We start from the raw sequence: 57,671 nt of genomic DNA on the forward strand, positions 1-57,671 counted from the left end.
ACTCTGAGTTTATTGAGGCACACCTAATCAATCTCCCCAGTACACCTATCGAGATTAAGTAATATGAAGAAAGTTGCAGTATTTACAGGCACGCGTGCTGAGTATGGTCTTCTTTACTGGCTAATAAAAGATATACAAGAAGACCCAAGATTAAAGTTACAGCTGCTGGTTTCTGGGATGCACTTGTCGCCAGAGTTTGGGGAAACTTATAAACAGATAGAAGAAGATGGTTTTGAAATTGACGAGAAAATAGAGATTCTTCTTTCTTCAAACTCTGCTGTGGGGACAGCAAAAAGTATAGGGCTAGGGGTTCTTGGTTTTACAGATGCGCTTGCTCGTTTAGAACCTGACGCTCTAATCATACTAGGCGACCGTTTCGAAGCGTTGGCAGCAGCTCAAACTGCAATGATCTTGAAGGTTCCTGTTATTCACCTTCATGGTGGCGAGATTACTGAAGGTGCGTATGATGATGCGATTCGTCATGCAATTACGAAGCTTAGTTATCTTCACGGTACATCTACTGAAGAGTATAGAAACAGAGTCATTCAATTGGGGGAATGTCCTGAGCGAGTTAAAAATATAGGTGCTATCGGGTTAGATCATCTTGTGAGAGGTTCTTTTATGAACGTCGACGAATTAGGTGACTCCCTAGAGTTTAAACTAGTACAACCCTATTTTGTTGTCACTTATCACCCAGTAACGCTAGGTGACGAAGATCCTGAACAGAGTTTTCAAGCATTACTTGATGCGTTAGATGAGTACCCTGATCACCAAGTAATATTGACATACCCCAACGCTGATGATGGTGGTCGTCGTATAATTCCTATGCTTGAATCTTACGCTGCTTCACAATCAAATAGAGTGTTAGCAATACCATCATTAGGACAGGTTCGTTACCTTAGTGCCATAAAAAATGCCGCTGTTGTTGTCGGCAATTCGTCGAGTGGCATCATAGAAGTACCATCTTTTGATGTGCCAACAGTAAATATCGGCGTGAGGCAGAAAGGTCGGTTGGCGGCTAAAAGTGTTATAGACGCAAAACCTAATTTAGCGAGCATCTCCTCAGCACTTAAAAAAGCTGTTGCGAGGCAATATAAATTAGACAATGAAATTATAGTAAATCCTTATGGTCAGGGTTGCGCTAGCAAGCAAGTTATAAAAATGATTAAAGAGATGAACTTTAATCCTTGTAAAAAATTTTTCGATACAAAGTAGGTCTTATGACGGTAATAATTGCTGAGGCTGGAGTTAATCACAATGGTAGCCGTGAACTCGCCTTTAAATTGATCGATGCAGCTAAAGATGCTGGTGCTGACATTGTTAAGTTTCAAACATTTAAAGCCAAGAACTTAGCTTCAAAACTGGCACACCAAGCAGAATATCAAGTAGAAAATACTAAGAAAGAGGAATCGCAACTTGCTATGCTGACGAGGTTAGAGTTGCCTTACGAATTGCACCATGAGTTGATAGATTACTGTAATGAAATTGGTATTGAGTTTCTCTCTACTGCGTTTGATTCAGAGAGCTTAGATTTCTTAGTCAACGATTTAGGGCTAAAAACACTGAAGTTACCTTCTGGAGAGATTACCAATGCACCTTTAATATTGGATCACGCGAGAACTGGGTGTGACATAATTTTATCGACGGGTATGGCCACATTAGCGGAGGTAGAAGATGCATTAGGTGTAATCGCGTTTGGTCTTACTAGAGATAAAGGCATTAAGCCGTCTATTGCTGCATTCAAAGAGGCTTACGCTTCAAGAGAAGGGCAAAGTGCTCTGCAAGATAAAGTTACCATCCTCCATTGCACAACAGAGTACCCAGCACCTATGGATGAAATCAACTTGCGAGCTATGGATACTCTAGGGGCATCTTTTGGTCTGCGTTCTGGTTATTCAGATCATAGCGAAGGGATCGTAATTCCTATTGCAGCTGTAGCGAGAGGAGCTGTTCTTATTGAGAAGCACTTTACTTTGGATAAAACGATGGAAGGTCCAGACCATAAAGCATCGCTGGAACCAGATGAGCTCAAATCGATGGTTGATGCAATTCGAAATGTTGAGCTCGCTTTAGGTACGGGCGTAAAGGCTCCTACCGCATCTGAAATTAAGAATAAGTCAGTGGCTAGAAAAAGTCTTGTAGCGCATAGTAATATCGCTGCGGGAGATTGTTTCACAACAGAAAACCTGACTGTAAAGCGACCAGGGACAGGCATTAGTCCTTTTCAGTATTGGGATATTCTCGGAAGCGCTGCTCAGAAAACATACCAACAGGACGAAGAAATATAATGAAGATTGGTTATTTTGCTGATGGCCCATGGTCTCATAGAGCTATTGAATTGATAGCCGAGACTGATGGCTTAGAAATCGTTTTTATTGTACCTAGATATGATACACAAGATCCAATCTTAAGAGAATGGGCTGATAAACTAGATGTTCCTTATATTCCCGTAGAAAATGTAAACACGGATGATTTTCTTTCAACTATGGATGAATATAGACCAGATCTTTTAGTGTCAATGTCGTTTAATCAAATCTTGAGGAAAAACATTATCGAGTATGCTCCTCTAGGTTTTATCAATTGTCATGCTGGCGCTTTACCATTCTATCGAGGACGGAATCCAATTAACTGGGCCTTGATCAACGGTGAGCCTTCGTTTGGTATTACTGTCCACTATGTAGATGAAGGTATCGATACTGGTGATATCGTTGAGCAGAGACTATATCCTATTGCGCAAAAGGATAACTACGGAACGCTGCTGAAAAAAGCAATTAGCGAATGTGCGAATGTTTTGTACTCTGCGATATTAAAGATCTCAAAAGATGAGGTTGATCGAGTCATTCAAAACGATATTCACCCAGTAGGGACATACTTTGGTATCAGAACTTTTGGCGATGAGCTCATTGACTTTAGTTGGAGTGCTGAGCGTATATATAATTTTGTTAGGGCAATCAGTTATCCTGGCCCTCGCGCGAGATTCTTTTTTAATAACGAAGAGTATGCAATTGAGTCTGCAGAGTTAATCCCAGATGCACCAAATTATATTGCGACTGTAGGTGAAGTAGTCGGCAGAAGTGAAAGAGGGGCAGTAGTTAAAGTAGGTGATAGCACGATACTTCTCTCTTTGATTGGAAAAGTGAAAGATGGTGTAACAGAAGAACTAGATGTTCCCAAATTTAGAATTGGCTCACGGTTAAATAGTAGGGGTTTACAATGAGTCATTGTTGGCAAAAAACGCTGATATCAGAATCAAGTACAATCAAACAGGCATTAGAGATCATCAATAGCGAAGCGTTGCGTGTAGCCGTAGTTGTTGATCAAGATAGTAAGCTTTTGGGCATTGTTACTGATGGTGATATTCGACGTGGCTTGTTAAGTGATCTGGTGTTGGCTGACTCTGTTGCTAAGGTTATGAGCACCAATCCAATAACCGCACTTGAAGGCTCTTCTCGAGAAGAGCTGATTGAGTTGATGGAAAAACTCGATATTTTGTCGGTTCCGCTGCTTGATGCAAGCGGCAAGGTTATCGGGCTTGAGACTCTTCATGGAGCACTGCATCAACCGAAACATCAGAACCCAGTATTTATTATGGCTGGAGGGTTTGGCACACGCCTTAAACCGCTTACCGATACGTGCCCTAAACCTATGCTACATATCGGCAATAAGCCAATCCTAGAAACCGTCATTCGAAGTTTTATTAAAGCAGGTTTTGTTAACTTCTACATTTCTACTCACTATATGCCAGAGCAAATTCAAGCGCATTTTGGTGATGGAAGTGAAATGGGCGTTAACGTTACCTATGTTCATGAAGAGCAGCCTTTAGGTACTGGCGGTGCGTTAGGGTTACTACCTAAGGACTTACCAAAAGATCTGCCATTGATCATGATGAATGGCGATGTTCTGACTAAGGTCGACTTCCAGCGTCTTCTTGATTTTCACGTTGATAATGGCGCTGACGCGACAATGTGCGTGAGAGAATATGACTATCAGATCCCATATGGCGTGATTAATGGAGAAGGCAACAAAATCACCAATATGGTAGAGAAGCCGGTTCAGCGCTTTTTTGTCAACGCGGGTATTTATGTTGTGTCACCTGAAGTCATTGCTTCGGTCCCTAAAAATCATCGAGTGGATATGCCGACGCTGCTTGAAGAGCACATGAATGAGCGTGATAACGTTTTGATGTTCCCAATTCATGAGTATTGGTTGGATATCGGTCGTATGGACGACTTTAATCGCGCGCAAGCAGATATTCATACACTAGGGCTGGACTAAGTTTTGAAAACCGTTGCTGTTATCGGATTGGGTAATATTGCTACCCGACATAGAAAAAATTTAAAGCAGTTATTCCCACAGTGCAGACTACTGGCTATGTCGGCGAGTGGTAGATTTCCAGCAGATCCTGTATCTGATTGTGACGAAGTCGTCTCTGGTGTTGACGAGATCATTCGCTCAGGTGCGGAACTTGTTATTGTTGCTTCTCCTGCTCCTTTCCACGCTGAGCATACAATCCCGTTATTGCAGGCTGGTATTCCAACATTGATTGAAAAACCAGTGACGACGCGTGTTGAAGATGTGCAGCACTTACAGACTGTTGTTGATAAAACGCAAACTCCTGTTGCTGTCGGTTATTGCTTACGTTACTTGCCTTCAAGCCAGGAAGTAAAAGCACTATTAGACAAGGGGGCAATTGGAGAGCTCTATAATGCGTATATTGAAGTAGGACAGTACCTACCTGATTGGCGCCCGAGTAAAGATTATCGAAGCAGTGTATCTGCTAATGCTGAACTAGGCGGGGGCGCACTATTAGAGCTCAGCCACGAGTTAGATTATGCACAGTGGCTTCTTGGTGATTTAACCATACGACACGCTCACCTGCGCTCTTCAGATGAACTGGGCTTAGAGGTGGAAGATTTGGTTGATGTTGTCACAACTACCCAGAGTGGTACTTTGATCAATATTCATTTGGATTTTTTACAGCGCCAAGCATATCGACGTTGTCGCTTTGTAGGCAGTAAAGGTACGGTTGAATGGGACCTGATTAAAAATGAGGTTAAGCAGACGAACCATACTGGTGAAAGTACTGTTTATAGTGACCCAGCTTGGGACAAAAACAAAATGTACCTCAATATGTTGCAAGACTTCATCAATATGACCAAAGACAATAAGCATAGTTGTATCGACCTTCAACAGGCTGGTAAAACGGTCGAGTTAATCGAAACAATTAAGCTGCATGCTAAAACTCAAACGAAAGGCTAGTTGACCCAATGAAAAACTATGCATTTATTTTTGTTCGCGGGGGCTCAAAAGGCTTACCAGGCAAGAACATTAAACCACTTGCTGGTAAACCCCTATTGCAATATTCGATTGAAACAGCGAAAGCCTGTGCATCGATTAGCGATGTTTTTGTTTCAACTGATGATAGCGACATTGCCAAAGTCGCCGTAGGTTGTGGTGCAACATTGATCGAACGCCCACAAGAGCTAGCAACAGACACAAGCCCTGAGTGGCTTTCATGGCGTCATGCTGTTGAGTGGGTACAAGCCAACTATGGCGACTTTGCTCACTTTATTAGTCTGCCAGCAACGAGCCCTTTACGCAGCGTTGAAGACGTGGAATCGTCAATCCTACAACTTCAGAAAGATTCCGCTGATATTTGTATTTCCGTGACTCCCGCAAGCCGCAGCCCATTTTTTAACATGGTAAAGAAAGATGAGCACGGCTTGGTTGAATTAGTGAATAAGCCAAGCGGTGAAGTGGCGAGGCGACAAGATGCCCCAGAAGTTTTTGATATTACGACCGTTGTTTATGCGACAACCCCTCGCTTTGTCTTAGATAATTACGGACTGTTCAGTGGCAAAGTGACGAGCATCGAGGTACCGAAGGAAAGAGCCGTAGATATCGATGATATTTATGATTTTAAACTAGCGGAAGCTATTGTTATGGGTGAAGAGTGATGAATGAACTTCTAAAGAGTAAGACGATATTAATTGCTGGAGCTGGAGGCTTATTGGGATCTCGTTTAGTTCCTGCTGTGCTTGCTCAGGGAGCAAAAGTTATTGCTGCCGATATCAATGTTGATGCAACGAAAGAACGTCTAGAGAGTGTGGGGGTTGAACTGGATAACGAATCACTCTCGTTAGTTGAGCTGGATGTGACTAATGAGCACTCAGTGAAGGCTTTTTTCGAGAGTTGTAATACGCCGTTAGATGGGGCAGTAAACACGACTTACCCAAGAAATAAAACCTACGGTAAGCACTTCTTTGATGTGAGCTTTGACAGTTTCAATGACAATCTGTCTCTGCATTTAGGGAGTGCGTTTTTATTTGTTCAGCAAGCTGCCGCTTATTTTAAGCGCACAGAACACCCTCTATCACTAGTGAATATTTCCTCGATATATGGTGTTGTTGCTCCGAAGTTTGATATTTATGACAACACTCCGATGACGACGCCAGTTGAGTACGCCGCGATTAAATCCGCGATTCAGCATTTGAGTAAGTACGCTGCAGCTTACGTCAATGACAGCCGTTTCCGTATAAACTGTGTTAGTCCTGGTGGGATCTTTGATCATCAACCAGACGCATTTTTGAAGGCCTACAAAAAAAACACCCATGGTGCAGGTATGCTAGACGTTAATGATGTAGTAGGTGCTATTTTATTTTTACTCTCAAAACAATCCCAATTTGTTACGGGCCAAAACTTAATCGTAGATGATGGTTTTTGTTTGTAATATCTATATTATTTATTTAAATTTCCAGAGTGTTTTTCTAACACGTTAATATTGAGTAGTAGAATGAAATTCGTATACCAAATTGTTGATTCACCAAGCCGTGATTTAGAGTGGAGACTATTCTTTGCATATGAGTTGCAAAAAAACGGGATATCTTCATGTGTTGGGCTCCCGCATGATATTGAACAGATTGTTAATATATCTAAGCATGCTCTTTTGGTAGGGCGTTTTGGGGGGAACAGTGGGCGAGGAGTTTTTGATAAAAGACTCATAAGAGCTATGAAAGAAAATAGCATAGATATGTTTTTTTGGCATGATGAAGGGGCATTCTACTTTGAAGATGAGTATGAATCTGCAGTCAAACGTATATATCCAGAGGATTACTTTGGAGAACAATATATGAAGCATATTTATTTTTGGGGAAAAAAACAATTGGAGGTGTTTGAAGATAATGAAAACAAAAATAAATTCAAGGTTTTAGGTAGTCCAAGGCTTGATTTGTTTAAAAGGGAATATGATTACTTCGAAAATGAACTAATTAGTAGAATTAAGAGTGATTTTGGTGATTTCACTCTTATCTGTAGTCGGTTTGCCGGTTTGAACCCTGTCAAAGGAGATATTACTTATACATCAAAGAGAATGTTGGAGATAAAAAAAGAAGCCAATTTGAAATCTCCCGATGAGATTCTCATGAAAGAGCTAGTAGATGTTTGGAGGAATGTTTCAATAGATCATGCGTTATTCATTTCATCTGTTTTTGAGCTATGTCATAGATACCCTAAAGAGAGTTTTGTATATAGACCACATCCAGCAGAAAACACTGCTCAAATTGAAGACATATTCAGTGTGCTTCCTAACGTAATTGTAAGTAAAGAACATGACTTAAGAACTGTTGCCAAAGCTTCGAAATGTGTGATCCATAGTGAAAGTACAAGTGGGCTTGAGTCAGCAGTGTCTGGTGTAGAAACAATTAATTTCGTAACAAATGTTATTAATAACAAAAAGCGTATTGCTGGTGTTAATTTAGTTGGCGAAATAGTCTCAAATTCAGATGATTTAATATCAGTGTTTGAAGATGTTATTAATAATACTAGTCGTTCTTCAAATTATGAGAAACCTTGCCAATTCGTCCGGAATTACAATTCTTACCATAATGCTATGAATGAATTAGTTGAAGATGTTAAATGTTACTACAAAAACGCTGATTATAAAACATCGTTAAATAAAGCTGATGTTTATAATGTTTTTAAAAACAAGTCAACTATTAAGTATCTAATAAGGAAGTTGTATGTACTTTTCAATGGGGTAATGGATTTTAGTGGCTCGGAATCAAAAAAAACAATTAAAAAAAGCGATATGAAAAGAATAAAAGACCTTTGGAAATCCTTTGGCGGAGATGTTAAAGATATTTCTTTCGTTAGTGGAGTGATATTTATTTGTGTTTCAGAATAAGAAGGGTTTACTTCAGAAAATAACTAATGTGCTCATTAGACTATTTAGCGTTGGAATTAGATTTTTTCTAACTCTGTATATTGCTAAGTACTTCCCGGAGGAAGCGCTTGGAACCTATGGGTTTATTATCGCTAGTGTAGTTTTTTTGATTTACCCTTTAGGATTGGAGTTTTATACATATTCTAATCGAGAGCTAATAAAAATTGAATATAGCCGGTGGGGGGATAAAATAAGCTCTCAATTGCTAATGCACTTAATCTTGTATGCTGTGTTTATTCCTTTATATTACCTTTACTATAAAGATACTGTTGTAAGTCCAGTTATATCGATGTTTCTTGTTTTAATTGTTCTAGAACATATTAATCAAGAAGCCTTTAGATTGCACATCATTATGGGCGATCAGATTAAAGCATCAATTAATATATTCCTTCGAAGTTCTATATGGGCCATTGTTTTTGTAGCTATGTCTTTTTTTATTGAACGTTTGATGAACCTTGAATGTTTAATGTTGTTTTGGATTTCTGGGCAGTTTATAGCTATTGGCTATTCGTATGTAACAATACTATTGAGGAATAAAATAAGTCTTAGTTGGATGTTTGATACCTCTTGGATAATGTCAAGTTTTAGAGTTATAATTCCGTTGTTTGGAGGTACGATTCTATTAAAATCCTTAAATACTATTGATAAAATAATTATTGAGGATTTGTTTTCAATAACTATTTTATCGGCATATGTGCTTTATGCGTCATTGGCTGGTTTGGTGCTTTTAGTTTGTGAGACTGCAATATTTTCTTTTAAATACCCTTTGCTGTTGAAGTTTTGGGGTAAAGATGATGCGAAATATAATGATTGTATAAGAAGCGTTTTTATTCAAACCACATTATGTTGTGTATTTTCCTCGTCTATCTTATGGCTCGGGCTTCCTTTTATTCTAGAATGGGTAGGTAGAGAAAATATTACTAATTTGAGTAGCATATTCAGTTTGCTTGTGTTTTCTAAAGTAGTTCATTGTTTCGGTTTAATTCCACATTATGCGCTTTATTCTGGTGCTTTCGATAATTATATAATGAGATCTACATTTTTGGGTTTTTTGGTGTTTATATTAATTGTTTATCTTGATCCAAGTAATATGGGTTTTTTACTAGTTCCAAGTGCACTTTTAGTTAGTATCTCAGTTATAGGTGCTAGTAAGTTATATTGTGCAATCAGGCTGGGAGTAATAAAGATATGAATTTTGAACGGGTAAGTTTTATATGCAATTAATAATGGTTGTTATCTTATTTACAGCATTTTTATTTTTATCTAAGAGTTCGTTACTATCGAGAACATTGGTTTTATTTATTGTCTCTACAATCATACTTTCATTTTTAGTTGTTTCACCATATGAGAATAGTGATACCGTACATTTTTTTTGGTACACGTATACGGCTTTAATACTACTTGCCTTTCTCTGGCCACTTCGACTGTTCAATTCAAAGCAAAGAACCGTTCAATCTATTTGCTCCATACAAAGAACTGTGCTTTACGTCATGTTGTTGATGGGGTGTTTTTGCTTGATTATTAATAGTTATGTTGTGTATAAGAATGTTGGCTTGTTAGTAGGAGGTGATTTAAATGTGGCTCAGTATAAAAATGGAGGAGACACACAAAACAAAATTAGATTAATAGTACCTTCTTTGGCATTAACTTTTACAAATATTTTCTCGCCATTAGGGTATTTGGCCTTATCTTTTCATTTTTATCTTTTGATTAAAGGTGGGCCATTGAAGTTGATATTGTTGACGTTGTTAGTTTCGTTGAACATACCTCTTAGTGGGATGATGGCGTTGTCGAGGGCATTCACTGTTGTCTTCTTATTAGAATACTTATTTATGTTCCTGGCCTTTAGTGGTTCGATGCCTGATTATATTAGAAAAACGATGGTAAAGTATGCGTCTGTATTTTTTTCTTTGATTGCTTTTCTATTTTTTATTATTTCTTACAATCGCTTTTCAGGTGACTATGGGTATTATAATGTTCCTCATGATAGTGTGATAAAAGACCCAACACTATATTCTACTATTGATTACTTAACTCAGTGGGTTCATAACGGTGTCGAGACCTTGGTTATTTTTGATCTAAGTTCAATGTGGTATGGTATGTCATTTTCCTCTTTGGTTAATAGAATATTATCTTCCGTTGGTATTGATGTTATGAGTTATGTGGATGTTAGATATTTACTTGTTTCAGATTATGCAAGCAGTTTTAATGGTTTGGTCTCCACAATAACATATGATTTTTCGCCAATAGGCGTTTTATTGTTTATGATGTTGTTCTATTTATCTTGTCGGCTAGTTGCACCTTCCGTTAATACTATTAAACTGTCGTCTATTTTTCTGTTGCCTTATCTGTTGTGCATGCCGTTGATGTTTTTTATGAATAACTTTGGCGGGTATATGAACTTACAAGTAGCTCTCGTATATTCTTTATTGTTTTTGATTTTAGGTAAACTTAGGGTAGGTGGTTTTGGTTAATCATGAATCAGATGTTATAAGTAGAGTTGCAAAGGGGCTTAATTTAAAAAGCGACTATGCTAATGAGATTTTTTTATACTTCCTCCTTCCCATAATCGAGGAGGAAATACTGGAACGTGGTTTAAAAGATGACTTTGAAATACTGGGTAAAATAAAAGAAAAAAATCCTTCTCGATTGTTTTTATTTATTTCATTGTTCTTTTTAATTCCGGCCTCTATCCTGGTTGGTTTTTTTATAGCTCTTATTTTAACTATTAGAAGTTTTTTTTTGCCGAGACCAGTAAAGTGTCATAACAGTCTGGTTTTAGTAAGAAGTCCAGCATCTCTCTCTAAGTTGAAAAATCAAAAGTTGTTCTTAAATTCTGATGTTTTATTCGATGATGTGTTTTTTAAAAAAACGGGTTGTCAAACTCTATATAGTTTAGATGTATTATTGTCATATAGGTTTTTTTTCCAGTTATTGCACGCGTTAGTTTTCGACGTAAAGAGCTTAGTTGAAGATGTGAGTGTTATCCAATCAAGGCTCTTATCTTGTCGAGTTTTACGTTTTTACGGCTTTAGACTTATATTTAAGTCCGTTTATCAAGTTGCTCTCGATAGGCACTTGGGAAATGACCAATATAATGTATTAATTACTGGTGAAAAAGAAGACAGATACGCAATGGCTCAAGCTAAAATTTGTTCTTCTAGAGGGGTTGAGGTTTATTGTATCCCTCATGGGTTGGAGTATGGCTTTAGTATGCCTGTAAGCGTTAACTTTGATAGATTTTATTGTCTCACTGAGAAGTCCATGAAAGTTTTAACACGTGTGGGAGATGAGAATACGATTTATTTGTATGATAACGATGTTGCAAATAATATGTTGTGCAGAAGTTTTTCTAACAACGTTGAGCATCAAAGTACTAGGTTGGTTTTTTTTCCTGAGTCTAGAGGCCTAGAAGTTAATCGGACAATAATTTCTTTACTCCTTAGGGAAAAATTAGATTTTCGAATTAAGCTCCATCCTTTAGATTGTAGGGATAATTATCTAGATCTAGTAGAGAATGATTTTTTTATTGAGGACCTCGATGCTGCACTTACCGGAAATGTTTGCCTTGCAAGGCGGTCTACCATTTTATTAGAGGCTGGGTTTAATAGTAGTATCGCATGTTCAATAATAATTAATGATAGCGATTCAATGTATGTGGAAAGTATATTTCCTTCACTTAGTTCTAGTTCGATTAAGAAGTTTAGTTGTGTAAAACAATTAACAGTATTTTTAAAGGATAATAATTTTGTTTAAAAGTAAGACGTTACTTATTACAGGTGGTACAGGCTCTTTTGGAAATGCCGTCCTTGACAGGTTCTTGAGCACAGAAATAAAAGAAATTCGCATATTTTCTCGTGATGAGAAAAAACAAGACGATATGAGGAAGAAATATAACTCACCAAAATTAAAATTTTATATTGGTGATGTACGCGATTACAATTCTATTTTATCCGCTACTCGTGGTGTAGATTTCGTTTATCACGCAGCAGCTTTAAAGCAAGTACCATCTTGCGAGTTCCATCCAATGGAAGCGGTAAAGACAAACGTTCTAGGCACTGAAAATGTGCTAGAAGCTTGTATCGCAAACGAAGTCTCTCGCGTTGTTTGTTTGAGTACAGATAAAGCAGTTTACCCAATTAATGCAATGGGTATTTCAAAAGCAATGATGGAAAAGGTTATCGTTGCTAAGTCGCGTAACGTGGACCCAGAAAAAACAGTTATTTCTACGACCCGCTATGGTAACGTTATGGCCTCTCGTGGCTCTGTTATCCCACTGTTTTTGCGCCAAATCATGAATGGCGATCCAATCACTATTACAGACCCGAACATGACTCGTTTCATGATGACTTTAGATGATGCAGTGGATTTGGTTCTACATGCATTCACGCATGGTGTAAATGGCGATATTTTCGTTCAAAAGGCACCAGCAGCCACTATTGAAGTATTGGTTGAAGCGTTGAAAGAAATTACGTCAAAGCCTGCCCATAAAGTCAACGTAATTGGCACTCGACATGGTGAAAAGCTTTATGAAGCACTATGTAGCAGAGAAGAAATGTTTGTTGCTGAGGACCAAGGTGGATACTACCGAGTTCCTTCTGACAATCGAGATTTAAACTATTCTCAGTATGTCGAAGAAGGGGAGCAAGATTTAAGCACTATTGAAGATTATAACTCTCATAACACAGAGCGCTTGGATGTTGCGGGTATGATTAAATTACTCCATAAGCTAGATTTTATTGCAGATATAGAAGCTGGCTGTGTAAACGTCCCTGAAGGTGTGTAATGAGAATTTTAATTACGGGTGCAAAAGGGTTTATTGGTAAAAACTTGTCTTTATTTCTTAAAGAGCAAGGTAAGTACGATGTAACTGAAATCGATCGCGATTCTTCTGAGAGTGAATTGAATGAAGCATTAGTTCAAACGGATTTTGTTTTCCATCTTGCGGGTGTGAATCGCCCTAAGAATGAATCTGAATTTAAAGAAGGTAATGCAGACTTAACTTCTCATATTGCCGGCATTTTGAAGGCTAGCGGCCGTAAAGTTCCTTTGATGATCAGTTCATCAACACAGGTTGTTAGTGACAATGCATATGGTGCCAGTAAGGCGGAAGCTGAGAAAGTTGTAGAAGCTTATGGTCAGGAAACAGGTTCGCCTTATTTCATCTACCGTTTCCCAAATGTATTTGGTAAATGGTGCCGTCCAAACTACAACTCTTTCGTTGCTACCTTCTGCCACAATATTCTCAATAACATTGAGATTAATATCCATGATCCTAAGGCGCCTGTAACTCTGGTTTACATCGATGATGTATGTAAGTGTTTGATGGCTTTATTAGACGGCGATACTCCATCGGGTGCAACTCAGGTCACTCCAGAGTACCCAACAACAGTGGGCTATGTTGCAGACACGCTTAAGGGGTTCAAAGCAAGTCGTGATAGCTTAATCACTGAAAATGTGGGTGTGGGCCTAGAGCGCGCCCTATATTCGACTTACTTAAGCTACATGCAGCCTAGTCAATTCAGTTACACCATTCCAAGTTATGGGGACGAAAGAGGCGTCTTTAGTGAAGTGCTAAAGACAAAGCAGGCTGGTCAATTCTCGTTCTTCACAGCTCATCCTGGAGTCACTCGCGGTGGTCATTATCATCACACTAAGAATGAAAAATTCCTAGTAATCAAAGGCCAAGCCTTGTTCAAGTTTGAGCATGTGGTCACCGGCGAACGCTATGAGCTAAGCGTAGACAGTGAAACCCCAGAGATTGTTGAAACGGTTCCTGGATGGTCACACGATGTAACGAACGTTGGCTCTGAAGAGCTGATTGTTATGTTATGGGCGAATGAGATCTTCGACCGAGAAGCCCCAGATACTATTGCTAAACCCCTGTAAGGTAAAATGATGAAAAAAATGAAAGTAATGTCAGTGGTTGGCACTCGCCCTGAAATTATTCGCTTGTCCCGTGTACTTGCTAAGCTTGATGAGCATTGTGAACACATCCTAGTCCACACTGGACAAAACTATGACTTTGAGCTCAATGAAGTTTTCTTCAATGATCTTGGTGTTCGAAAGCCAGATTATTTCCTAAATGCCGCAGGTAAAAACGCAGCAGAAACCATTGGCCAAGTGATTATCAAAGTTGATGAAGTGCTTGAGCAAGTACAGCCAGAAGCAATGCTTGTACTCGGTGATACTAACTCATGTATTTCAGCCCTTCCTGCAAAACGTCGTAAAGTGCCAATTTTCCATATGGAAGCGGGCAACCGTTGCTTTGATCAACGTGTTCCTGAAGAGACAAACCGCCGTATTGTTGATCACACTTCTGATATCAACCTAACATACAGCACTATTGCTCGTGATTACCTTCTTGCTGAAGGCTTACCTGCTGATCGCGTGATCAAGACGGGCAGTCCGATGTTTGAAGTTCTGAACCATTATATGAAGCAGATTGACGCTTCAGATGTTCTTCAAAGACTGGAACTGAACAAAGGCGAGTACTTTGTAGTGAGCTTGCACCGTGAAGAGAATGTGGACTCTCCGAAGCAACTAGCTAAGTTAGCAGAAACGCTGAATACGGTTGCGGAAAGTTATGGTTTGCCTCTTATCGTTTCCACTCACCCGCGTACGAGAAATCGTATTGAGGCACAAGGGCTAGAGTTTCATAAGAATATCCAGCTGCTTAAGCCAATGGGCTTCCATGATTACAACCACCTTCAAAAGAACGCAAAAGCGGTTCTTTCTGATAGCGGTACCATCAATGAAGAGTCTTCAATCATGAACTTCCCTGCGCTTAACATGCGTGAAGCACATGAAAGACCAGAAGGTATGGAAGAAGCGTCAGTAATGATGGTCGGTCTAGGGGTTGAGCGTGTGATGCAAGGTTTGAAAGTGCTTGAAAGCCAGCCTTCAGGCGAAACTCGTTTACTACGTCAAGTGGAAGATTACAGCATGCCAAATGTGTCTGATAAGGTGGTACGTATTATCCACTCTTACACAGACTACGTTAAACGAGTCGTTTGGAAAGAATACTAATCCAATGAAAATTCTATTCATTAGTCAGTTGTATGACCCTGAGTATTCCATTAAAGGTCACGCTTTAATGAAGCACTGGGTTGACCAAGGCCATGAAGTAGAAGTCATTACCACTTTCCCTAACTACCCTGTGGGGAAAGTGTATGACGGATATAAAGTAAAGCTAGTCGATGAGAGCTACGAAGATCAAGTCAAAATTACACGAGTTTGGTCCCACATATCTCACTCCAAATCGAAGTTATCTAGGGCGTGGAATTACATTAGTTTTACGTTGATGGCATTACTTTTTGCGTTGAAGTCAAAAAACGTTTCAGTGGTTTATACCTATCATCCGCAGTCTACAACGGGGTTGATTGGCATGTTAATGACGCTATTCAAACGCGTTCCGTACATTACCGATGTACAGGATTTGTGGCCTGATTCACTGACGGCAACGGGTCTTGGTAGCAATAAAATAGTGACTTCCTTGATCGGCGGTTGGTGTCGCTTAGTTTATAAATTCTCTAGTCAAGTTGTTGTTTTATCTCAGGGCTTTAAGAAGACTCTTGTTGAACGAGGAGTTAACGAAGATAAGATCGATGTAGTGTATAACTGGTGCCCAGAAGAAGCTTTGATTTCTTCGGCTTTGGGGCAGTCATCCTACAGCGTAACTTCTAACCGGACCGTTAAACTGGCGTATGCGGGTAACTTGGGCGCAGCACAAGACTTAAAGTCAGTGGTGCAAGCGATGGGGTTGCTGAGTGATGTTGATGTTCATCTATCTCTTATCGGGGGTGGCGTTGAAAGAGAAGCTCTTGAACAAGAAGTGAAAGACTTAAAACTTCAAAATGTCAGTTTCTTAGGGTATGTCCCTCCCAAAGATCTGTTTTCAGAGCTGGTTAATTATGATGCCTTACTGGTTCACCTTAGAGATGAACCTCTGTTTAAAATCACAATACCATCGAAAACTCAATCTTACACTGCATTAGCTAAGCCAATTATTATGGCGGTATCAGGTGAAACCCAAGATATCATTCGCGAAGGTGGATGTGGTTATTACCCAACGCCAAGTAACCCAGAATCTATAGCTGATGCGATCAGGGAGTTATCGAATGGTCGTGACGATTGGGTGTCGCTAGGGAGCAACTCTAGGAAGACTTATTTAAGTAAGTTTTCTTTGGAGAGTGGTTATCGCTCACTAGATTCAGTTTTAAAAAAGGCAGTATCATATGGAAATTAGAAACGCGACGTATGATGATGTTGAACGCATTGTAGAGATCCATATTAATGCGTTTGAGGGCTTCTTTTTGACTTTCTTAGGGCCTAAATTCTTACGTCTTCTATACAAAGGTTTCATTGATAAAGGTGTGTTACGGGTCGCTGCTTTAGATTCGAAAGTTATTGGCTTTTCTGCAGGTACAGAACAACCGGAAGTCTTTTTCTCAAACTTAAGGAAAGAAAAGTGGCTTTCATTCTTCTTAGCCGCTACGCCAAGTCTAATAAAAAAACCATCTTTAGTTTTCAAAAAACTTTATGGTGCACTTTTCTATAAGGGTGACTCCGTTGAAAGGCTCAATAATAGCTTTTTACTAAGTAGTTTAGCCGTTGACCCTCATTCTGAAGGTAAAGGTATCGGTAAGTTTCTACTCAATGACTTGAATGAGATACTATCTGAGAAAAAGACTTCTGAGACCGTTTATTTAATTACTGATAAGAATGAGAATGGTTCTGTATTGGGCTTTTACAACAAATGTGGATTCTCAATTGAGTCAGAGTTTAAGCAGTCTGGTCAACGAGAAATGTTAAGATTAATAAAATCAATTGAGGTCGTTTGAAGAGATGAGTACAGATTTTTTACCGTTTGCGCTACCTGAAATTGGCGAAGAAGAAATTGCCGAAGTTGTAGATTCATTGCGCTCTGGCTGGGTAACAACAGGCCCTAAGGCTAAACGGCTTGAAGAAAATTTCGTCTCGTTTTTAGGTCGTGAAGACCTTGAGGCGGTGGCTGTAAACTCAGCGACTTCTGGTTTGCACCTAGCTTTAGAGGCAGTAGGAGTCGGTGAAGGTGACGAAGTTATTTTGCCTACTTATACCTTTACCGCAACCGCAGAAATTGTGCGTTACCTTGGTGCGACACCTGTGATGGTTGATATCGAGCCTGAGACGTACAATATGTCAGTATCGGCTTTTGAAAAAGCGATCACTGATAAAACAAAAGCAGTTATACCAGTACACTTTGCTGGCTATGCATGTGATATGGACTCCATCTTGAGCATTGCTAAGTCCCACGGCATTAAAGTCGTTGAAGATGCCGCACATGCTTTACCAACCCTGTATAAAGGTCAGCTAATTGGCACTCTAGATAGCGATGTCACAGTGTTTAGCTTCTATGCGAATAAAACAATGACGACAGGTGAGGGGGGGATGTTGGTGACTAGCTGCCCTGATATAGCAGCTAGATGTAAGGTAATGAGGCTGCACGGTATTAGCCGTGACGCATTTGATCGTTACACCTCAACTAAGCCAGCTTGGTCATATGAAGTGGTCGCTCCCGGCTACAAGTACAACATGCCTGATATCGCTGCTGCAATAGGTATCCATCAGCTGGCTAAGTTACGCTCTTTTCATGATAAGCGCGTTTCAATGGCCGACTATTACAACAGAGAGCTTCAGGGGTTGTCTCTTATGACACCTCCATGTCCAGAAAATATTGCAGAACATGCTTGGCATTTGTACCCAATTAAGCTCGATGCTACCGCGATTAACCGCGATAAATTCATTGAGGAAATGTCTGCTATCGGCATTGGATGCTCTGTTCACTTTATACCTCTTCACTTACATCCTTACTGGAGAGATGAATACCATTTGACTCCTGAAATGTTCCCTGTGGCGCAAGACCTGTTTGAACATGAAGTTACCATTCCGTTATATACCAAGATGACCGAAGCGGACGTGGCGCGAGTGGTGAAATGCGTTAAGCAGGTACTAAACAATGTTTAAGCGCACATTTGATTTAATCAGTTGTATTGTGGGGCTGATGCTGCTTGCCCCGCTTTTCATAATCGTTGCGATTTGGATTAAGCTAGACTCTTCAGGCCCGATTTTTTTTCGTCAAGAAAGAGTGGGTAGAAATGGTGAAGTTTTTAGAATACATAAGTTCAGAACCATGCGTAGTGATTCTGAAAATAAAGGGCGTTTAACCGTTGGAAAAGACAGTCGAATTACTACTTCAGGGCACTTTCTTAGAAAGTCCAAAGTAGATGAGTTGCCTCAACTTATCGATGTGCTGCTAGGTAAAATGAGCCTTGTTGGTCCGCGACCAGAAGTTCAAGAATTTATCGACGAATACCCAAGCGATATTAGAGACATTGTTCTTTCTGTCAGACCAGGTATTACAGATGAAGCATCTATAGAAATGGTAGATGAAAATGAAATATTAGGAAAATATTCCGATCCAAGAAAGGCTTATATTGACGAAGTTCTCCCTATTAAACAAAAGTATTACGTCGATTATGTTGAAAATAAAAGCTTTTTTGGCGATATAAATATAATTATTAAAACTATCATGAAAATAATAACTCGTTAGAATGTTTCACAGCAAGGGAAGTGATGTCCTTTGATGATGAAATCGGTTTTCAATATATTCGTGATTGGCTAGAAGAGACTGAATACATGCAACGTCTAAATAAAATTTGGCAACTGGCGCGATGGAAGAAGAGAGCTATATCAATAACGATTGATGCAATTATAATCTTGTTCGCATTGCACTTAGCTCTATGGGTAAGGCTTGGTGATGTGCTGCTGTTGAATGATAATTTATTGCTCATTGGTTTAACTGTTGTCTCAACGGTGCTTATTTTTACCAGAATAGGACTCTATAGAGCAGTACTTAGATATCTTACATTTCAAGCCTTGTTCGTTGTAACTGCTGGTGCCGTGTTGTCTGCCATATCTTTGGCAGTCTTTGCTTACTATCTTCAAGAACCAATTCCGCGCACAGTACCTATTATTTATGGAGCTTATCTAGCATTGCTGTGCGGCGGTTCTCGCCTCGTAGTTCGAAACTTAGTTGCGACAACAACTTCTAACAGTTTACTCCAGGACGTGTTGATTTACGGAGCAGGTTCTTGTGGTAGGCAGCTGGCAGTAGCACTTCGAGCTTCTGAGAGTTATAGAGTTAGAGCTTTCATCGACGATGACTCTACATTGACCAATACTATTATTTTAGGTTTGCCTGTAGTTGACTTAAATAAAGCTGAAAAGTTAATTGAAAAGTACAGTATTACAAAGATTTTATTAGCTATCCCAAGTGCTTCTCGATCTCGCCGCAAGCAAGTGTTAGATCTATTGGCACCATTACCAGCTGAGATTCAAACTGTGCCAGATATGGCAGATATTGTCTCAGGCAAAGCAAAAATTGATGAACTGACAGATGTTCCTATTGAAGATTTGTTGGGACGTGATGCAGTAGCTCCACAGCAAGTTCTAATGGAAGCCAACATCAAAGATAAAATTGTAATGGTGACGGGAGCAGGCGGTTCTATTGGTTCAGAGCTTTGTCGTCAGATTTTAAGACAAGAGCCAAAAAAGCTAGTGCTATTTGAGCTTTCAGAGTTTGGCTTATATCAAATAGATCGTGAACTGGCTATATTGAAAGAATCAAAAGGTTTAGATGTAGAGATCGTACCTTTGCTAGGCTCAGTTCAGCGCGCACATCGATTACTAACAGCGATGAAGTCATTCAAAGTAGAGACCGTGTATCATGCCGCTGCATATAAGCATGTGCCTCTGGTTGAGTATAATGTAGTCGAAGGTGTACGTAATAATATTTACGGGACTTACTATACCGCAAAAGCAGCGATAGAGGCAGGAGTGGAGTCATTCGTTCTTATCTCAACAGATAAAGCGGTTCGTCCTACCAACGTCATGGGCACTACAAAGCGTATGGCCGAGTTGGGCTTACAGGCATTGGCTGAACAAGAAAACCAGAAGGAAAATGGTACCCGTTTCTGTATGGTTCGCTTTGGTAATGTACTTGGCTCTTCTGGCTCTGTAATTCCTCTATTCAAAAAGCAAATCAAAGCTGGAGGGCCTCTAACGGTGACTCATCCAGATATAACCCGTTTCTTTATGACAATTCCTGAAGCAGCTCAGTTGGTAATACAAGCAGGGGCTATGGGTAAAGGAGGGGATGTGTTTGTGCTTGATATGGGAGAATCGGTAAAAATTACCGATCTTGCTGAGAATTTAATTAAGCTTTCGGGTCTTTCAGTTAAAAGTAATAAAAATCCTCATGGCGATATAGAGATTCTATTTTCTGGCCTGCGACCAGGAGAAAAACTGTATGAAGAGCTTTTGATTGGAGACAATGTCGATAAGACCGCCCATGAAAGAATTATGACTGCAAATGAAGTTTTTTTACCAATTGATGAGTATGAGGAGTTGCTTGAATCCCTGGATTTTGCTTGCCATAATCTTGAACATGAAGCAATTCGCCAGATTCTTTTAGATGCACCAACCGACTTTAAACCTACAGATGGTATTGGAGACCTAGTATGGAATGTTTCGACAGCATCAAAAGAGCGAGTAGCTAGTTAAATTAGTGGGGCTTAGGGTAAAAATATACTAAGCTCATCATATAATCTAGTCGGTCTTTGCGTTTATTCACACTTGGATAAACGCAAAGAAATCTCCCCGCCAATAAAACTCTCAACCCCATTATCCGTTTCTAATAGCACGGCACCTTGCTCGTTTATACCACGGCAAATACCAGTGATTTCACGGGGCCCCATAATGAGCTTGATTGGGCGGTCTAAGAAATTGTCTAGGCGGTTCCAGCGGGTTACGAAACCTTGCATCCCCTTGAGCTCATAGTCGGTGAGGGCTTGGTGTAGCGTGTTGATCAGTGTTATCGCGAGCTCGTTTCGGTCAAGTATTCCCGTGTTTTCAACATCCTTTAGGCTAGCCCAAGGTTGGGTGATGCCTTCGGTTTTCTCAGGCATCATCAGGTTCATGCCCATACCTATCACTAAGTTAGCGGCCGCCCCCGCTTGGCCCGACATTTCTACCAAAATGCCAGCTAGCTTCTTGTCTTGGTAATAGAGGTCATTCGGCCATTTGAGTTTCACTCCCTCTAGGCCTAGTTTTTCCAGCGCCTCGACTATCGCTACTCCGACAACCAAACTAAGCCCCATAGCCGCCGCCATTCCGGCATCTAGCCGCCAGTACATCGACATATACAAGTTAGCACCAAAAGGGGATACCCACTCGCGGCCGCGACGTCCTCTCCCTTTGGCTTGGTACTCTGCAAGGCAAACCGATCCTGACTGCAAGGTGTCTGCCCTATCTAAGAGATATTGATTGGTAGAGTCAATGACGGGGATAAGCTCGACCAAATTCCCAAACCGTGCCTGAAGTATGCGTTCATCTAAAAGTTGCATGGGCTCGGCAAGTTGATAGCCTTTTCCCTGCACTCGATAAACGTCTACTCCCCACGCTTGAATGCCTTTAATGTGTTTACTGATTGCTGCGCGAGAGACGCCAAGCATAGTGCCAAGTTCTTCCCCTGAATGAAATCCGCCTTGAGCAAGTGCGCGTAATATGGCCAGTTTGATGGAATGTTCTTTCATATCAGGCCTCTATGATCTTGTGTAAGTACGTTTCGCTTGTGTGATCCATAAAGCGAACTTCATGCTCTAGTTTGACGTCAAATTTGGCTGACACACAGGCGCGTACCTTTTCTGCAAGGTTGACGACATCGGTGGCGCTTGCTGAGTCTCGGTTGACTAACACAAGTGCTTGGTTGGGGTGGACTTGTGCTCCGCCGACCTTAGTGCCTTTTAAGTGGCATTGATCTATCAACCAACCGGCCGCGAGTTTCATACCGCTTTCTGCCGGGTAGGCGATGAGATTAGGGAATCGAAGTTTAAGCGTTGAATATTGCTCATGCGATACGATAGGGTTTTTGAAGAAGCTACCTGCGTTCCCCGTCACAGCTGGGTCAGGCAGTTTCTCCATCCGTACCTGACAAACGGTCGAGTAAATCTGTTGAGCTGTTACAGCCTCTGCATCAAATTGTTGCAACGGGCCATAGTTGATATTTGGCTGCCAATCTTTAGCGAGTTTGAGGCCAACAGCAATAATGATCGCTTTTTGATAAAGCTGATGCTTGAAAATCGAGTCTCGATAGCCAAATTGACATTGCTCAGCCGTCATTCGATGTACCTTAAATGTCTCTAAGCAAAGAATATCGACATATTCACAGATGTCTTTCAGCTCAACGCCATAGGCGCCAATATTTTGGATAGGAGCACTGCCCGCGCATCCTGGAATCAGTGCTAGGTTTTCTAACCCATTGTAGCCTTGCTCGACCGACCATTCGACCAGTGCTGGCCAATCTTCGCCGGCGCTTACGTGCAAGTGCCAGTGATGCTCGCTTTCGTTGACCTTTTTGCCCATCAAGCGGTTCACCACCACAACACCATGAAACGGCTGAGTGAAAAGCATATTGCTGCCTTTCCCAAGCATTAGTTTCGGTAGGTCTTGCCATTCAGGTGTCTGATACGCCTCGATGATATCCTCGATAGAGTGGGCTTCGACCAAATAGTCGCAGGTCTGAGAGATAGAAAAAGTATGGTACGCCGAGAGATCGGCTTGAGTCTGAATTTGCATCACTAATATCGAGTCAACTAAACTGCGCACATTCTACCTTAAAAACGGATTAGGCGATAATGAGCAGCTTAACCATCGATGTGTTAGACCCGATAAAACTGCCACTCGTGGCGAGGCTATACAAGCAGTATTACCCTTCTGGCAAAGCAAAAAAAGATGAACTGACAATAGTGGGGTATTGGAAACAGCAACTTGCTGCTGTTGTTCGCTTTCGTTCCATTGAGCAGTATCGCTTACTCACAGGAATGCTGGTGGTGCCGGACCAAAGAGAGAAAGGGCTTGGGCATCAACTGATGGCTTATTGTCAAGGCAAAGTGCTCACAGACCTTGATTACTGCTTTGCTTACCAGCATCTGGAGTCGTTCTACGCGCAGCATGGGTTTGTTATGGTCGAGGAAAGCGCATTACCCAATGCGCTTAGACAGCTCTTTATTCGTTACTCAGCCAGTGGCAAAAAATTGGTGGCGATGCATTATCAAACGTCATGAATAAGGCTTTGATGTTTATCAATGCAGGCTAATTTGCCAAAGGGTGTTTCATGATGCTGTGAGCTAAGGACAATTCTTACTCAGTCAAGGTACAATCTGGGGCGGCAAATCTAGGTATTTTCTACCATATTTTGCTAATATCGCTCTCCACTTTAAGTAAAGGTATTACATCCAACATGATGACCAATAGGAATATATTCGAAAAACTGCCCACTCTGGCGCAAGATCCGGCTCAGTTTGAGACGCTCTACGCGGCAAGAGACTTTAGAACTCGTTTTATTGAGGCGATTCAAAAGGCAAGTAAGCGAATCTACCTTGTCGCGCTCTATCTTGAGGATGACGAAGCTGGCCGAGAAATCTTAACGGAGCTTTATGAAGCGAAACAGCGCAACCCAGGCTTGGATATTGCGGTGTGTGTCGACTGGCACCGAGCTCAGCGTGGGTTGATTGGTGCGGCGCCTGGTGAAACCAATGCCTCTATGTATAAAGCGTTCGCCGATAAGTACCCGCACAAAGTGCCTGTTTATGGTGTCCCTGTTCGTGGTAGAGAAGTGTTTGGCGTGCTTCATCTAAAAGGGTTTATCATCGATGACCAAGTTATCTACAGCGGCGCTAGCTTAAATAACATTTACTTAAACTACAAAGAACGTTACCGCTTCGACCGTTACCACGTGCTAGGTAATAAAGCGCTGGCTGACAGCATGGTCGATTTAGTGCAGAAAGAGATGATCGCGCACCCTGCGGTCAATGATCTTGCTTGCCCCACCAAGCCAGAGACGAAAGAGATCAAAGCGCAAATTCGTCAGCTTCGTGGTTCTTTAGCGAAAGCGAGCTACCAATTTACACCTGAGTCGGTGTCTGCTGATCAGGTCGCAGTGACTCCTATCGTGGGTGTCGGGAAAAAGCGTAATAAACTCAATCAAGGCATCAACCAATTGCTCGCCTTGGCAAAGGATGAGATCTTCATTTGTACGCCATACTTTAACTTTCCGCGCAGTGTCGCCAAAGAAGTCAAAAAAGCGATTAAGCGCGGCGTGAAGGTGACGATTGTCGTCGGTGATAAAACCGCTAATGACTTTTATATTGCCCCAGACCAAGAGTTTAAAACCATCGGTGGTTTGCCGTACTTGTACGAGCGTAACTTGCGTCAGTTTGCAAAAGCGAACGAGGCCAATATTGCTAGCCGCAAACTCTCTATCCATCTTTGGAAGCATGATGAAAACAGCTACCACTTGAAAGGCATTTGGGTCGATAAGCGTTATATGCTGATTACCGGTAATAACCTGAACCCGCGTGCGTGGAAGCTAGATCTAGAAAACGCGATTCTAATTCAAGATAACTACCATCATTTAACCGAACAGTTTGAGCAAGAAGTGGCGAATATTCTTCAACATACGCATTTGATTTGCACGTATAAGCAGTTGGAGAAGTTTGAGAATTACCCAGAACCCGTGCAAAAGCTGATGCGTAAGATTACGCGTGTAAAAGCAGATCGAGTGTTAAAGCAGATTCTTTAGTGAAAGAACAGCATAGGACTTAGTAGAGAAAGTAAGGGCAGCGTGTTTACGCTGCCCTTTTTGTTTAAGGTGCAATGAATGCTTGACTAAATGCCATGCTGTCTTGGTGAGCCAGTGCAGCTTGACGTTGACTATTCTCTTGCTGGCTACGGATTATAGAAATAGTGTCCACATCTGATGTGGTTTGATAGCCATTATTTTCCACAGCTTCGGCATTGAAATTAGATGAGATAAAGGTTAGTTCAACCTCTTGATCGTCGCTAGTTTCAAAGAGAGATACTTCCTTTTTATTAAGAGCGGCATTCGCCCAAACAGCGTCGATGTTACTATCTTCAAAGGCCATCAATGGTTGGTTTAAGTTTGGTTTCCCGTAAATCGTTTGATGAATCTTATTTCCATTATTCTCTACCGCATATAGTGTCGAGCGCTGCAAATCCATTGTCGTTGGAGCGGCACTATTATAGCCATTTAAACAAAACGAGGTTACAGATAGCCCACAGCTTGAAACTAAACTAAGAGAGGAGGCTGGTGTCGGCATATTAAGATCTGTGAGGCTGTTTAACTCATTGATACCGTTGTCGGGATTTTCGATGTGTTTGGTGTACTCTGTATTCCACGTTTTGTGCGTCGCCTTAACATGCACATAGTAGTCTTCGGATAGTTCAGCCGCATAGCTATAGGTACCATCGGTGAGAGGGAGTGATTGCCACAGAATCGCCCCGGAGTTTTGACGGTATATGTTGAGTTTCGCAGAATTCAGGGTTGTATCTGTTCCATCTAGTGTATACCAAGGGGTGGTATGATTTGTTACATTTACTAAATCGACAGGGTTGTTACTGTCTTGTGTAGCTGAAGCTGCGATAAAACGGTACTGCATCAAATCTTTATCACTGCAACCACTCGTTGAGCGACAAAGTCGAGCCGCTAATACTTCTTTATTGGTTACGCTATTGTAAGCAATATTATTCGGTGAAGTGCTTTCTTGATCGTCCGTTGTAGATCGGAAGACGAAGAAGCCATTGCCATCTCCCTCATCATCAATATAACCATTGTAATCTGTTGTAGATGGTTTAATTTCTGTATTGCATGAGACTCGACTATCCCAGTCGTTAAAGGTATTGACGGTAAAGCGGGTTGGGATGAAATCTTTTTCGATGGTTAGTATGTCATATATACCACCTCGAGAAGTCGACACGATGCTGATGTAGTCTCCGTCTTGCACCAAACTCTGGTTGATGTTTATCGTTCCACTTGTGGGTTGATAAGAGCTTTTCCAAGTTCCATCTGACGAGTGGATGTGAAGCTTGATGTTCGCTCCCTGTGCTTTTTGAGCTATGTACGACTTAGTATTGCCACTATTCGTTCCATATATAGCGCAATTTCCTTCTGTTCCGAAAGTGACAGATTTCAACGCTACGAAGTCAATGTTGTACTTAGGTGTAGAAGGTGTTGAACCGCCACCACTGCTTCCACCGCTTCCGCCGCCACAGCCTACCATTAGGGCAGGTACGGTCAGTAATAGAGCACTCTTTGCTGCTTTCATCGTCAATTTTTTGTCCTAAGTCAATCTAGTCTGCTAACTTTCTAGCAATAAATGTGCCTTGAACGTTCGGTCTTTGGGCATTGTAGTATCTCATCACACTTCACTTAGCCTCTAGAGCTAAAAAGGGCTGATGTTCTCACATCAGCCCTTAAACTAGCTCACAATATCGTTATTCAACGCTACTAGGTCTTTGGCCCCATTGCGATCTCGCATCAGTCTTATCAAATAAGTAGTACTGCTTGCGAAGCATTTGGCCACCATCACGAGTGATCGGTTCCCATGCAATTTGTGCTCGACTCGTGCTCGGCTTGATGGTCATGATGTCCATCGGAATTGAGACGTAGAAGCCTTTGTTGTAACTGCCTTCACCATATTCTTCTGCTGTTAAATCGGTAAAGGTGGCGTACGCACCAACAATAACTCCTGACTTAAACTGTTTCGAAAAGTCGATGCGAGCTCCCATATCGCCACCAAGGAATTTGCCCGCACTAACTTTCAACAAGGTGCTGTCTAAGAATTGCCACTGCGGCATATAGTAGCCAGTCACGTGACCAGTTGTACCTTGGCTCAGTACATAGGCTTGGCATTGCGGGATAGGGTCGTTACATGCGGCTTCATCGTAAAAGAAGTAGTCTTCGCTAAAAGTACCAAACCAGGAATCAGGGTCTCGCTGGCTGATTAAGTTAGCATCCGCACCGATTGCCCAATTGGCGTTAAGTGGTCGATAGAGTACTTCACCACCAACACCGGCAAACATGGATTCCAAGTAGCCGCCATATATTTGGGTGTAAACCGACTTGGTTGGTTGCTCAAACCAAGTGAGTTGCAATCTGTTCAAACGGATTGGGTTGTCGTGCACATAGGCTCGGAACATAGTACGCACACGAGGCGTAGCATAGTTGCGCACGTGCGGTGAGTACTCAACGTAGTTAAACTTGTCGTAGTTGTCGGTTAAGTTGAAATAAACAGAGCCAGCTAACTCGAGATTATCCGTAAGCCAAAAGTTAGACTTCGCGTTAAGGCCGATGCTGTACAAGTAAAAATCTTCTGGTGCACCAATGCTTTGTTTGAGCACAGGATCGATGCCGTAATCCCATCGTTGTTTGGTTGAAGCGAGTGTATTTGTTACGGTTTCCTCAGTAGGTTCAGACGTTGAAAAGCTATCTTCAACGTTTGCATCGATTGCCATATGATTGGCTGCTTCGAGGTACTGGCTACGATCGATGGTTGTTTCTGTTAGAGGCATTCCATCTTCAGTTTCGATGACTTTAAATGTCTTGATTGAATTATCGCTGCTGTTAGACAAAATGGTTGCGGCGCGATCCAACGCTTCGTTTCTGTCACGGTATTTTCTCTGTTCACCTTTTACGGTAAGCGTATCGCCCTCTTTCGTGAGAGTATTTTGCTTGTATCCCGCGTTGCGCTCGATTCGCTTAGCAACGATCTGCCAATCAGTGTCAGCTTCTGTTGGTCTGAGTTGAGCCTGTGGTTTTGGCTCATCACGCCAAATAGCTTTCATGTCATTGAAATTGGTGTCGATGTTAAAGCCCAGTGTCAGAGTATCCCCACGTTGATAGCTCAGTTTCGCATCTGCCCAATCGGTTAAGCGGTAGTTCACCCCAAAGTTCCAAGGAGTATGCTGAGGCATGGACTTACCGCCACGGGTGACCGGGAAATCTTGGCTATAGTCGTTGCTGTCGTACTCAACCTTTATACGCAAAGGCTGGTGAGGGGTCTGGTATTCAATGCCACCAAACACGGAAGCTGGACCCTTAAACCAACGCTCAAAATCCACACTGCCGCCAGTGCCTTTAAAGTCAGTTGGTCGAGTGCAATACTTGTCACTGAATTTACAAAATGGATTCGTTACATTACCACTTTGGCCCAAATAACCCCAGCCCAAACCAAGAGTGAAATCAAGATTGCCAAAGCGTTTAGTTGCCGCAAGGTATTCCGCGTCAAATAAGCCGGTTCCGCCAAAATCACGTACTCCTATAGAGGTCTCTGGCAGCCAATAACTTTCCTCAAGTAAGCGAATTTTAAAATCAATACCTTTGTCGGTATACGAGTTATCGCCGCTGTATTCAGGATCATTACTGAAATACAGATCGGGGACTCGGGTGTAGCGAATCGTGGTTTCAAGCCAACTCATTAATTGTAGAGACACCATATAATGATGATAATCATCATTGAAGCTCGCCCCCATATTGAATTCGCCTTCAGCTGCCATCCGAGCGGTTGGCGTTTGCATAAGGCCTGTGCCGCCGAAATCTGTTTGCGAGACTTTCCAAGTCGCATCACTTGCAAAAGTCGGTACAGAAAGAAGAGTCAGCGTGGAGAGGATTAAAGTGGGTTTGTTGTTTTTCATTTTGCACTTTTTCTCATTGTGATTAGCTGAACAATTTGCTGTTCAAGTTGCTGTACTTCTTTGTTGCTAGAGTTGAAACCAATAATAATAACACTGCCTGGAGTGAGTGATGTATTTTGACTGTTCCAATAAGCATATCCGCTACGCACAAAGTTCCCATCAGGGTAAATAACCCACGCGTAACTCGGATGAGCTGTTTTTAGTAGATTGAGTCGGCTAAGGTAACCAGAGAGCGATAATGACTCGTCAAACTCTACGTCTTGCGGTGTATACAAAGCACCTTCAAATGAGATCGTCCGAGTGCGCTCTGGAGTAATCAACTCGTAATTGCCTTGAAGCATCGGGTTGTCGGCAGCATCGGTCCGTATTTGGTCAAAGTCGAGGTCAATTTTCTCTCGATAAGCGACAGTCCAACTTTGAATCTGTTGTTTGAATACACCTGCGACTTCCTCAGAAATAACCTGACCATCGACTAGAGCTTGCAGTTTCTCAAGCACATCTTGTTTCTCTATATCGGCTTGAAATTGTTTGTCTAGATTAAATAATTGATTGGCAAGAGGGTAAACAGTCGGTTGTGTTGCCCCTTGCAGAGCAATGACATCAGTAAACACTTGCTCAATACGAACGGGGTGAGGGTACTCTAGGGCTAGCTGATCACCAGGGAGTGATATGCTTAGCTCTGTGGCATAAACTGGAGCCGGAATAAGTAGACAGCCAAGCAACACTCTACCCAGTATAGATTTGACACACTTGTTCAATAATCGATTCATAGTAATGACTCAACGTAAGGCTTTAATACTTCAAATTCAACTTCTAAAAGGTGAGGGATTAACTGTTGATGGCTTCTTACTACGTTACCTTGCTCATCAATCCAGTAATTGTTTTCCATCACTTGTTGACTGTGATTGAAAGTGACAACTTCTTTAATATGACGGGTCTGTTTTTCCCACAGTAGGGATTTCGTCACCCCTGTACCAACAGGGTAGCTTTCTACTTGAGCACGCTGAGAAAAATGGTAATTCGGTTGCCAATCATATTCTGTTTGCCAAGCTATTGTGTCGCTTGTCGGTACAGCAAGTTGGGTAGAAGAAGAAAGTCCAACGAGATTGGCACCAGGAAGGCGATTGGTTTTGACAATACGGCCGTTTTCTGTGGTGATCATTGCTTTGTCGCTAGAAAACCATTTTAGCTGGGTATTACCAGTCACAGGGTTGGTTTCTGCGTAGGCAAGCACCATAAATAGCTGCGGCCCCCGATTAATGCGCGCGTACATACTGGCATAAGGCAGATCTGCGACATGTTCTTGAGCATGGGTGAAATCGTCAAAGCCAAACAGAGCTTCATCAAGTGTCGAATTCACATCTTGAAACCGTTGGGAGCAACCTGATAACAAAAAAACAAATAGGATTAGGAGAGCACTACGAAGGTGAGTCATTTGTTCGTCCTGACAATGACAGAGGTGATTAGAGAAAGCTAAAAAAACACCCTCCGCAAAGCAAAGGGTGTTTAGTTATTTGCACTACAGGCTAGTTAGTGCCGTCAGTACCATCAGTACCATCGTTGTCTGATGAAGCCACAGCTACAACACCAACGCCTACAGCAGCTGCAACAGTTACCGCTGCTGTTGTTGCAGCTGCACCGCCCGCAGCACCAGCTGCAGCTGCACCGCCTGCAGCACCACCACCAGCACCGCCTGCTCCCGCAGCACCAGCTTCAGCGCCTGTATTTGCGAAGGCACCAGCAGACATGCCAAGTGCAACTAACATTGCTAGAGCAATATTCTTCATAAAATTATCCTTGTAAATTTACAGTTTTAACATCGATGTTGGAGGAATTTTAATCACTCCGTTGCTTATTCTATGCGACATTCCGTAAAGTGTAAAATAGTTAACAACTTGTTTTACATACCAGCAGGCTATCGCAGCCATGTTTAGCTATCGCTCTTATAAGCATAGTTGTAGTAACCATAGCCATAAGAGCTAGACGCCTTTTTCTCGACAGCGTTCAAGATCACGCCTTTCACTTCGATACCTGCTTTTTCAAATCGGTCACGTGCAACATCGATCTCTTTGACCGTATTTTGGCCAAATCGAGCCACCATTAATGTTGTACCAGCAAGTGCGCCAACAATACTTGGATCAGTGACCGCGAGTACTGGTGGGGTATCGACAATAACTAGGTCATACTCACTGCTCGCCCAATTTAATAGCTCTTTGAAACGTCGATGCATTAGCAGCTCAGACGGGTTCGGCGGAACTTGCCCGCGAGCAATAATATCTAGGTTTTCTATCGAAGTAGCCTTTATTGATTGTGCTGTATCGATTTTACCGCTCAGCAGATCCGACAAACCATTGTCCCACTTTAAACCAAAAGGTTTCTGTAGGTAGCCTTTACGCATATCCGCATCAATCAATAGTACGCGTTGACCGGTTTTGGCAGCGACTGCGGCAAAGTTAGTTGAAACAAAAGACTTACCAATGCCAGGTGCGGGACCAGAAATCATCAACACATTATTGTCTGCTTCCATCATGGCAAAGTGCAAACTAGTGCGCAGGCCACGTAGGGCTTCTACAGAAAGATCGGCAGGGTTAGCTTCGGCGAGCAGTGCCATTTGACCGTCTCTGTGTTTCTTCTTCACCTTACTAAAGAGGCTTTCTTGCATCTCTGAACGTGGCACACTTGCATACACCGATAGGCCAATCTGTTCAATTTCATCTGGGTTCTCGACACCACGATGAAAGGCTGCCTTTACCAATACAAAGGCAACGCTCAACATACCGCCCAATAGAGTTGCAAGTACTGCAATCAATGGCTTCTTAGGTTTAACTGGTGCCATGTAAGTTTGAGCTGAATCGAGTATACGTACGTTCCCCACAGTACCCGCCTTGATAATGCTAAGCTCTTGAACCTTGTTGAGAAGTTGGATATAGATCTGTTGGTTGACTTCCACATCACGTGTCATACGAAGAATTTCGCGCTGAGTCTTAGGTAGCTTTTGTACTTGTTGATTGAGGCGCTCTTTTTCATTAAGCAGTGTTTGACGTTTGTCTAGCAGTGAGCGGTACGCTGGGTGATCTTTGGTAAAGCGCTGGCTAATATCGCTTTCTTTAAATGTCAACTCATTTAATTGCGCTTCAAGCTCCACCATTACTTTCAGTGTCGACTGCGCTTCAAGACCTAAATCTACCGACTCGTTCTCTTGACGATATTGATTAAGAATATCTTCTGAAGCGGTTAAGTTCGTTTTTATTTCCGGCAAATGTTGTTTTAAAAACGTTAAGCTTTTTTCTGCTTCAGCAGAGTTACGCTCAACATTTTGCAAGAAATAGGTTTGGCTAATATGGTTCAGAATGTCGCTGATTAGTGCGTGGTCTTCACCTTCAAAGCTAAGGTTTAAAATACCCGTTTGCTTACCGCGCTCGCTAATAGAAAGATTGCGCTTTAACCATTCAATCGCTTCTAAACGAGAACGCTTGGCAATCCCAAATTCAAATCCAGTGCTTGATTGAAGATCTGTAACAAACAGAGTGTAGTCTTCGTTTTGTGCGAGTTTACCTGCTGTACCTGCAAGCACAACGCGCTCATCTTCACGCACCAGTTGATACTGTTTTTTCTCTGCATCAAGAACGATGAGTTTGTGCTCCATCCCCAGTGCGTAGTCAGGTAGTTCATAGCGGCTAATGGTGATCCGATTGAGGTCTCCACTTAGACGAGCAATGCCTTTACCCGCAAGCGGTAAGTATGATGGTGAGGCAACGGTCGTAAGATTAAACTTGTCAACTGTATCACCTAGGATCATGCGGGATTTAATAATTTCAATTTCGGTAGTAGCGGAAGATTCTTGTGAAAAGAGTTCCCCCATATCGCCGACCATAGCGGAGATACCACCAGAGCTCTTTTGCTCGATCTGAATCAAAGCATCCGCTTTGTAAATTGGAGTTGAAAGCAGAGCAATGGCTACCCCAGCAACGGCAAAAATGGCTGTCACAACGATAATTAGCCACTTCGCGTCCAATAAAATTCCAAGCAATTTCCCTAGATCGATTTCATCAGAGGAATTATCGGTTGTTTGTCGAGATTGTTGTGTTGTCATAATGTATTAAGGTTCTTTAATTCCTGGCAACGTGGAGTTAGAGCTTTTTAGCCCATGCCTCTGCAGATTTTTCAATAAGTTGGTAAGCGTGTTCAAAGGCTTCTCGACTTTGACGGAAAGGGTCGGGTATGTCCTGTTGCCCAATCCATTGGCCGAATAGCATGGTTTTTCCTCGAGCTTCTGGTGCAATTGAGGTCAACGCTTCCATATGTCCTTTTTCCATAACCAAAATTAGGTCGTATTGCGCGCACAGCGAAGACGTTAGTTGTTGAGCTTGGTGCCCAGTTAAGTCAACGCCATTTTCTGCGGCAAGCTCCGTTGCCATATTGTCAGCAGACTTACCGACAAGCCCACTCTTTTCGGCTGCGATACCGGCAGAAGCAATGTGCTTTTCAGGAAGTAATTTTTGTAAAACTCGCTCACCAGTTGGAGAGCGACAAATGTTGCCTACACAGACGACGAGAATTTTATTAAACATATCTTCATTTCCCAGCAAGAGTTTAGCTTGCTGGGAGCTCCATTTAATTCAACTGGATATTACGGCCAAGTCTTGATACGTAATGCACCTTCGGTAAGCTCGTTAAAGCCAGTGATTGTTGGCATTAATTGACTGATCACGCGATTCCAACGGGTAAGTGGCGCAGCGGTAACATAGACAATATCGTAAGGCTTAAGATCAAACTCTGTACCAATCACTAGTGCGGACGCATCTTTGATATTCAGTTGGAAAATATCAGCAAGGTGTTCGGATTTGTCACCTGCTGTGCGAATTACAAATACGCCTGTTGCGTCCGCTGATAGCTCATTAATACCACCCACATTGCTGAGTGCCTCAGTGAGGCTCATACCAGCGCGATCCATTTTCAGCAGTTTAGGATCATTCACTTCACCCATAACAAACACTTTTTGATTGTCGTCACGAGGTACGTGGATGATGTCGCCAGATTGCAATAGGCGATTTTGCTTTAGGTCACCACGCTGCATAAGAGCATAAAGTGAAAGAGACTCTTCAACCCCGTTACGCGTAAGCGTGACATTGCGCCAATCTGCATCTTCTGCGAGTCCACCTGCGCGATTGATGGCATCCAATAGCGTGAGGGGAATGTTAGTGATCGCTTGCTGACCCGGTTTGGATATTGCGCCAGTAATGTAAGTCTTTTGTGAGCGGAATGCGGCAACATTGACGTCAACCTGAGGGCTTTCTAAGTACTTAGCTAAACGTTGGGCAATGTCACTGCGGATTTCACGCACTGTTTTGCCTTGTACTTCTACAGTACCAATGTACGGATAAAATATGGTGCCATCAGCGTGCACCCAGTTACCAGCTTCAGAAGCACTGCGATATGAACCTGCAGGAATTGTAAGTTCTGGGTGATCCCATACAGTAACATTCAATATATCGCCAGGGCCAACTCGATACTCGTAGTTGGCGATCATTTGATCTAATTCAGGGTTGGCTTGGGAAACAAAGCTGCGCTCTTTAGGAAGCGTGCTAACTGTCTGAGCAGTAAGTGGATAGAGGTTAACTTGTTCAGAAACCGTGGATTCTTGATTGGTTTCTGTTTCGACGATGTTTTTATTGTCTGTCGAGAGATGTGAGCCTGGAGTTGTACATCCTGCCAATAACGCTGGGATTACCATCGCAAGCAAAAGCTTTTTTTTAAATTCCATGTTTGCTAAGTCATTAAATTAATTATGTATTACAACCTTCATGTCGTAATAGAAGAGTTTAAATAAAAAGCACATGCCAAACTTCAATATTCTGTACACAATTGTTGTCTAGAAGTGTTTGCGGCGATTGTACTATGCATACGGTTAATTACCTAATTATCCATACATTCAGTGCTGCTGCAATTGTGAACGGATAAATAGTGGGAGAAAGGTTCCGGATTTGAGTGGGCACGCATAGAGAAGTATCAGTATGAAGGCCTACTTTAGTGAAAGCAGCCCCTTCTCTTTGAACTTTTGTCTCATTATTAAGATGCGTGTTGAAGTGACTAGGCGTTTGCCTGTTATCGACTATTATTATTGTATCTTGTTGATAGAAGCGTCAACACCAAGGAGGCAGTATGAGTTCACCACTAGTAAACCAAACTCTCCCACCGTTTGATGAGTTAGTTGAGTTGGCGCAGCAAAACCCAGAAGCATTTCGCCAATTTAAGCAGGATATGTGTGAGGAGCTGATTCTGTCTGCGTCCGACGCAATGCAGGATCGGCTTTGGGCACAGCAAAGCCATATCGATAGGGTTGTGAACCATTGCAAAAATCCAAATCAGGCCAACGTTCTTCTCATGAGAGAGCTTGTTTCCCAAATGATCAAGTTCCAAGATGTGATTGAGCAAGACGGCTACGATGAAGCAAAATCAGATGCCGAAGTTATTCCATTTGATTCTTGGCGATAAGCCTAATTCGCTTTGCAGCTGATGAATAGGAACAGGCGTTAAGCTTTGTCAGCGACGCCTCACTTTGCTAATTGCAATGCCAGTTTGACCTTTCATTGCTTCTTTCCTACTTCTTTCTTATCTGAGCTTGATCACAAAAAATCTCTCCTGTGCCCTTGGGTTTATTAAAACCGTCCCACATATAGTTACCACAAGGCTTTCAAAGCCGCTTATCAAATCAAACATAGACATTTCAGGAGAGACGACCGATGAACATTCGTCCATTACACGACCGAGTTATCGTAGAACGCCAAGAAGTTGAATCTAAATCAGCAGGCGGCATTGTTTTGACTGGTTCAGCTGCAGAGAAATCAACTCGCGGCGTAGTTCTAGCTGTAGGCAAAGGCCGCATTCTAGAAAACGGCACAGTGCTGCCATTGGACGTTAAAGTTGGCGACATGGTTATCTTCGCAGAGGGCTACGGCACTAAGACTGAAAAAATCGACGGTAAAGAAGTGCTGGTAATGTCTGAAAACGACATCATGGCGATCGTTGAGTAATAGCAATCATTGAGTAATTTTTTGCTCAGATTCAACTGCTAATCAAAACTAAGAATTTAGAAAAGGAAACTAAAGATGGCTGCTAAAGACGTTAAATTTGGTAATGACGCACGTATTAAAATGCTAGAAGGTGTAAACGTTCTAGCGGACGCAGTAAAAGTAACTCTAGGTCCTAAAGGCCGTAACGTAGTTCTAGACAAATCATTTGGCGCACCAACCATCACTAAAGATGGTGTGTCTGTAGCGCGTGAAATCGAGCTTGAAGACAAGTTCCAAAACATGGGCGCGCAAATGGTTAAAGAAGTCGCGTCTCAAGCAAATGACGCGGCGGGTGATGGCACAACAACGGCAACCGTACTAGCGCAAGCTATCGTTAACGAAGGCCTAAAAGCAGTCGCTGCAGGTATGAATCCAATGGATCTTAAGCGCGGCATCGATAAAGCGGTAGTTGCTGCGGTAGAAGAGCTAAAAGCACTTTCAGTTCCATGTGCAGATACAAAAGCAATTGCTCAAGTTGGTACTATCTCTGCAAACTCTGACGCAACAGTCGGTAACATCATTGCTGAAGCGATGGAAAAAGTAGGTCGTGATGGCGTTATTACTGTTGAAGAAGGTCAGGCTCTACAAGATGAGCTAGACGTAGTAGAAGGTATGCAGTTTGATCGCGGTTACCTATCTCCTTACTTCATCAACAACCAAGAAGCAGGTTCTGTTGACCTAGAAAGCCCATTCATCCTTCTTATCGATAAGAAAGTGTCGAACATCCGTGAGCTTCTGCCAACGTTAGAAGCAGTAGCGAAAGCATCTCGTCCACTTCTAATCATTGCTGAAGATGTAGAAGGCGAGGCACTGGCAACTTTAGTTGTGAACAACATGCGTGGCATCGTGAAAGTAGCCGCTGTTAAAGCGCCTGGTTTTGGTGACCGTCGTAAAGCAATGCTACAAGACATCGCTATTCTAACTGGCGGTACAGTGATTTCTGAAGAAGTTGGTCTTGAGCTAGAGAAGGTTGTCCTAGAAGACCTAGGTCAAGCGAAGCGCGTGACTATCACCAAAGAAAACTCAACCATCATCGATGGCGCGGGTGAAGAAGCAATGATCCAAGGTCGTGTTGCTCAAATCCGTCAGCAAATCGAAGAAGCAACGTCAGATTACGACAAAGAGAAACTACAAGAGCGCGTAGCTAAGCTAGCTGGTGGTGTTGCAGTAATCAAAGTTGGCGCAGCAACTGAAGTCGAAATGAAAGAGAAGAAAGATCGCGTCGAAGATGCACTTCACGCAACTCGCGCAGCGGTTGAAGAGGGTGTGGTTGCTGGTGGTGGTGTCGCACTTATTCGCGCAGCATCTAAAGTGGCTAACCTTGAAGGTGACAACGAAGAGCAAAATGTGGGTATCCGTGTTGCGCTGCGTGCAATGGAAGCGCCAATTCGTCAAATCACTAAGAACGCAGGTGATGAAGAGTCTGTTGTTGCTAACAACGTTCGCGCAGGTGAAGGTAACTACGGTTACAACGCGGCAACTGGCGAATACGGTGACATGATCGAGATGGGTATTCTTGATCCAACGAAAGTAACTCGTTCTGCACTTCAATTTGCTGCATCAGTAGCGGGTCTTATGATCACAACGGAAGCTATGGTGACTGACCTACCAGCTAAAGATGCGCCTGCAATGCCTGATATGGGTGGCATGGGCGGTATGGGTGGCATGGGCGGTATGATGTAATCACCCCTCGCTATTTATAGTGAAATTGAAAACGGAGACTTCGGTCTTCGTTTTTGTTTTTTCTAGAGGAAATTTTTCTTCGGGTGAAATAAGTGTCTCACTTCTAATAAGTGCGAAAGTTACTTTCGTGCTTGCTTGATGTAATATGCACATATCGTCACTATCCCTCATATTCATCAGGGATCATTTTTGGAACGAATGTCCGACGGCTCTAATCGTTAGAGATAACTGGACATCTCCAAATATAAGAAGAGGTTAGCAGTGAAAATTGCAGTAGCAGGTACAGGTTACGTTGGTCTTTCTAACGCGATGTTACTAGCACAAAACCACCACGTTGTGGCGCTAGATGTTGTAGAGAAGAAAGTTGAGTTATTGAATAACAAAGTGTCACCAATTGTAGATGCAGAGATAGAGGACTTTCTTACCAATCGGTCGCTAAACTTTGTTGCGACCACGGATAAGCAACTCGCCTATCAAGATGCTCGTTTTGTGGTGATTGCGACACCGACTGATTACGATCCTGTGACAAACTACTTCAATACTTCGTCAGTAGAATCTGTGATTAAAGATATTATGTTAATCAACCCTGATGCAGTGATGGTCATTAAGTCCACCGTTCCAGTTGGTTATACCGAACGTATTAAACAAGAGTTAGGCTGTGACAATCTGATTTTCTCTCCGGAATTTCTTCGCGAAGGTAAGGCGCTTTACGACAACTTGCATCCATCACGTATCATCGTGGGTGAGCAAAGTGAGCGTGCACAAGAGTTTGCTAACTTGTTGGTTGAAGGGGCGCAGAAGCAGGATATTGAAGTTCTGCTGACTAACTCAACTGAAGCTGAAGCAGTTAAATTGTTCTCCAATACTTATCTTGCTATGCGAGTTGCTTACTTTAATGAACTGGACTCGTACGCAGAAGCGCATGGCTTGGACAGTCGTCAAATCATTGAAGGCGTTGGCTTAGACCCGCGTATTGGTAATCACTATAATAACCCTTCATTTGGCTATGGTGGCTACTGCTTGCCGAAAGACACTAAGCAGCTACTTGCGAATTACCAAGAAGTTCCAAACAACATTATTGGTGCGATCGTTGACGCAAACCGAACGCGCAAAGACTTTGTCGCAGACGCTATTCTTAAACGCAACCCTGAAGTGGTGGGTATCTATCGCTTAATTATGAAAGCTGGGTCGGACAACTTCAGAGCCTCATCCATCCAAGGCATTATGAAGCGACTGAAAGCGAAGGGGATTACTGTTGTGGTTTATGAACCTGTGCTGGAAGAAGATGAGTTTTTCCACTCCAAGGTGATTCGCGACTTGGACGCGTTTAAAGCGCAGTCGGATGTTATTGTTTCCAATCGCATGGCTGAAGAGTTGGCCGACGTGGCAGACAAAGTATACACCCGCGATTTGTTTGGTTCTGACTAGATAAAACCCCTTAACAAATAAAGCTCCAAATGGAGCTTTATTTGTTTTTGAGATGCTGATGAACATAGTTCCTTATATACGGAACTACTTCCTCCTCAAACCACGGGTTTCTTTTTAGCCACAGCGTGTTTCTCGGTGACGGATGAGGTAAAGGCAGGTTATGAGGTGCCCATCGGTGCCAGTCTTTAACCGTTTCTGTCAGTGTATTCGGTTTGTCATCTAGGTAGTAATTCTGCGCATATTGCCCGATGAGTAGCGTCATGCCGACGTTTGGTAACTGCTTTAGAGCTGCACTATGCCAAGTTGGAGCGCACTCTTTTCTTGGGGGAAGGTCGCCGCTTTTTCCTTTTCCTGGGTAGCAAAGCCCCATCGGCATAATCGCAATTTGTTTCTCGTCGTAAAACTGGGCTTTGTCCAACTGTAACCACTCCCTTAGTCTATCACCGCTGGGGTCATTCCAAGGAATGGAGGTTTGATGTACTTTCAGCCCTGGTGCCTGACCTATAATTAGCAGCTTTGCTGATGGGCTTGCTTGGATGACGGGGTTACAGCCATGCTCTAAGTGATTCTCGCAGATATCGCATTGTCTAACTTGATATAAAAGTTGTTCTAGTTTGCTCATGCTGGGCCGCTTAATAACCTTTGTCGATATTTACTTGGTTTAGTAGCGCAAACCCATCTCGCCATCTTTGGAAGTTCTCAGCAAAGATATCAACGACCTGCTCAGGAAAACTTAAGGCAGCTATGTGCGGGGTGATGGTGATGTCGCGGCGAGCCCAGAAAGGGTGCTCATTAGGTAGTGGCTCAGTATCGAACACATCTAAGTAAGCGTGAGCAAGCCATTGGTTATCTAATGCGTCCGATAGTGCCGATTCGTCAACTGCACTCCCTCGTCCAACATTAAACAGCAAGGCTTGGCTGCAGTAGCTTAGGCTTTCTCGATTGAAAATATGATGGGTTTCTGGCGTGTTCGGCAGGGTGTTAACAATGACATCGGCGTTTTTGAACGCCGTAGCCAACTCTTGGATATGGTAGATGGTATCAAATGGACTGTTTTTAGCGGGAATACCGCTGCGATTTACCCCTGAAACATGGATTCCGAACGCTTTGGCGGTAGTGGCCAAATAGCTGCCAATCGAGCCTGTGCCAAGAACCACCATCTTAAACTGATTCAATGATTGATAAGGCATAGGGTGCCAAGTCGATGCTTCTTGTTGCTGGGCGTAGTGCTTAAAGTGGCGCTGATGCTGAATAAGATAACCGAGTACGTATTCCGATATTTGCTGGCCGAAGATGCCTTTCACATTGGTTAATTCACCACTAAACTCATCTAAAGACGGAAGCAGTGCATCAACGCCAGCGAATATGGACTGAATCCACTCAACATTGGGAAACTGTTCAATCTGCGATGAGGCGAGTGGAGGAGAGGCCAATAGTATATTCGCCTCTTCGCGAGAGGTGCTGATCTCTAAGTCTGGCAAATTGGCTTGTTCGAGTAACGCTTGGTACTTCGAGTCATCTTCCGTCAGAAGATACACTTTATAAGTGAAATTGTTCATCGGCTTGCTTTTTTCCCTGCTGGTTATCAAGTACACTTTCGCTGTTTATTTCAACAGACCCTAAGAGTCGTTATGCTACAGAATCCTCTTCAACTTCGCCTTGAGAAGTTTGAACCCTGGAAACAGATTACCTTTATGGCGTGTCTATGTGAACGCATGTATCCAAACTATGCCATGTTTTGCCAAACGACAGAGTTTGCTGAAGCGAGAATTTACCGCGATATCCTAGATAGCATCTGGGAGCAACTGACGGTGAAAACCGCTAAAGTGAATTTTGAGCGCCAGCTTGAAAAGTTAGAAGAGATCATTCCTAGCTCTGAGGATTTTGATTTTTACGGTGTTTACCCAGCCATTGATGCGTGTGTAGGTTTGTCGACGCTAATTCATGGCTTGCTGGATCGCGATTACTTGTATGAAAACATGCAAAAACTCAGTCAACAATCGGTGATGACGGTAGCACAGCTAGAAGAAGTTCAAACGGGCGAAGAAATTACCAACGAGAATCAAAAAGATAATGACGCTGTTTGTGCTGAGTGGGACGTACAGTGGGCAATCTTCCGCCCGTTGAAGGATGCGCAAGAGCGTGATATTGAGTTGATCAAAGACCTGCGCGCTGAGCTCAAAGATGAAGGCGTGAGTAATATCGGGATTGCGGTGTAGGGAGCTCTCTTGCTCTGTTAATGTTTGATAGCAAAAGGGTTGATGCACGACATCAACCCTTTTGTTTTAGTTGTCTTCTTTCTTCGAGTTTTGGTCGTCCGACTCGTCATCATCGTCGTCACGATTCTCGATTACGCCGTGGCGCTCTTTCCACTTTTCCCAACGCTCAAAAGCCAGCTCTTGCATATCTGTGGTGCGATCGGCTTCGTCGACAATTTCTTCTCCGACTAAATGTTCGAAAATATCTTCTAGGGTCAATATACCTTGAACCGTGCCATATTCATCGACAATCATCGCCAGCTGCAAACGGTTCGCCATCATCTGTTCGAACGCTTTCGGTAGCACAATCGTATTCAGTAGCACATGCACTGGACGCATCACCGAACCAAGTTGTTTTTCACCACAGCCGCTTTGTTGCAGCTTGAACAGCTCTAATCGGTGTACAAAACCAATGATATTGTCTGTTGACTGACTGTAAACCAAAGGTCGTGAGAATGGAGTATCGCGATACTCGCTCAAGAATTGGTTGATACTCATCTCAGCGTCTACTCGGAAGACGACAGGGCGAGGTGTCATAACTTGTGTCACAGGGACATCTTGGATGCCCAATAGATTGTTTAGGATTTTGGTTTCACCCTCAGCAAACTCACCGCTCTCCTTAGCTAGAATTGCCATTGCAGACAGCTCATCGCGCATTTTTGGCGCTTCATGACCGCTAGCCAAGCGTTTGGTGATTTGTTCTGAGAACCAGACAAATGGAGTCAGCGCCCATACCATCCAACGCAAGGTGGTAGCTGCTGTAGGCGCGAGTTGACGCCAGTAAGTTGCACCTATGGTTTTTGGCACGATTTCAGACAGGAGTAAGACCGCAAACGTCAGGACCGCAGAGAATACCCCCAACCACTGGCTACCAAATACGGCAGCTGCCTGCGCACCTGCAATCGCTGCACCAATGGTATGAGCGATAGTATTCAGGGTTAAGATTGAGGCCAGTGGTCGGTCGATGTCGGTTTTGAGCTTGGTTAAAGCCTCTGCCGCAGGGTGCCCTTGCTGGCGCAATTGAGCAATATAGCTAGGTGAAATACTTAGAAGCACCGCCTCTAACACAGAGCAAACAAACGATACGCCAATGGCAACAGAGACGTATAGAGCTAGCAGAAACATAACTTTCCTATGAAGATTAATGTATGACCGACACTTCTCAGCGAGTCGGGCTTGGTATTCTTGTTATACCCGAAAACGGTGCCAGTATCACGACCGAAATTGGTATTCAAGCCAACGGGATTTTCGCGCTTTACAAGCCTGGTCTGATTGGTTTTTATCCGCTCTAATGCCTGTAAAATCAAGCTTCTCAGGCTTTGAGCAAGCTATAAATAAGGTCGAAAATGGTTAAAAACAAGGGATCAATTCGCTCTGGCTGGTAACAAATTGTGAGTTAATACTCAGATTATGGTTAAAAGTACGTCATGAGAGCGAAAGATCGCTTACAAACCTTTGCCAGATGGGGCATTTATGCTTTAGAGTGAGTTGAATTCGATAACATATGAGAAGGGAAACCTAATGAACAAGACCCAATTAATCGACTTTATCGCAGAGAAAGCAGACCTATCTAAAGCGCAAGCTAAAGCTGCTCTTGAAGCAACTCTTGATGGTGTGACTGATGCACTTAAAGAGGGTGACCAAGTTCAACTAATTGGTTTTGGTACATTCAAAGTTAACCACCGTGCAGCTCGTACTGGTCGTAACCCAAAGACTGGTGAAGAGATCCAAATCGCTGCAGCAAACGTTCCTGCGTTTGTATCAGGTAAAGCGCTGAAAGACGCCGTAAAATAATTAATACAACGACTCCAGAGTTTTTTGCTGGAATTGTTTAAAATACGCCAAGGTAGCCTCTATCTTGGCGTATATTTTTATTATGAAGAAAATTTTATTGTCAGCACTGGTTGGCGTTCTTGTGACTGGTTGTTCATCCGGTCCGTCAACGGCAAACCTTGAACAGTTCTCTGAATATACTGGTGGGCGCTCTATGGGCGACGCCACTAGCCTATATTGGTACACAGAGCGGCTTTCCAATCCATTTACCGCAGCAGATTATGTTACGGCAGGCGATTATGGCTGGTATAAAACCAGTTACCGTTGGTCAGAAGCGCAGTTGCGCGAACTGGTGCGTGAAGGTGAGCAACGTAACGATAACCAAGAGTTGGTGTCGTACCGAATTCATGTTCGTTTTAACAAGAATGGTGAGGCGGTTTATCAGCAGTATCGATTAGATGGACGAGTATTGCCCGTCAGTCGTGATAAGTTGGCATGGCTGAAACAAGAAGCGCTTGATATCGCAACCATTAGTAAGCAGCAGGAAAAAGATGGCCTTGAGCTTATCCAAGGGTATTGGGATGGCAGTACTTTTGAAACCTGTTCACAGAATAACTACTCAACGATCGAGTTCAACCAGACTTTGCCTAGCTTCGTCGTTGATCGTTTGTCTTCAGTCGACAACTATATTGCGCTTTTAGGATCAACTCGCGGAAACAAAGTGACGGTCAAGGAGCTCTTGATGCTGGCGGAAGACAGCCAAGATTGTATTGAGCGTCCAAATTTAATCGAAGAATAAACCGACTATCGAGATCAAAAAGGCGCTCATAAAGAGCGCCTTTTACCTAATGTGCCAACTGAAATTGCTGTCTACTTCTCTTGCTCACGTGCAATCGCACGGTAGCCGATGTCGTTGCGGTGGAACATACCATTCCAGCTTACCTGTTTAGCTAGTGCGTAAGCGCGCTCCTGAGCTTCTGAGACGCTGTTTCCTAGTGCTGTTGCACACAATACTCGACCGCCATTGGTGACAACTTCACCCGCTGCGTTATTTGTAGTACCCGCGTGGAAAATCTTTTCACCTTCTGCTTCTGCCGCTGGTAGAGAGATAACATCACCTTTGGCGTAGTCCGCAGGGTAACCGCCAGCAGCGAGGACAACACCGATAGACGCGCGAGGATCCCATTTAGACTCTGCTTCATCGAGTTTCTCATCGATAGCCATCAAGCATAGTTCAACAAGGTCAGACTCCATGCGCATCATGATCGGCTGCGTTTCTGGGTCACCGAAGCGGCAGTTGTACTCGATAACTTTCGGCGTGCCGTCTTTGTCAATCATAAGACCTGCGTATAGGAAGCCTGTGTATGGCGCGCCTTCAGCGTCCATACCACGTACCGTTGGGTAGATAACTTCTTCAAGGATACGCTCGTGGATTTCAGGCGTTACCACAGGAGCAGGAGAGTAAGCGCCCATACCGCCAGTGTTAGGGCCAGTATCTTTATCGCCTACGCGTTTGTGGTCTTGGCTGGTGGCCATTGGTAGAACGCTTTTGCCATCGACCATTACGATGAAACTCGCTTCTTCACCTTCAAGGAATTCTTCGATAACCACGCGGCTGCCTGCTTCGCCAAACGCGTTGCCAGCCAGCATGTCTTTGATTGCATCTTCTGCTTCTTCAAGAGTCATCGCAACGATAACCCCTTTACCTGCCGCAAGGCCGTCAGCTTTCACTACGATAGGAGCACCTTGCTCACGGACGTAAGCTAGAGCAGGTTCAATCTCAGTGAAATTGGCGTAAGCTGCGGTAGGGATGTTGTGACGTGCTAGGAAGTCTTTGGTGAATGCCTTAGAGCCTTCAAGCTGCGCAGCGGCTTCGGTTGGGCCGAAGATTGGTAGACCTGCTTCGCGGAAAGCGTCAACCACACCGATAACTAGTGGCGCTTCAGGGCCAACAATTGTCAGCTCGATTTTCTTCTCTTGAGCGAAAGAAACCAGCTCTGAGATGGCTTCAACACCGATGTTTACATTCTCAAGCTTTGGCTCAAGCGCTGTGCCTGCATTACCAGGGGCAACGAATACTGTCTCAACATTTGGGTTTTGTGCAGCTTTCCAACCAAGTGCGTGCTCACGACCGCCAGCACCAATAATTAAAACTCGCATTGTTAAATCCTTAATCTCAAATATCTAAATATTCAAAAAATTAATAATCAGTTTACTCAAAGTAGTTGGTGCTTACGTCATTCAACTATTCGAGGTCTCTTTAAATCAGTGGGAGCGCTAACAAGGCGACAAGCGAACTTATCCCTATGAGCATAGCTCGCTATGTGATTAGGGTAAGCGAGCGTAGTCAACGCAGTTACCGCCCCAATGATGACAAGAGAATTAGTGGCGGAAGTGACGCATGCCCGTAAAGATCATCGCCATGCCATGTTCATCTGCTGCTGCGATAACTTCGTCATCACGCATAGAGCCGCCTGGTTGAATCACACACTTGATGCCCGCTTCAGCCGCCGCGTCGATACCGTCGCGGAACGGGAAGAATGCATCTGATGCCATCACACAACCTTCAACCTGTAGACCTTCGTCCGCCGCTTTAATACCTGCAATTTTCGCTGAGTAGACGCGGCTCATTTGGCCTGCGCCAACACCGATAGTCATATCGCCTTTCGAGTAAACAATTGCGTTTGATTTCACGTATTTTGCAACTTTCCAGCAGAATAGCGCATCTTTTAGCTCTTCTTCTGTTGGTTGACGCTTAGATACCACTTTAAGGTCATCGAGAGTTACCATGCCTTGGTCACGGTCTTGAACCAGTAGACCACCGTTAACACGCTTAACATCAAAACCTGTTGTCTTAGTTGTCCACTCGCCACACTCAAGTAGACGCACGTTCTTCTTAGCTGCTACTACTTCAACTGCTTCTGCTGAAACAGATGGTGCGATGATCACTTCAACGAATTGGCGCTCAACGATTGCAGATGCTGTTGCTGCGTCTAGTTCTTGGTTGAACGCGATGATGCCGCCAAATGCTGACGTTGGGTCAGTCTTATATGCGCGGTCGTAAGCTTCTAGGATGTCTTTACCTAGTGCTACACCACATGGGTTTGCGTGTTTAACGATGACACACGCTGGCTCGTCGAACTCTTTCACACACTCAAGTGCTGCGTCAGTGTCAGCGATGTTGTTGTAAGAAAGAGCTTTACCTTGGATTTGGCGAGCAGTAGATACCGATGCTTCTTCAGGGTTTGATTCAACGTAGAAAGCGGCTGCTTGGTGGCTATTTTCACCGTAGCGCATGTCCTGCTTTTTCTCGAATTGCTGGTTGAAAGTACGTGGGAATTTAGACTCTTCGTCACCCTCTTTGTTCTCACCGTATGATGGAACCATAGTGCCGAAGTAGTTCGCAATCATGCCATCGTAAGAGGCTGTGTGCTCAAATGCTGCGATAGCAAGGTCGAAGCGAGTGTCTAGTGTCAGAGACTTGTCGTTTGCGTCCATTTCAGCGATAACGCGGTCGTAGTCGTGAGCGTTCACAACGATAGTTACGTCTTTGTGGTTCTTCGCTGCAGAGCGAACCATAGTTGGGCCGCCAATATCAATGTTCTCAACCGCGTCAGCAAGGGTACAACCTTCTTTAGCAACGGTTTCTGCGAATGGGTATAGGTTTACCACAACCATGTCGATTGGGTTGATGCCGTGCTTGTCCATTACGTCGTCATCTTGACCTCGGCGACCTAGAACACCACCGTGAACTTTAGGATGTAGAGTTTTAACGCGGCCGTCCATCATTTCAGGGAAGCCAGTGTAGTCAGAGACTTCCGTTACAGAGATGCCTTTTTCTGCCAGTAGGCGAGCCGTACCACCAGTAGATAGAATATCGACACCGCGTTCAGCGAGTGCCTGAGCGAATTCTACAATGCCAGTTTTGTCTGATACGCTGATAAGTGCGCGGCGAATAGGGCGAGCGTTACTCATGCTTCTATTTCCTCAAAGTCACAGTAAGATAAAGATGTTTGCCAAAAATGAACTTGTTTTTACTTTGCTCGTTGAATTAGCAGTAAAATATTGGCCAGTTTTGGTAAAGACCTTTGTTAGCACTATTGCTATTGGAACAGTCTCTGAGATTGATGGCGTGTATTCTAACCAATTTATTACAAAAAAGCTCGCGCAATCGTTTGGCATCGCAAAAATAATTGCAAATAACTCGCTCTTTGGCTTTAAACGTAACGAAAACGTTAATTAGGACAATTATGTTTCAGATTGGTGAATTGGCGAAACGCTGCGGTGTGACTGCAGATACGCTTCGGTTTTATGAGAAAAATCAGCTAATAAACCCCGCAGGCCGCAGTGAATCGGGCTATCGCCTGTACAATGAGGAAAACCAGCGGCAAGTCAGCTTCATCTTGAAAGCAAAAGATTTAGGCTTGAGTTTGGATGAAATTAAAGAGCTTTTAGAGATAAAACTCGAGGCAACCGAGCACAGTTGCGCTGAGGTAAAAGCGATCACTACGGCCAAATTGAGGCTGATTGATGAGAAGATCCGTGAATTGACCAGAATTCGCAGTGCGTTGCGGAAGATAAATGATGCTTGCTGCGGCCACGTAGATGATGATGCGAGTCATTGCTCGATACTTGGTGCGTTGGCGGACGATGAGCGACACAGCGAATCGTGCTGTGATGAGGTGGCTCAAGTTAAGAAGCGATAAGGATTTTGGTTTTATTGCTGTCCGAGTCGATTTTCATATCGGGCAGGTTGGCATAATAGATCGTGACCTGATTGCGGCCAGTATGCTTGGAGTAGTACATGGCTTTGTCTGCTTGAACCAACAAGGTTTTGACATCAGAAAGCGTGTCGTCAGCTTCGGCAATACCAATACTGACGGTAGGGAAGATCAGTTTGCCGTCTACTTCACAAGGCGTCGTTTCGATCGATTCACGAATACGTTCAGCAATATCATAGGCTTGAATTGCGCCAATCGTGCTGAGCATGATGCCAAACTCTTCTCCTCCTAATCGGCCAATAGCATCGCTAGAACGAATCTGCTGTTGGCAGATGCGTGCGACGTGAGCGATCACCTCATCGCCCGACAAGTGACCCACTTGATCATTGATCTCTTTAAAATGGTCGATGTCGATCATCAAGCAACTTACGTGCTCTTTAGCTTGTCTGGCTGCCATAAAGGCTTGATCGAGCTCTAACATGAAAGCTCGGCGGTTGAGAACCTTAGTCAGTTCATCCGTTTCAGAGAGGCGCTTTAAAGTTTGCTCACGCTGATGAGCATCAGTGATATCTCGTTCTTGCCACAAAACATATTGCCTGCCTGCAAGCGTGCAAAGCGGCTTGATTGTCGCTTCAAACCAGGCTTCACCATGCAATTGATCCAACTCTTCAATTGAGAGTTGTTGGCAGTCGAGAGGCGAAATGGCGTATTGAATGACGCTTGGTTTCTGAGATTCAAGGACACTGTTGAGTGCTTGCAGTAATTCTTCTGCTTTAGGCTTGCTGAGAGTTGTGCTCAGAGAGCTTGTCTTTGACGTATCTAGGCGAGTTGCGTGGAACGTACCACCAAACCCTTCGACAAATTGACCATATTGATCGAGTACAAATAGCTGTTCGGGGAGCTCATTCAGCAATAGCTGAAGCCATTCTTCCCGTTGCATATCAATCATGTAGTTCAATCCAGATCACCAAAGAATTGACCATTATATAAGGGTGGTTGTTGTGATCAATCTCAATAGATCACACTTTGATTATAATTTAGTCAATAAGTACTACGTTCGGTACGAGCTACAAAATTTCGGACCAACAGAAAAGAAAAAGCCGAATCGGTAAGATTCGGCTTTTCCAAAGTCAGAAATAATGCACTAACGAATTAGTTCATGCCGTATTTCTTAAGTTTCTTGCGAAGAGTACCGCGGTTGATACCCATCATCGTTGCTGCGCGAGTTTGGTTACCGCGAGTGTACTGCATGATAGTATCTAGTAGTGGCTGTTCAACTTCAGCTAGAACTAATTCGTATAGCTCTGTTACTTCTTGGCCGTTTAGTTGTGCCAAGTAGTTTTTAAGAGATGCTTTAACAGAGTCACGTAAAGGCTTTTGAGTAATCTGGTCTTGTGACGTTACTGTAGTTACTGTTAATGCTTCTGAAGTCAGATTTTGTTCGAACATATTCGGTCTAGCTCTTCTCTTAATTATGATGCAACGTTAAACCCGTCATACCTGCAGCAATCGCCGCAAATATTTAGGCTAAATCAAAATAACCTTCTAATGCTTCAAGTTGCAGCTCTGCTACATCGATGGCATTGAAGGTACGGCGAAACTCACTTGCTTGTTCATGTTCTTTTAGGTACCAACCCACGTGCTTACGCGCGATACGTGGACCTAAATACTCTCCATAAAACTCATGGAGCGCATTCACATGACCAAGCAGGATGTCTTTCACTTCCGAAAGGGGAAGATCAGGCATCGTGGTGCCGTTTTCCAAAAAGTGTTGGATTTCCTGAAAAATCCACGGACGACCTTGGGCAGGGCGTCCAATCATCAAAGCGTCTGCCCCAGTGTACTCTAGGACAAATTTTGCTTTCTCTGGGCTATCGATATCACCGTTAGCAATAACCGGAATAGAGATCGCTTGTTTGACCGCTTTAATGCTGTCGTATTCGGCCTCGCCTTTGTACATACATGCTTTGGTACGTCCGTGAAGGGCGAGAGCTTGTATGCCGCAGTCTTCGGCTAATTTAGCGATTTGGACACAGTTTTTGTTGTCTGTATCCCAGCCAGTACGGGTTTTTAATGTCACAGGAACATCGACTGCATTCACCACAGCTTTCAGGATATCTTCAATGATATCTGGATACTGTAGTAGCGCAGAGCCGGCTAGCTTTTTATTCACTTTTTTGGCTGGACAGCCCATGTTGATATCGATGATTTGCGCACCGTTTTCAACACTAAACTGAGCAGCGTCGGCCATAAGCTGTGGATCAGCACCCGCAATCTGTACAGAGCGAATGCCCGATTCGCCTTCATGTACCATGCGCTGCTTTGATTTTGAGGTTTTCCATAGTTTCGGATTAGACGACATCATTTCACTGACGGCCATACCTGCACCATAGCGGAGACACAACTCTCGGAATGGTCTATCCGTCACACCTGCCATAGGGGCAACGATGAGATTGTTCTTAAGTTGGTAATTTCCGATTTTCAAAATATCAAACAGCTTAGGACCAGTAAGGGCGCGCATTTTACGCATTTTTTAGCGCCGTGAAAAGACTAATATTTGAGCATTTACAAATTGTTTTCGCAAAATGCCCAAAAATCAGTCAATTAACTCGCAAAGTCTTGTCTAGCCTTGCTTGCGACCAGAGATGCGACACCATTCACTCTGCTCTTTGATAGGATCAATGTGAAGCTCGTCACGGTAATAGTTAGCAACATCTTCCGCTTGCGTATCCAAAACACCGGACATTGCGAGCTCACCATTTGGCTTCACCAATGACTTAATAATTGGCGAAAGATCGCGCAGAGGACCCGCTAGGATGTTCGCTACCACAACGTCGGCGATCAGGCCTTCAGGTTGATCTTGAGGAAGGAACACTTCCAGTTGGTCAGCAACGCCATTACGCTCTGCATTGTCTTTAGAGGCGAGCAATGCTTGAGGATCAATATCGATCCCGATAACTTTCTCAGCACCCAGCTTGATCGCAGCGATCGCGAGAATGCCCGAGCCACAGCCAAAGTCGATGACGGTTTTACCGGTTAAATCTAAGCCTTCTAGCCATTCAAGACAGAGAGCCGTAGTAGGGTGAGTACCGGTACCAAAGGCCAAACCTGGGTCTAACATTACGTTGACCGCGTCAGGCTCAGGGATGTCACGCCAGCTTGGGCAAATCCATAGACGCTCACCAAATTTCATTGGGTGGAAGTTATCCATCCACTCACGTTCCCAGTCTTTATCCTCAAGTTGCTCAACTTTGTAAGCAAAGCCTTCAGGAAGTAAACCGCTGAGCTTAGTTTGCTCAATGATGAAGTTGGTGTCAGCCTCTGCATCATAAAGTGCAAGGATATCAGTATCACCCCACAAGCGTGTCTCACCCGGTAGAGGCTCGAATACAGGGGTATCGTGAGCATCTAGAAAGGTAACAGAAAGGGCGCCCGTTTCTTCCATTAACATATCGCCGATCTGTTCAGCGTTATCATTGGTCGCGTTGAGTTTGATTTGAATCCAAGGCATGAGTATCAGCTCTTTACTTGATTGATGTGATTTGGCGCAGAGTGTAGCAGAAACTGGCCATTTTTATAGGTTATTAAATGCCCTAAACAAAAATGCCCACCGAAGTGAGCATTTGTTTAAGCGAGAGAATCTAGGTTTATTGCAGACCCAATTTTTTCTCTAGGTAATGAATGTTCGCACCGCCGTGCTGGAAGTTCTCGTCATTCATAATCATTTCTTGCAGAGGCACGTTAGTCTTGATGCCTTCAACAATCATTTCACCTAGAGCGTTCTTCATACGAGCAATCGCTACGTCACGGTTCTCACCGAATGTGATCAGTTTACCGATCATTGAATCGTAGTGAGGTGGGACTGTGTAGCCCGTGTAGATGTGCGATTCCCAACGTACGCCCATGCCGCCTGGCGCATGGAAGCGTTCAATCTTACCCGGAGACGGTAGGAAGCGCTCTGGATCTTCCGCGTTGATACGACACTCAATCGCATGGCCGCGAATCTTGATGTCATCTTGCGTAAATGACAGAGGCTGACCCGCTGCAACGCGAAGCTGCTCTTTGATTAGGTCGACGCCTGTTACCATTTCAGTTACTGGGTGCTCAACCTGAATACGAGTGTTCATTTCGATGAAGTAGAATTCACCGTTCTCATATAGGAATTCGAATGTACCTGCGCCGCGGTAACCGATTTCTAGACACGCGCGAGTACAACGTTCACCGATGTACTTACGCATTTCTTCAGTAATACCTGGAGCTGGCGCTTCTTCGACAACTTTTTGGTGACGACGCTGCATAGAACAGTCACGTTCACCTAGGTGGATAGCACCACCTTGACCGTCAGCAATCACTTGAACCTCAACGTGACGAGGGTTTTCTAGGAATTTTTCCATGTAAACCATGTCGTTGTTGAATGCCGCTTTTGCTTCTGCGCGCGTCATTGCGATGGCTTCAATGAGTTCGCCTTCAGAACGAACAACACGCATACCACGACCGCCGCCGCCGCCAGAGGCTTTGATGATCACTGGGTAGCCAATGCGTTTCGCATGCGCTTTGTTCTTCACTTCATCATTATCAAGTGGGCCGTCAGAGCCAGGAACACAAGGAACGCCAGCTTTCTTCATTGCTGTGATCGCAGACACTTTGTCACCCATCATGCGGATGGTGTCGGCTTTAGGACCCACAAAAATAAAGCCGCTGCGCTCTACTTGCTCAGCGAAATCTGCGTTTTCAGATAAGAAACCGTAACCTGGGTGAATCGCCACAGCGCCTGTCACTTCTGCTGCAGAAATGATGCGCGGGATGTTCAGGTAGCTGTCGATACCGCGAGCAGGACCGATACACACGGTCTCGTCTGCCAATAGGACGTGTTTTAGGTCGCGGTCTGCTGTTGAGTGAACAGCAACCGTTTTGATGCCTAATTCTTTACATGCGCGAAGAATTCGAAGTGCGATTTCACCTCGGTTCGCGATGACTAATTTATCTAGCATAAGAGAGAGCCTCTATTATTCGATAACAACAAGTGGTTGGTCGAATTCAACTGGTTGGCCGTCATCAACTAAGATAGCTGTTACTACGCCAGACTTGTCAGCTTCGATTTGGTTCATCATCTTCATCGCTTCAACGATACATAGTGTGTCGCCAGCGTTAACAGATTGACCCACTTCAATGAATGCTTTTGAGTCTGGGCTTGGAGAACGGTAGAAAGTACCTACCATTGGAGAAAGAACTTGATGACCCGCTGGTGTCGCTGGCGCTGCTGCTTCTGGAGCTGAGGCAGGTGCTGGTGCTGCCGCTGGAGCAGGAGCTGCTACAGGTGCTGGCGCTGCTGCGTAATGAATTGGCGCTGCAGGTGCTGCGCTGCCGCTACGACTGATGCGTACCGACTCTTCACCTTCAGAGATTTCTAGCTCAGCAATGCCAGACTCTTCTACTAACTCGATAAGCTTCTTGATTTTACGGATATCCATCTTTTCTTTCTCTTTTATCTTGTGAATAAGACAGCTCAATAGAGCTGCAGAGTGATTCTGTGACGTTAATAGCCAGTGACTTTAACGTTTGTTGGGTTAGCTTGCCTGCAACTTGTTAATGGCTGCCGACAATGCGAATTCATAGCCTTGAGCCCCTAAACCACAAATCACCCCTTCTGCTTTATCAGACAGATAAGAGTGATGACGGAAAGGTTCTCGGGCATGCACATTGGATAAATGCACTTCGATAAATGGGATGGCAACGCCCAGTAGAGCATCACGTAGCGCGACACTGGTGTGCGTAAACGCTGCTGGATTGATAATAATAAAATCCACGTTGCCATACGCTGCGTGGATTTTTTCAATCAGTTCGTACTCGCGATTTGACTGTAGATGTTCCAGTTCTACATTGGCAAGTTGTGCTTGTTCGGTCAGGGAATCAATGATCTGCGAAAGCGTTTGAGAACCGTAGTGAGCGGGTTCACGTAGCCCTAGCAGGTTGAGATTTGGACCGTTTAAGACAAGAATGCGTGATTTTGCTGTCATTATGTCGCTATCTTCCTAGTACATGAGTCGAACTTAGATATTCCCATATTATCGTCGATTCAGCATGGTTTCTTTGTAAGAAATTCGGCCGGATCTTTGAAATAGACCCAGATTATAGCTAATTCAGCGCATTTAGCAGCAATTTACTGGTCTAATCAGCCAGAGGTGCGGGGTGATTTTGCAACCAAGGTAACAAAATTGGTCATTTTCGAGCCATTTCCTTGGGCGATTTTGTGCTCCAACAAACAAAAAAGTCGCCACATATGTGGCGACTTTGGGTTTCGGTAGGTGTTTTAAACAGGTTTGGCTTAAACCAACTCTGCTTTCTCTGCGATGAGTTTATCAACCACGCTTGGATCGGCGAGTGTTGAGGTATCTCCAAGGTTACTGGTATCGCCCGTCGCAATTTTACGCAGAATACGACGCATGATTTTACCTGAACGCGTCTTCGGTAGAGAGTCCGTCCAGTGCAACACGTCTGGTGTTGCGATTGGGCCAATCTCTTTACGCACCCAGTTTTTCACTTCTGCGTGCAGTTCTGCGCTTGGGAATTCACCATCATTAAGCGTGATGTAAGCGTAGATAGCCTGACCTTTGATATCGTGTGGGATACCGACAATCGCCGCTTCGGCAATCTTATCGTGTGCAACCAGTGCTGATTCGATTTCAGCAGTACCCATGCGGTGGCCCGATACGTTTAGAACGTCATCAACACGACCTGTGATCCAGTAGTAACCATCTTCATCACGACGAGCACCATCACTGGTGAAGTACATGCCTTTAAAGGTAGAGAAGTAAGTTTGTTCAAAGCGGTCATGGTCACCGTAAACCGTACGCATCTGACCTGGCCATGAATCTAGAATCACTAGATTGCCGTCTGTTGCGCCTTCAATGATGTTACCCATGTTGTCAACAAGCGCTGGCTGAACACCGAAGAATGGACGCGTTGCCGAACCTGGTTTTAGATCCGTCGCACCTGGAAGTGGGGCGATTAGGATGCCACCCGTTTCGGTTTGCCACCAAGTGTCAACGATTGGAGAGTTTTCATTACCGATGGTCTTGTAGTACCACTCCCACGCTTCTGGGTTAATCGGTTCGCCCACTGAGCCCATGATACGTAGGCTGCTACGAGAGGTGCCTTCCACCGCTTCGTTACCTTTCGCCATTAATGCACGAATAGCGGTTGGCGCTGTGTAAAGGATATTGACTTGGTGCTTATCGACCACTTGGCTCATACGGTTGGTGCTTGGGTAGTTTGGCACACCTTCAAATAGAATGGTCTTCGCGCCGTTTGCCAATGGACCGTAGATTAGGTAAGTGTGGCCCGTAATCCAACCCACATCCGCGGTACACCAGAAGGTTTCCCCTGGTTGGTAGTCAAAGACGTATTTAAACGTCATTGCCGCATACACGAGGTAGCCGCCTGTGGTGTGAAGTACGCCTTTTGGTTTACCTGTTGAGCCCGATGTGTAAAGGATAAATAGCGGGTCTTCGGCTTTCATCTCTTCTGGTGGGCAGTCTGAAGAGACGTTCGCCGTCGCTTCATGCCACCAAACATCGCGGTGTTCGTGCCAGTCGATGTCACCACCGGTACGCTTCATTACGATCACTTTTTCGATGGTCTTCACTTCTGGGTTAGTCAGGGCTTCATCAACGTTTTTCTTCAGTGGTACAGCGCGACCACCACGAACGCCTTCGTCTGCGGTGATGACGACTTTCGCATCTGAATCGATGATACGACCTGACAGGGCTTCCGGAGAGAAACCACCAAATACGACAGTGTGGACTGCGCCGATTCGAGTACAAGCGAGCATGGCAACGGCAGCTTCAGTCACCATTGGCATGTAAAGGCACACTACGTCTCCTTTGCGAACGCCTTGCTCTTTCAGTGCGTTAGCAAACTGACACACTTCTTTGTGCAGCTCTTTGAAAGTGAGTGTGCTGTCATCATTTGGATCGTCACCTTCCCAAATGATGGCAACTTCATCACCACGCTCGGCTAGGTGGCGGTCAATACAGTTAGCAGAAACATTGAGTGTGCCATCTTCAAACCAGCGGATATCAACGTGGCCTGTGTCGAAAGAGGTATTCTTTACTTTGGTGAAAGGCTTCATCCAATCGACGATTTTTCCGTGCTCGCTCCAGAAGCCGACAGGATCAGTGACCGATTGTTGGTACATGGCTTGGTAAGTATCGTTATCCGCGTGGGTATTTTTTTTGATGTTTTCTTTTACCGGATAGATATGGGCTTCACTCATTGCTTTTCTCCTTGTGCTTAATTCATTTGAATCGAGCAAGTGTCCGTTTTAAACGATAAGGTCACTTGACCCTGACGTTGTAAATTCCCTATGGCTATAACTTTCAATCACAGGCTGAGATTCGACAATTAGACTTTAGGATGAGAGAGAGACTTATGTTTAAAAATTAAGGAATTAAAACGCAAATTGAGAACTCGGTCGTATGATAATTTATCTGACGTAAGGCAAATTTAGGCTAGGAAGATCACCTTTTGTTAAGCGAACAAAGACCAAGGCTGCGGAAATGGCGTCTTGCAGAGCGTCATGTTTATCCTGCATTGGTAAGTCCAGATGCTTGCAAATGGCATCCAGACTCAAGTCAAAATACGCATTGGGTAAATGACGCTCGAGTTTGTCGTGATAAATCTGGCTCACTTCAATCAGCGGGTTGGGGAGGGGAAACCCAAGGTGACGGCGACAGGCTAAATCGAGAATTTTTTTATCGTAACGGATGTGATAACCCACTAAAGGGCGATTGCCAACAAACTCGAGTAATTTAATCAGAGCCTGTTTTTCATCGAGCCCATCGACCAAATCTTGATGGCGCATTTGATGAATCTTGACTGAGCTAGAATCCAATGATTGAGGCGCTCGTAGCCGCACTTCAAAGGGGCGGCTGGTTATGATGCGGTTATCAATAATCTTGGTGGCAGCAATGGTCACCAACTCAGCTCGATTGGGATCTAAGCTGGTGGTTTCGCAGTCTAGCGAGACATATTCGCCTTTTTGTAGCGTGCCAAACAGCGGTCGATAGGGCGAGCCTTTCAACTTGAGATACCAATAACGACGCTGAAGCCAGTTCATCGCGGTCTCCCTTAATCCCGTATCTGATAATGATAGCCAAGAAACTGCTTGAACTTCTTAACCACGTGAAAACTATGACGCAGCAGATCGCGCTCGGTGCGTTCAAGCTGTGTTAAATCGATTCGATTACTGCTGTGTTGATTAGCCAGCTGCTGACCAAGACGTAATTTAAAAAACAACTTGAGCGCTTCGTTAAGGTTGTCGGCGGTATCATGTTCGAGAATCCGATTGGTGCGCAATGCTTCAATACGATCAAAGGTATTGCTCTCTTCGATGCCGTATTCGAGAGCCAACGTACGCACGCCGTGGACGATAGGAAAAATGCCGCCACTTTTTAAATCGACCCCTTGCTTGTCCTTTTTTACGTTGCCAAACAGAGTGAGGGGCAAAGAGAATTGCAGCGCTGGTCGACAGAAGTCTTGCAGTGCTAACATATTGTTAAGCATCAATTCTCGAAGGTGTTGTCTTACTGGGGCAAGTAGCTCTTTATTCCCCGCGACGGCGTGAGCATCGGTAAAGATCGCCAGATCCATCACCTGCTCAGACGCGGTAGGCTTGGACCACTTGGTGAGCACTTTTTTCCAATCTGTTTGGCTCTTGACCCATTTGGGGTTGTTGACCATGACGTTGCCGGGGCAGAGTGGGTAGCCTAGCTGTTGCAGTGTGTGCGTCAGTTGATCCATCACCTTTTCGCACTGGTGCCAATGCAAACCATCTTTGATGATTAGAGCGTTGTCTTGGTCGGTTTTTAGGATTTGTTCTCCACGCCCTTCTGAGCCTAAAACGACCAAACAACAGTGG

General features: G+C 43.8%; 57 protein-coding genes (2 of these 57 running past the window's edge). 32 read left to right on the forward strand and 25 right to left on the reverse strand.

The window, feature by feature from the left end:
- The 20 genes from ACUALS_RS00875 to ACUALS_RS00970 all read left to right on the forward strand — a co-directional run.
- Positions 1–62, forward strand: partial view of a LegC family aminotransferase gene (locus ACUALS_RS00875; protein WP_454448659.1) — the final stretch only. The gene continues 1,087 nt to the left of window position 1, outside the view; only the last 62 of its 1,149 coding nucleotides appear in the window; its start codon lies off the left edge, out of view; the stop codon is at positions 60–62.
- Position 63: 1 nt separating this feature from the next.
- Positions 64–1,215, forward strand: a complete 1,152-nt coding sequence (neuC, locus tag ACUALS_RS00880; RefSeq protein ID WP_454448660.1) for a UDP-N-acetylglucosamine 2-epimerase — start codon at positions 64–66, stop codon at positions 1,213–1,215.
- Positions 1,216–1,220: 5 nt separating this feature from the next.
- A complete protein-coding gene (neuB, locus tag ACUALS_RS00885; RefSeq protein ID WP_454448661.1) occupies positions 1,221–2,288 on the forward strand; it encodes an N-acetylneuraminate synthase in 1,068 nt (355 codons plus the stop codon).
- Positions 2,288–3,217, forward strand: coding sequence for a methionyl-tRNA formyltransferase (locus ACUALS_RS00890; protein WP_454448662.1), 930 nt, complete (start codon positions 2,288–2,290; stop codon positions 3,215–3,217). Before neuB ends, ACUALS_RS00890 begins: the two co-directional genes overlap by 1 nt.
- The gene (locus ACUALS_RS00895; RefSeq protein WP_454448663.1) at positions 3,214–4,275 is read left to right on the forward strand and encodes a nucleotidyltransferase family protein; all 1,062 of its coding nucleotides are present in this window, start codon (positions 3,214–3,216) and stop codon (positions 4,273–4,275) included. Before ACUALS_RS00890 ends, ACUALS_RS00895 begins: the two co-directional genes overlap by 4 nt.
- A 3-nt stretch (positions 4,276–4,278) precedes the next feature.
- Positions 4,279–5,259, forward strand: coding sequence for a Gfo/Idh/MocA family protein (locus ACUALS_RS00900; RefSeq protein ID WP_454448664.1), 981 nt, complete (start codon positions 4,279–4,281; stop codon positions 5,257–5,259).
- 8 nt (positions 5,260–5,267) lie between these two features.
- Positions 5,268–5,957, forward strand: a complete 690-nt coding sequence (locus ACUALS_RS00905; RefSeq protein ID WP_152468005.1) for an acylneuraminate cytidylyltransferase family protein — start codon at positions 5,268–5,270, stop codon at positions 5,955–5,957.
- Positions 5,957–6,730, forward strand: a complete 774-nt coding sequence (locus tag ACUALS_RS00910) for an oxidoreductase (RefSeq protein ID WP_454448665.1) — start codon at positions 5,957–5,959, stop codon at positions 6,728–6,730. Before ACUALS_RS00905 ends, ACUALS_RS00910 begins: the two co-directional genes overlap by 1 nt.
- Before the next feature lie 63 nt (positions 6,731–6,793).
- Positions 6,794–8,182: a surface carbohydrate biosynthesis protein gene (locus ACUALS_RS00915; protein WP_454448666.1), complete on the forward strand. Its 1,389-nt coding sequence runs from the start codon at positions 6,794–6,796 to the stop codon at positions 8,180–8,182.
- Positions 8,169–9,413 (forward strand): hypothetical protein, encoded by a 1,245-nt coding sequence (locus tag ACUALS_RS00920; protein WP_454448667.1) that lies wholly within the window; start codon positions 8,169–8,171, stop codon positions 9,411–9,413. The genes ACUALS_RS00915 and ACUALS_RS00920 overlap by 14 nt, the downstream gene beginning before the upstream one ends.
- A 322-nt stretch (positions 9,414–9,735) precedes the next feature.
- The gene (locus tag ACUALS_RS00925; protein WP_454448668.1) at positions 9,736–10,695 is read left to right on the forward strand and encodes a hypothetical protein; all 960 of its coding nucleotides are present in this window, start codon (positions 9,736–9,738) and stop codon (positions 10,693–10,695) included.
- Complete coding sequence (locus ACUALS_RS00930; RefSeq protein WP_454448669.1) at positions 10,688–11,977, forward strand: hypothetical protein; 1,290 nt, start codon at positions 10,688–10,690, stop codon at positions 11,975–11,977. Before ACUALS_RS00925 ends, ACUALS_RS00930 begins: the two co-directional genes overlap by 8 nt.
- Positions 11,970–13,007, forward strand: coding sequence for a polysaccharide biosynthesis protein (locus ACUALS_RS00935; protein WP_454448670.1), 1,038 nt, complete (start codon positions 11,970–11,972; stop codon positions 13,005–13,007). The genes ACUALS_RS00930 and ACUALS_RS00935 overlap by 8 nt, the downstream gene beginning before the upstream one ends.
- Positions 13,007–14,110 (forward strand): UDP-2-acetamido-2,6-beta-L-arabino-hexul-4-ose reductase, encoded by a 1,104-nt coding sequence (gene wbjC, locus ACUALS_RS00940; protein WP_454448671.1) that lies wholly within the window; start codon positions 13,007–13,009, stop codon positions 14,108–14,110. Before ACUALS_RS00935 ends, wbjC begins: the two co-directional genes overlap by 1 nt.
- Positions 14,111–14,119: 9 nt before the next feature.
- On the forward strand, positions 14,120–15,250 hold the full coding sequence (wecB, locus tag ACUALS_RS00945) for a non-hydrolyzing UDP-N-acetylglucosamine 2-epimerase (RefSeq protein ID WP_454449210.1): 1,131 nt from the start codon (positions 14,120–14,122) through the stop codon (positions 15,248–15,250).
- Between the two features lie 4 nt (positions 15,251–15,254).
- Complete coding sequence (locus ACUALS_RS00950; protein WP_454448672.1) at positions 15,255–16,469, forward strand: glycosyltransferase family 4 protein; 1,215 nt, start codon at positions 15,255–15,257, stop codon at positions 16,467–16,469.
- Positions 16,459–17,064 (forward strand): GNAT family N-acetyltransferase, encoded by a 606-nt coding sequence (locus ACUALS_RS00955; RefSeq protein WP_454448673.1) that lies wholly within the window; start codon positions 16,459–16,461, stop codon positions 17,062–17,064. Before ACUALS_RS00950 ends, ACUALS_RS00955 begins: the two co-directional genes overlap by 11 nt.
- Before the next feature lie 4 nt (positions 17,065–17,068).
- Positions 17,069–18,229, forward strand: coding sequence for a DegT/DnrJ/EryC1/StrS family aminotransferase (locus ACUALS_RS00960; protein ID WP_454448674.1), 1,161 nt, complete (start codon positions 17,069–17,071; stop codon positions 18,227–18,229).
- On the forward strand, positions 18,222–18,815 hold the full coding sequence (locus ACUALS_RS00965; RefSeq protein WP_454448675.1) for a sugar transferase: 594 nt from the start codon (positions 18,222–18,224) through the stop codon (positions 18,813–18,815). Before ACUALS_RS00960 ends, ACUALS_RS00965 begins: the two co-directional genes overlap by 8 nt.
- A gap of 86 nt (positions 18,816–18,901) precedes the next feature.
- The gene (locus ACUALS_RS00970; protein WP_454449211.1) at positions 18,902–20,827 is read left to right on the forward strand and encodes a polysaccharide biosynthesis protein; all 1,926 of its coding nucleotides are present in this window, start codon (positions 18,902–18,904) and stop codon (positions 20,825–20,827) included.
- Between the two features lie 62 nt (positions 20,828–20,889).
- Here the strand turns inward: ACUALS_RS00970 and birA are convergent, their stop codons facing one another.
- Both birA and murB read right to left on the reverse strand, forming a co-directional pair.
- Positions 20,890–21,858, reverse strand: a complete 969-nt coding sequence (gene birA, locus ACUALS_RS00975; protein WP_454448676.1) for a bifunctional biotin--[acetyl-CoA-carboxylase] ligase/biotin operon repressor BirA — start codon at positions 21,856–21,858, stop codon at positions 20,890–20,892.
- A 1-nt stretch (position 21,859) separates the two neighbouring features.
- Positions 21,860–22,900 (reverse strand): UDP-N-acetylmuramate dehydrogenase, encoded by a 1,041-nt coding sequence (murB, locus tag ACUALS_RS00980; protein ID WP_454449212.1) that lies wholly within the window; start codon positions 22,898–22,900, stop codon positions 21,860–21,862.
- Positions 22,901–22,959: 59 nt separating this feature from the next.
- Between murB and ACUALS_RS00985 the strand changes: the two genes are divergently transcribed.
- The gene (locus ACUALS_RS00985) at positions 22,960–23,388 is read left to right on the forward strand and encodes a GNAT family N-acetyltransferase (protein ID WP_454448677.1); all 429 of its coding nucleotides are present in this window, start codon (positions 22,960–22,962) and stop codon (positions 23,386–23,388) included.
- A gap of 176 nt (positions 23,389–23,564) precedes the next feature.
- Positions 23,565–24,905 (forward strand): CDP-diacylglycerol--serine O-phosphatidyltransferase, encoded by a 1,341-nt coding sequence (gene pssA, locus ACUALS_RS00990; RefSeq protein WP_454448678.1) that lies wholly within the window; start codon positions 23,565–23,567, stop codon positions 24,903–24,905.
- Between the two features lie 64 nt (positions 24,906–24,969).
- On the opposite strand, the gene ACUALS_RS00995 is transcribed toward pssA, so the two are convergent.
- The 8 genes from ACUALS_RS00995 to ACUALS_RS01030 all read right to left on the reverse strand — a co-directional run bounded on the left by ACUALS_RS00995 (position 24,970) and on the right by ACUALS_RS01030 (position 34,580).
- Positions 24,970–26,448 carry a hypothetical protein gene (locus ACUALS_RS00995; RefSeq protein WP_454448679.1) on the reverse strand — a complete coding sequence of 493 codons (1,479 nt, stop codon included), beginning with the start codon at positions 26,446–26,448 and terminating at the stop codon, positions 24,970–24,972.
- Positions 26,449–26,617: 169 nt separating this feature from the next.
- Positions 26,618–28,816: a YjbH domain-containing protein gene (locus ACUALS_RS01000; RefSeq protein WP_454448680.1), complete on the reverse strand. Its 2,199-nt coding sequence runs from the start codon at positions 28,814–28,816 to the stop codon at positions 26,618–26,620.
- Entirely contained in the window at positions 28,813–29,586 is a 774-nt protein-coding gene (locus tag ACUALS_RS01005; protein WP_454448681.1) for a capsule biosynthesis GfcC family protein, read from the reverse strand. Before ACUALS_RS01005 ends, ACUALS_RS01000 begins: the two co-directional genes overlap by 4 nt.
- A complete protein-coding gene (locus ACUALS_RS01010) occupies positions 29,583–30,176 on the reverse strand; it encodes a YjbF family lipoprotein (protein ID WP_454448682.1) in 594 nt (197 codons plus the stop codon). Before ACUALS_RS01010 ends, ACUALS_RS01005 begins: the two co-directional genes overlap by 4 nt.
- A gap of 166 nt (positions 30,177–30,342) precedes the next feature.
- Positions 30,343–30,603, reverse strand: coding sequence for a hypothetical protein (locus ACUALS_RS01015; RefSeq protein WP_454448683.1), 261 nt, complete (start codon positions 30,601–30,603; stop codon positions 30,343–30,345).
- Positions 30,604–30,746: 143 nt separating this feature from the next.
- Positions 30,747–32,909, reverse strand: a complete 2,163-nt coding sequence (locus ACUALS_RS01020; protein ID WP_454448684.1) for a polysaccharide biosynthesis tyrosine autokinase — start codon at positions 32,907–32,909, stop codon at positions 30,747–30,749.
- A 37-nt stretch (positions 32,910–32,946) separates the two neighbouring features.
- Positions 32,947–33,387 carry a low molecular weight protein-tyrosine-phosphatase gene (locus tag ACUALS_RS01025; RefSeq protein WP_039627205.1) on the reverse strand — a complete coding sequence of 147 codons (441 nt, stop codon included), beginning with the start codon at positions 33,385–33,387 and terminating at the stop codon, positions 32,947–32,949.
- Positions 33,388–33,446: 59 nt separating this feature from the next.
- Positions 33,447–34,580: a polysaccharide export protein gene (locus ACUALS_RS01030; RefSeq protein WP_269979301.1), complete on the reverse strand. Its 1,134-nt coding sequence runs from the start codon at positions 34,578–34,580 to the stop codon at positions 33,447–33,449.
- 398 nt (positions 34,581–34,978) lie between these two features.
- Between ACUALS_RS01030 and ACUALS_RS01035 the strand changes: the two genes are divergently transcribed.
- The 4 genes from ACUALS_RS01035 (at position 34,979) to ACUALS_RS01050 (ending at position 39,000) form a co-directional block, all read left to right on the forward strand.
- The gene (locus ACUALS_RS01035; RefSeq protein WP_038213113.1) at positions 34,979–35,311 is read left to right on the forward strand and encodes a DUF3135 domain-containing protein; all 333 of its coding nucleotides are present in this window, start codon (positions 34,979–34,981) and stop codon (positions 35,309–35,311) included.
- A 248-nt stretch (positions 35,312–35,559) separates the two neighbouring features.
- On the forward strand, positions 35,560–35,850 hold the full coding sequence (locus ACUALS_RS01040; RefSeq protein WP_005471099.1) for a co-chaperone GroES: 291 nt from the start codon (positions 35,560–35,562) through the stop codon (positions 35,848–35,850).
- 75 nt (positions 35,851–35,925) lie between these two features.
- On the forward strand, positions 35,926–37,572 hold the full coding sequence (groL, locus tag ACUALS_RS01045; protein WP_005471093.1) for a chaperonin GroEL: 1,647 nt from the start codon (positions 35,926–35,928) through the stop codon (positions 37,570–37,572).
- A gap of 261 nt (positions 37,573–37,833) precedes the next feature.
- A complete protein-coding gene (locus ACUALS_RS01050; protein ID WP_454448685.1) occupies positions 37,834–39,000 on the forward strand; it encodes a nucleotide sugar dehydrogenase in 1,167 nt (388 codons plus the stop codon).
- 37 nt (positions 39,001–39,037) lie between these two features.
- Here the strand turns inward: ACUALS_RS01050 and ACUALS_RS01055 are convergent, their stop codons facing one another.
- Both ACUALS_RS01055 and ACUALS_RS01060 read right to left on the reverse strand, forming a co-directional pair.
- The gene (locus tag ACUALS_RS01055) at positions 39,038–39,622 is read right to left on the reverse strand and encodes a uracil-DNA glycosylase family protein (RefSeq protein ID WP_454448686.1); all 585 of its coding nucleotides are present in this window, start codon (positions 39,620–39,622) and stop codon (positions 39,038–39,040) included.
- Between the two features lie 10 nt (positions 39,623–39,632).
- Positions 39,633–40,559, reverse strand: a complete 927-nt coding sequence (locus tag ACUALS_RS01060; protein WP_454448687.1) for a D-2-hydroxyacid dehydrogenase — start codon at positions 40,557–40,559, stop codon at positions 39,633–39,635.
- 72 nt (positions 40,560–40,631) lie between these two features.
- Between ACUALS_RS01060 and ACUALS_RS01065 the strand changes: the two genes are divergently transcribed.
- Entirely contained in the window at positions 40,632–41,219 is a 588-nt protein-coding gene (locus ACUALS_RS01065; RefSeq protein WP_454448688.1) for a YjaG family protein, read from the forward strand.
- Between the two features lie 66 nt (positions 41,220–41,285).
- On the opposite strand, the gene ACUALS_RS01070 is transcribed toward ACUALS_RS01065, so the two are convergent.
- Positions 41,286–42,383, reverse strand: a complete 1,098-nt coding sequence (locus ACUALS_RS01070; RefSeq protein WP_038139167.1) for a CNNM domain-containing protein — start codon at positions 42,381–42,383, stop codon at positions 41,286–41,288.
- Between the two features lie 23 nt (positions 42,384–42,406).
- On the opposite strand from ACUALS_RS01070, the gene ACUALS_RS01075 reads away from it, so the two are divergent.
- The 3 genes from ACUALS_RS01075 to ACUALS_RS01085 all read left to right on the forward strand — a co-directional run bounded on the left by ACUALS_RS01075 (position 42,407) and on the right by ACUALS_RS01085 (position 43,830).
- Entirely contained in the window at positions 42,407–42,550 is a 144-nt protein-coding gene (locus ACUALS_RS01075) for a hypothetical protein (RefSeq protein WP_454448689.1), read from the forward strand.
- A 229-nt stretch (positions 42,551–42,779) separates the two neighbouring features.
- Positions 42,780–43,052 carry a nucleoid-associated protein HU-alpha gene (gene hupA, locus ACUALS_RS01080; protein ID WP_005470906.1) on the forward strand — a complete coding sequence of 91 codons (273 nt, stop codon included), beginning with the start codon at positions 42,780–42,782 and terminating at the stop codon, positions 43,050–43,052.
- Between the two features lie 82 nt (positions 43,053–43,134).
- The gene (locus ACUALS_RS01085; protein ID WP_454448690.1) at positions 43,135–43,830 is read left to right on the forward strand and encodes a DUF1481 domain-containing protein; all 696 of its coding nucleotides are present in this window, start codon (positions 43,135–43,137) and stop codon (positions 43,828–43,830) included.
- A gap of 71 nt (positions 43,831–43,901) precedes the next feature.
- Here the strand turns inward: ACUALS_RS01085 and purD are convergent, their stop codons facing one another.
- A complete protein-coding gene (purD, locus tag ACUALS_RS01090; RefSeq protein WP_454448691.1) occupies positions 43,902–45,191 on the reverse strand; it encodes a phosphoribosylamine--glycine ligase in 1,290 nt (429 codons plus the stop codon).
- 222 nt (positions 45,192–45,413) lie between these two features.
- Positions 45,414–47,006 carry a bifunctional phosphoribosylaminoimidazolecarboxamide formyltransferase/IMP cyclohydrolase gene (purH, locus tag ACUALS_RS01095; protein WP_454448692.1) on the reverse strand — a complete coding sequence of 531 codons (1,593 nt, stop codon included), beginning with the start codon at positions 47,004–47,006 and terminating at the stop codon, positions 45,414–45,416.
- Between the two features lie 34 nt (positions 47,007–47,040).
- On the opposite strand from purH, the gene ACUALS_RS01100 reads away from it, so the two are divergent.
- Together ACUALS_RS01100 and zntR are read left to right on the forward strand one after the other, a co-directional pair.
- Positions 47,041–47,274, forward strand: a complete 234-nt coding sequence (locus ACUALS_RS01100; protein WP_454448693.1) for a hypothetical protein — start codon at positions 47,041–47,043, stop codon at positions 47,272–47,274.
- A 7-nt stretch (positions 47,275–47,281) separates the two neighbouring features.
- Complete coding sequence (zntR, locus tag ACUALS_RS01105) at positions 47,282–47,737, forward strand: Zn(2+)-responsive transcriptional regulator (protein WP_005471139.1); 456 nt, start codon at positions 47,282–47,284, stop codon at positions 47,735–47,737.
- Here zntR and ACUALS_RS01110 read toward each other — a convergent pair.
- The 10 genes from ACUALS_RS01110 to ACUALS_RS01155 form a co-directional block, all read right to left on the reverse strand.
- Positions 47,724–48,701, reverse strand: a complete 978-nt coding sequence (locus ACUALS_RS01110) for a GGDEF domain-containing protein (RefSeq protein WP_454448694.1) — start codon at positions 48,699–48,701, stop codon at positions 47,724–47,726. The genes zntR and ACUALS_RS01110 overlap by 14 nt on opposite strands.
- A gap of 203 nt (positions 48,702–48,904) precedes the next feature.
- On the reverse strand, positions 48,905–49,201 hold the full coding sequence (gene fis, locus ACUALS_RS01115; protein ID WP_000462885.1) for a DNA-binding transcriptional regulator Fis: 297 nt from the start codon (positions 49,199–49,201) through the stop codon (positions 48,905–48,907).
- A gap of 73 nt (positions 49,202–49,274) precedes the next feature.
- Entirely contained in the window at positions 49,275–50,237 is a 963-nt protein-coding gene (gene dusB, locus ACUALS_RS01120; protein WP_038139349.1) for a tRNA dihydrouridine synthase DusB, read from the reverse strand.
- Positions 50,238–50,375: 138 nt separating this feature from the next.
- Complete coding sequence (gene prmA / locus ACUALS_RS01125) at positions 50,376–51,263, reverse strand: 50S ribosomal protein L11 methyltransferase (RefSeq protein WP_038139185.1); 888 nt, start codon at positions 51,261–51,263, stop codon at positions 50,376–50,378.
- Between the two features lie 136 nt (positions 51,264–51,399).
- Positions 51,400–52,743: an acetyl-CoA carboxylase biotin carboxylase subunit gene (gene accC / locus ACUALS_RS01130; RefSeq protein WP_269979312.1), complete on the reverse strand. Its 1,344-nt coding sequence runs from the start codon at positions 52,741–52,743 to the stop codon at positions 51,400–51,402.
- 15 nt (positions 52,744–52,758) lie between these two features.
- The gene (gene accB, locus ACUALS_RS01135) at positions 52,759–53,223 is read right to left on the reverse strand and encodes an acetyl-CoA carboxylase biotin carboxyl carrier protein (RefSeq protein ID WP_454448695.1); all 465 of its coding nucleotides are present in this window, start codon (positions 53,221–53,223) and stop codon (positions 52,759–52,761) included.
- 96 nt (positions 53,224–53,319) lie between these two features.
- Entirely contained in the window at positions 53,320–53,769 is a 450-nt protein-coding gene (gene aroQ / locus ACUALS_RS01140) for a type II 3-dehydroquinate dehydratase (RefSeq protein ID WP_005471140.1), read from the reverse strand.
- 308 nt (positions 53,770–54,077) lie between these two features.
- Positions 54,078–56,027 carry an acetate--CoA ligase gene (gene acs / locus ACUALS_RS01145; RefSeq protein ID WP_038139194.1) on the reverse strand — a complete coding sequence of 650 codons (1,950 nt, stop codon included), beginning with the start codon at positions 56,025–56,027 and terminating at the stop codon, positions 54,078–54,080.
- A gap of 210 nt (positions 56,028–56,237) precedes the next feature.
- Positions 56,238–56,870: a 3'-5' exonuclease gene (locus ACUALS_RS01150; protein ID WP_038192702.1), complete on the reverse strand. Its 633-nt coding sequence runs from the start codon at positions 56,868–56,870 to the stop codon at positions 56,238–56,240.
- 11 nt (positions 56,871–56,881) lie between these two features.
- A protein-coding gene (locus tag ACUALS_RS01155) for a DUF294 nucleotidyltransferase-like domain-containing protein (RefSeq protein WP_454448696.1) crosses the window boundary here: on the reverse strand, positions 56,882–57,671 show its 3' portion. It continues 1,037 nt past the right edge of the window; 790 of the gene's 1,827 nt are visible here — the last part of the coding sequence; its start codon lies off the right edge, out of view; its stop codon occupies positions 56,882–56,884.

This window comes from Vibrio sp. NH-7, from assembly GCF_053643215.1.

Excerpts from the sequence above, each read along its gene's own strand:
- neuC (WP_454448660.1), top strand. The coding sequence starts at position 64 with ATGAAGAAAGTTGCAGTATTTACAGGCACGCGTGCTGAGTATGGTCTT.
- neuB (WP_454448661.1), top strand. The coding sequence starts at position 1,221 with ATGACGGTAATAATTGCTGAGGCTGGAGTTAATCACAATGGTAGCCGT.
- ACUALS_RS00890 (WP_454448662.1), top strand. The coding sequence starts at position 2,288 with ATGAAGATTGGTTATTTTGCTGATGGCCCATGGTCTCATAGAGCTATT.
- ACUALS_RS00895 (WP_454448663.1), top strand. The coding sequence starts at position 3,214 with ATGAGTCATTGTTGGCAAAAAACGCTGATATCAGAATCAAGTACAATC.
- ACUALS_RS00905 (WP_152468005.1), top strand. The coding sequence starts at position 5,268 with ATGAAAAACTATGCATTTATTTTTGTTCGCGGGGGCTCAAAAGGCTTA.
- ACUALS_RS00910 (WP_454448665.1), top strand. The coding sequence starts at position 5,957 with ATGAATGAACTTCTAAAGAGTAAGACGATATTAATTGCTGGAGCTGGA.
- ACUALS_RS00915 (WP_454448666.1), top strand. The coding sequence starts at position 6,794 with ATGAAATTCGTATACCAAATTGTTGATTCACCAAGCCGTGATTTAGAG.
- wbjC (WP_454448671.1), top strand. The coding sequence starts at position 13,007 with ATGAGAATTTTAATTACGGGTGCAAAAGGGTTTATTGGTAAAAACTTG.
- wecB (WP_454449210.1), top strand. The coding sequence starts at position 14,120 with ATGAAAAAAATGAAAGTAATGTCAGTGGTTGGCACTCGCCCTGAAATT.
- ACUALS_RS00950 (WP_454448672.1), top strand. The coding sequence starts at position 15,255 with ATGAAAATTCTATTCATTAGTCAGTTGTATGACCCTGAGTATTCCATT.
- ACUALS_RS00955 (WP_454448673.1), top strand. The coding sequence starts at position 16,459 with ATGGAAATTAGAAACGCGACGTATGATGATGTTGAACGCATTGTAGAG.
- ACUALS_RS00960 (WP_454448674.1), top strand. The coding sequence starts at position 17,069 with ATGAGTACAGATTTTTTACCGTTTGCGCTACCTGAAATTGGCGAAGAA.
- ACUALS_RS00965 (WP_454448675.1), top strand. The coding sequence starts at position 18,222 with ATGTTTAAGCGCACATTTGATTTAATCAGTTGTATTGTGGGGCTGATG.
- ACUALS_RS00970 (WP_454449211.1), top strand. The coding sequence starts at position 18,902 with ATGCAACGTCTAAATAAAATTTGGCAACTGGCGCGATGGAAGAAGAGA.
- birA (WP_454448676.1), bottom strand. The coding sequence starts at position 21,858 with ATGAAAGAACATTCCATCAAACTGGCCATATTACGCGCACTTGCTCAA.
- murB (WP_454449212.1), bottom strand. The coding sequence starts at position 22,900 with ATGCAAATTCAGACTCAAGCCGATCTCTCGGCGTACCATACTTTTTCT.
- ACUALS_RS00985 (WP_454448677.1), top strand. The coding sequence starts at position 22,960 with ATGAGCAGCTTAACCATCGATGTGTTAGACCCGATAAAACTGCCACTC.
- pssA (WP_454448678.1), top strand. The coding sequence starts at position 23,565 with ATGATGACCAATAGGAATATATTCGAAAAACTGCCCACTCTGGCGCAA.
- ACUALS_RS00995 (WP_454448679.1), bottom strand. The coding sequence starts at position 26,448 with ATGAAAGCAGCAAAGAGTGCTCTATTACTGACCGTACCTGCCCTAATG.
- ACUALS_RS01000 (WP_454448680.1), bottom strand. The coding sequence starts at position 28,816 with ATGAAAAACAACAAACCCACTTTAATCCTCTCCACGCTGACTCTTCTT.
- ACUALS_RS01005 (WP_454448681.1), bottom strand. The coding sequence starts at position 29,586 with ATGAATCGATTATTGAACAAGTGTGTCAAATCTATACTGGGTAGAGTG.
- ACUALS_RS01015 (WP_454448683.1), bottom strand. The coding sequence starts at position 30,603 with ATGAAGAATATTGCTCTAGCAATGTTAGTTGCACTTGGCATGTCTGCT.
- ACUALS_RS01020 (WP_454448684.1), bottom strand. The coding sequence starts at position 32,909 with ATGACAACACAACAATCTCGACAAACAACCGATAATTCCTCTGATGAA.
- ACUALS_RS01025 (WP_039627205.1), bottom strand. The coding sequence starts at position 33,387 with ATGTTTAATAAAATTCTCGTCGTCTGTGTAGGCAACATTTGTCGCTCT.
- ACUALS_RS01030 (WP_269979301.1), bottom strand. The coding sequence starts at position 34,580 with ATGGAATTTAAAAAAAAGCTTTTGCTTGCGATGGTAATCCCAGCGTTA.
- ACUALS_RS01035 (WP_038213113.1), top strand. The coding sequence starts at position 34,979 with ATGAGTTCACCACTAGTAAACCAAACTCTCCCACCGTTTGATGAGTTA.
- ACUALS_RS01040 (WP_005471099.1), top strand. The coding sequence starts at position 35,560 with ATGAACATTCGTCCATTACACGACCGAGTTATCGTAGAACGCCAAGAA.
- groL (WP_005471093.1), top strand. The coding sequence starts at position 35,926 with ATGGCTGCTAAAGACGTTAAATTTGGTAATGACGCACGTATTAAAATG.
- ACUALS_RS01055 (WP_454448686.1), bottom strand. The coding sequence starts at position 39,622 with ATGAGCAAACTAGAACAACTTTTATATCAAGTTAGACAATGCGATATC.
- ACUALS_RS01060 (WP_454448687.1), bottom strand. The coding sequence starts at position 40,559 with ATGAACAATTTCACTTATAAAGTGTATCTTCTGACGGAAGATGACTCG.
- ACUALS_RS01065 (WP_454448688.1), top strand. The coding sequence starts at position 40,632 with ATGCTACAGAATCCTCTTCAACTTCGCCTTGAGAAGTTTGAACCCTGG.
- ACUALS_RS01070 (WP_038139167.1), bottom strand. The coding sequence starts at position 42,383 with ATGTTTCTGCTAGCTCTATACGTCTCTGTTGCCATTGGCGTATCGTTT.
- ACUALS_RS01075 (WP_454448689.1), top strand. The coding sequence starts at position 42,407 with ATGACCGACACTTCTCAGCGAGTCGGGCTTGGTATTCTTGTTATACCC.
- hupA (WP_005470906.1), top strand. The coding sequence starts at position 42,780 with ATGAACAAGACCCAATTAATCGACTTTATCGCAGAGAAAGCAGACCTA.
- ACUALS_RS01085 (WP_454448690.1), top strand. The coding sequence starts at position 43,135 with ATGAAGAAAATTTTATTGTCAGCACTGGTTGGCGTTCTTGTGACTGGT.
- purD (WP_454448691.1), bottom strand. The coding sequence starts at position 45,191 with ATGCGAGTTTTAATTATTGGTGCTGGCGGTCGTGAGCACGCACTTGGT.
- purH (WP_454448692.1), bottom strand. The coding sequence starts at position 47,006 with ATGAGTAACGCTCGCCCTATTCGCCGCGCACTTATCAGCGTATCAGAC.
- ACUALS_RS01100 (WP_454448693.1), top strand. The coding sequence starts at position 47,041 with ATGTTTGCCAAAAATGAACTTGTTTTTACTTTGCTCGTTGAATTAGCA.
- zntR (WP_005471139.1), top strand. The coding sequence starts at position 47,282 with ATGTTTCAGATTGGTGAATTGGCGAAACGCTGCGGTGTGACTGCAGAT.
- ACUALS_RS01110 (WP_454448694.1), bottom strand. The coding sequence starts at position 48,701 with ATGATTGATATGCAACGGGAAGAATGGCTTCAGCTATTGCTGAATGAG.
- fis (WP_000462885.1), bottom strand. The coding sequence starts at position 49,201 with ATGTTCGAACAAAATCTGACTTCAGAAGCATTAACAGTAACTACAGTA.
- prmA (WP_038139185.1), bottom strand. The coding sequence starts at position 51,263 with ATGCCTTGGATTCAAATCAAACTCAACGCGACCAATGATAACGCTGAA.
- accC (WP_269979312.1), bottom strand. The coding sequence starts at position 52,743 with ATGCTAGATAAATTAGTCATCGCGAACCGAGGTGAAATCGCACTTCGA.
- accB (WP_454448695.1), bottom strand. The coding sequence starts at position 53,223 with ATGGATATCCGTAAAATCAAGAAGCTTATCGAGTTAGTAGAAGAGTCT.
- aroQ (WP_005471140.1), bottom strand. The coding sequence starts at position 53,769 with ATGACAGCAAAATCACGCATTCTTGTCTTAAACGGTCCAAATCTCAAC.
- acs (WP_038139194.1), bottom strand. The coding sequence starts at position 56,027 with ATGAGTGAAGCCCATATCTATCCGGTAAAAGAAAACATCAAAAAAAAT.
- ACUALS_RS01150 (WP_038192702.1), bottom strand. The coding sequence starts at position 56,870 with ATGAACTGGCTTCAGCGTCGTTATTGGTATCTCAAGTTGAAAGGCTCG.